At 34.1% G+C, this 57,671-nt stretch carries 56 protein-coding genes, 1 tRNA gene, 1 rRNA gene and 1 pseudogene (2 of these 59 running past the window's edge); 49 read left to right on the forward strand and 10 right to left on the reverse strand.

Features of this window, described 5'->3' with window-relative positions:
- The 4 genes from hflC to purE form a co-directional block, all read right to left on the reverse strand.
- Nucleotides 1-201, reverse strand: the start of a protein-coding gene (hflC, locus tag ABWU35_RS02780) for a protease modulator HflC (protein ID WP_019236879.1). Its footprint begins 672 nt before the window's first position; the window shows 201 of its 873 coding nt (coding positions 1-201); its start codon is at nt 199-201; its stop codon lies off the left edge, out of view.
- Between the two features lie 2 nt (nt 202-203).
- On the reverse strand, nt 204-1,229 hold the full coding sequence (gene hflK / locus ABWU35_RS02785) for an FtsH protease activity modulator HflK (RefSeq protein WP_019236880.1): 1,026 nt from the start codon (nt 1,227-1,229) through the stop codon (nt 204-206).
- A gap of 414 nt (nt 1,230-1,643) precedes the next feature.
- Nucleotides 1,644-3,473 carry a DNA mismatch repair endonuclease MutL gene (gene mutL, locus ABWU35_RS02790; protein WP_264685512.1) on the reverse strand — a complete coding sequence of 610 codons (1,830 nt, stop codon included), beginning with the start codon at nt 3,471-3,473 and terminating at the stop codon, nt 1,644-1,646.
- Complete coding sequence (gene purE, locus ABWU35_RS02795) at nt 3,473-3,973, reverse strand: 5-(carboxyamino)imidazole ribonucleotide mutase (RefSeq protein ID WP_213863892.1); 501 nt, start codon at nt 3,971-3,973, stop codon at nt 3,473-3,475. Before purE ends, mutL begins: the two co-directional genes overlap by 1 nt.
- A gap of 852 nt (nt 3,974-4,825) precedes the next feature.
- On the opposite strand from purE, the gene ABWU35_RS02800 reads away from it, so the two are divergent.
- The 9 genes from ABWU35_RS02800 (at nt 4,826) to ABWU35_RS02840 (ending at nt 10,335) form a co-directional block, all read left to right on the forward strand.
- Complete coding sequence (locus ABWU35_RS02800) at nt 4,826-5,122, forward strand: helix-turn-helix domain-containing protein (RefSeq protein ID WP_007302434.1); 297 nt, start codon at nt 4,826-4,828, stop codon at nt 5,120-5,122.
- Nucleotides 5,123-5,182: 60 nt separating this feature from the next.
- Entirely contained in the window at nt 5,183-5,575 is a 393-nt protein-coding gene (rpoZ, locus tag ABWU35_RS02805) for a DNA-directed RNA polymerase subunit omega (protein WP_007302435.1), read from the forward strand.
- 29 nt (nt 5,576-5,604) lie between these two features.
- On the forward strand, nt 5,605-5,850 hold the full coding sequence (locus ABWU35_RS02810) for a monovalent cation/H+ antiporter complex subunit F (protein WP_012481980.1): 246 nt from the start codon (nt 5,605-5,607) through the stop codon (nt 5,848-5,850).
- Nucleotides 5,851-5,856: 6 nt separating this feature from the next.
- Complete coding sequence (gene mnhG, locus ABWU35_RS02815) at nt 5,857-6,129, forward strand: monovalent cation/H(+) antiporter subunit G (protein WP_254229897.1); 273 nt, start codon at nt 5,857-5,859, stop codon at nt 6,127-6,129.
- Between the two features lie 11 nt (nt 6,130-6,140).
- On the forward strand, nt 6,141-6,665 hold the full coding sequence (locus tag ABWU35_RS02820) for a DUF4040 domain-containing protein (RefSeq protein ID WP_010404272.1): 525 nt from the start codon (nt 6,141-6,143) through the stop codon (nt 6,663-6,665).
- Nucleotides 6,658-7,077: a Na(+)/H(+) antiporter subunit B gene (locus ABWU35_RS02825; RefSeq protein WP_007302439.1), complete on the forward strand. Its 420-nt coding sequence runs from the start codon at nt 6,658-6,660 to the stop codon at nt 7,075-7,077. Before ABWU35_RS02820 ends, ABWU35_RS02825 begins: the two co-directional genes overlap by 8 nt.
- A complete protein-coding gene (locus ABWU35_RS02830) occupies nt 7,074-7,376 on the forward strand; it encodes a cation:proton antiporter subunit C (protein ID WP_012481982.1) in 303 nt (100 codons plus the stop codon). Before ABWU35_RS02825 ends, ABWU35_RS02830 begins: the two co-directional genes overlap by 4 nt.
- A 139-nt stretch (nt 7,377-7,515) precedes the next feature.
- Nucleotides 7,516-9,414, forward strand: coding sequence for an RNA polymerase sigma factor RpoD (gene rpoD, locus ABWU35_RS02835; protein ID WP_007302441.1), 1,899 nt, complete (start codon nt 7,516-7,518; stop codon nt 9,412-9,414).
- Nucleotides 9,415-10,191: 777 nt separating this feature from the next.
- The gene (locus tag ABWU35_RS02840) at nt 10,192-10,335 is read left to right on the forward strand and encodes a hypothetical protein (RefSeq protein ID WP_007302443.1); all 144 of its coding nucleotides are present in this window, start codon (nt 10,192-10,194) and stop codon (nt 10,333-10,335) included.
- 708 nt (nt 10,336-11,043) lie between these two features.
- Here ABWU35_RS02840 and ABWU35_RS02845 read toward each other — a convergent pair.
- Nucleotides 11,044-11,661 carry a hypothetical protein gene (locus ABWU35_RS02845; RefSeq protein WP_012481984.1) on the reverse strand — a complete coding sequence of 206 codons (618 nt, stop codon included), beginning with the start codon at nt 11,659-11,661 and terminating at the stop codon, nt 11,044-11,046.
- Nucleotides 11,662-11,814: 153 nt separating this feature from the next.
- Here ABWU35_RS02845 and ABWU35_RS02850 point away from each other — a divergent pair.
- The 5 genes from ABWU35_RS02850 to ABWU35_RS02870 all read left to right on the forward strand — a co-directional run bounded on the left by ABWU35_RS02850 (nt 11,815) and on the right by ABWU35_RS02870 (nt 16,241).
- A 16S ribosomal RNA gene (locus tag ABWU35_RS02850) occupies nt 11,815-13,318 on the forward strand.
- Between the two features lie 102 nt (nt 13,319-13,420).
- Nucleotides 13,421-13,792 (forward strand): succinate dehydrogenase, cytochrome b556 subunit, encoded by a 372-nt coding sequence (sdhC, locus tag ABWU35_RS02855; RefSeq protein ID WP_012481985.1) that lies wholly within the window; start codon nt 13,421-13,423, stop codon nt 13,790-13,792.
- Nucleotides 13,789-14,154 carry a succinate dehydrogenase, hydrophobic membrane anchor protein gene (gene sdhD, locus ABWU35_RS02860; RefSeq protein WP_012481986.1) on the forward strand — a complete coding sequence of 122 codons (366 nt, stop codon included), beginning with the start codon at nt 13,789-13,791 and terminating at the stop codon, nt 14,152-14,154. The genes sdhC and sdhD overlap by 4 nt, the downstream gene beginning before the upstream one ends.
- A 76-nt stretch (nt 14,155-14,230) precedes the next feature.
- On the forward strand, nt 14,231-15,463 hold the full coding sequence (locus ABWU35_RS02865; protein WP_007302448.1) for a hypothetical protein: 1,233 nt from the start codon (nt 14,231-14,233) through the stop codon (nt 15,461-15,463).
- A gap of 118 nt (nt 15,464-15,581) precedes the next feature.
- Nucleotides 15,582-16,241 (forward strand): sugar phosphate nucleotidyltransferase, encoded by a 660-nt coding sequence (locus tag ABWU35_RS02870; protein WP_353276076.1) that lies wholly within the window; start codon nt 15,582-15,584, stop codon nt 16,239-16,241.
- A 15-nt stretch (nt 16,242-16,256) separates the two neighbouring features.
- Here the strand turns inward: ABWU35_RS02870 and ABWU35_RS02875 are convergent.
- Nucleotides 16,257-17,118, reverse strand: a protein-coding gene (locus tag ABWU35_RS02875; protein ID WP_265028085.1) for an IS630 family transposase whose coding sequence is annotated in 2 segments (ribosomal slippage) — nt 16,257-16,794 and nt 16,793-17,118 — 864 coding nt in all. Because the reading frame shifts where the segments join, the coding sequence is not laid out codon by codon here.
- A 47-nt stretch (nt 17,119-17,165) separates the two neighbouring features.
- Here ABWU35_RS02875 and ABWU35_RS02880 point away from each other — a divergent pair.
- The 15 genes from ABWU35_RS02880 to rnc all read left to right on the forward strand — a co-directional run bounded on the left by ABWU35_RS02880 (nt 17,166) and on the right by rnc (nt 32,679).
- The gene (locus ABWU35_RS02880; RefSeq protein ID WP_353276078.1) at nt 17,166-17,825 is read left to right on the forward strand and encodes a phosphomannose isomerase type II C-terminal cupin domain; all 660 of its coding nucleotides are present in this window, start codon (nt 17,166-17,168) and stop codon (nt 17,823-17,825) included.
- Nucleotides 17,826-17,941: 116 nt separating this feature from the next.
- Nucleotides 17,942-19,171, forward strand: coding sequence for a lipoprotein-releasing ABC transporter permease subunit (locus tag ABWU35_RS02885; RefSeq protein ID WP_007302450.1), 1,230 nt, complete (start codon nt 17,942-17,944; stop codon nt 19,169-19,171).
- Nucleotides 19,164-19,895, forward strand: a complete 732-nt coding sequence (locus ABWU35_RS02890; RefSeq protein WP_007302451.1) for a hypothetical protein — start codon at nt 19,164-19,166, stop codon at nt 19,893-19,895. The genes ABWU35_RS02885 and ABWU35_RS02890 overlap by 8 nt, the downstream gene beginning before the upstream one ends.
- Nucleotides 19,892-21,112: a tetratricopeptide repeat protein gene (locus tag ABWU35_RS02895; protein ID WP_019078604.1), complete on the forward strand. Its 1,221-nt coding sequence runs from the start codon at nt 19,892-19,894 to the stop codon at nt 21,110-21,112. Before ABWU35_RS02890 ends, ABWU35_RS02895 begins: the two co-directional genes overlap by 4 nt.
- A 166-nt stretch (nt 21,113-21,278) precedes the next feature.
- Complete coding sequence (atpG, locus tag ABWU35_RS02900; protein WP_007302454.1) at nt 21,279-22,151, forward strand: ATP synthase F1 subunit gamma; 873 nt, start codon at nt 21,279-21,281, stop codon at nt 22,149-22,151.
- Nucleotides 22,152-22,169: 18 nt separating this feature from the next.
- Entirely contained in the window at nt 22,170-23,504 is a 1,335-nt protein-coding gene (locus tag ABWU35_RS02905; protein ID WP_007302455.1) for a TldD/PmbA family protein, read from the forward strand.
- Between the two features lie 174 nt (nt 23,505-23,678).
- Nucleotides 23,679-23,930, forward strand: a complete 252-nt coding sequence (locus ABWU35_RS02910; RefSeq protein WP_007302456.1) for a cold-shock protein — start codon at nt 23,679-23,681, stop codon at nt 23,928-23,930.
- A gap of 34 nt (nt 23,931-23,964) precedes the next feature.
- Entirely contained in the window at nt 23,965-25,191 is a 1,227-nt protein-coding gene (locus ABWU35_RS02915) for a DEAD/DEAH box helicase (protein ID WP_012481988.1), read from the forward strand.
- A gap of 297 nt (nt 25,192-25,488) precedes the next feature.
- Entirely contained in the window at nt 25,489-27,768 is a 2,280-nt protein-coding gene (locus ABWU35_RS02920; RefSeq protein WP_007302458.1) for an AAA family ATPase, read from the forward strand.
- Nucleotides 27,769-27,824: 56 nt separating this feature from the next.
- On the forward strand, nt 27,825-28,823 hold the full coding sequence (locus ABWU35_RS02925; RefSeq protein ID WP_264685511.1) for a molecular chaperone DnaJ: 999 nt from the start codon (nt 27,825-27,827) through the stop codon (nt 28,821-28,823).
- A gap of 58 nt (nt 28,824-28,881) precedes the next feature.
- Complete coding sequence (locus tag ABWU35_RS02930; protein WP_007302460.1) at nt 28,882-29,772, forward strand: class I fructose-bisphosphate aldolase; 891 nt, start codon at nt 28,882-28,884, stop codon at nt 29,770-29,772.
- A gap of 5 nt (nt 29,773-29,777) precedes the next feature.
- Nucleotides 29,778-29,849: transfer RNA gene (locus ABWU35_RS02935), tRNA-Cys, on the forward strand.
- A 107-nt stretch (nt 29,850-29,956) separates the two neighbouring features.
- A complete protein-coding gene (locus ABWU35_RS02940) occupies nt 29,957-30,754 on the forward strand; it encodes a hypothetical protein (RefSeq protein WP_052264760.1) in 798 nt (265 codons plus the stop codon).
- Nucleotides 30,755-30,826: 72 nt separating this feature from the next.
- Nucleotides 30,827-31,894: a quinone-dependent dihydroorotate dehydrogenase gene (locus ABWU35_RS02945; protein WP_007302462.1), complete on the forward strand. Its 1,068-nt coding sequence runs from the start codon at nt 30,827-30,829 to the stop codon at nt 31,892-31,894.
- A gap of 92 nt (nt 31,895-31,986) precedes the next feature.
- A complete protein-coding gene (gene rnc / locus ABWU35_RS02950; RefSeq protein ID WP_012481989.1) occupies nt 31,987-32,679 on the forward strand; it encodes a ribonuclease III in 693 nt (230 codons plus the stop codon).
- A gap of 52 nt (nt 32,680-32,731) precedes the next feature.
- Here the strand turns inward: rnc and ABWU35_RS02955 are convergent, their stop codons facing one another.
- From ABWU35_RS02955 to ABWU35_RS02965, 3 genes are read right to left on the reverse strand one after another with little or no spacing between them, the layout of a single operon-like run.
- Nucleotides 32,732-33,331 carry an SCO family protein gene (locus ABWU35_RS02955; protein ID WP_007302464.1) on the reverse strand — a complete coding sequence of 200 codons (600 nt, stop codon included), beginning with the start codon at nt 33,329-33,331 and terminating at the stop codon, nt 32,732-32,734.
- Nucleotides 33,332-33,366: 35 nt separating this feature from the next.
- Nucleotides 33,367-34,071 carry a DNA polymerase III subunit epsilon gene (gene dnaQ / locus ABWU35_RS02960; RefSeq protein ID WP_007302465.1) on the reverse strand — a complete coding sequence of 235 codons (705 nt, stop codon included), beginning with the start codon at nt 34,069-34,071 and terminating at the stop codon, nt 33,367-33,369.
- Nucleotides 34,071-34,730 (reverse strand): Tim44/TimA family putative adaptor protein, encoded by a 660-nt coding sequence (locus ABWU35_RS02965; protein WP_007302466.1) that lies wholly within the window; start codon nt 34,728-34,730, stop codon nt 34,071-34,073. The genes dnaQ and ABWU35_RS02965 overlap by 1 nt, the downstream gene beginning before the upstream one ends.
- Before the next feature lie 164 nt (nt 34,731-34,894).
- On the opposite strand from ABWU35_RS02965, the gene secB reads away from it, so the two are divergent.
- The 19 genes and pseudogenes from secB to uvrC all read left to right on the forward strand — a co-directional run bounded on the left by secB (nt 34,895) and on the right by uvrC (nt 56,933).
- Nucleotides 34,895-35,398 carry a protein-export chaperone SecB gene (secB, locus tag ABWU35_RS02970; protein ID WP_007302467.1) on the forward strand — a complete coding sequence of 168 codons (504 nt, stop codon included), beginning with the start codon at nt 34,895-34,897 and terminating at the stop codon, nt 35,396-35,398.
- 6 nt (nt 35,399-35,404) lie between these two features.
- A complete protein-coding gene (gene acnA, locus ABWU35_RS02975) occupies nt 35,405-38,029 on the forward strand; it encodes an aconitate hydratase AcnA (RefSeq protein ID WP_264685510.1) in 2,625 nt (874 codons plus the stop codon).
- Between the two features lie 127 nt (nt 38,030-38,156).
- Nucleotides 38,157-41,297, forward strand: a complete 3,141-nt coding sequence (gene putA / locus ABWU35_RS02980) for a bifunctional proline dehydrogenase/L-glutamate gamma-semialdehyde dehydrogenase PutA (protein ID WP_353276080.1) — start codon at nt 38,157-38,159, stop codon at nt 41,295-41,297.
- A 166-nt stretch (nt 41,298-41,463) separates the two neighbouring features.
- Nucleotides 41,464-42,105 (forward strand): protocatechuate 3,4-dioxygenase, encoded by a 642-nt coding sequence (locus ABWU35_RS02985; protein ID WP_012481990.1) that lies wholly within the window; start codon nt 41,464-41,466, stop codon nt 42,103-42,105.
- Nucleotides 42,106-42,240: 135 nt separating this feature from the next.
- Nucleotides 42,241-43,698: a leucyl aminopeptidase gene (locus ABWU35_RS02990; protein WP_353276082.1), complete on the forward strand. Its 1,458-nt coding sequence runs from the start codon at nt 42,241-42,243 to the stop codon at nt 43,696-43,698.
- Nucleotides 43,699-43,955: 257 nt separating this feature from the next.
- Nucleotides 43,956-44,168, forward strand: a complete 213-nt coding sequence (locus tag ABWU35_RS02995; RefSeq protein WP_006279675.1) for a hypothetical protein — start codon at nt 43,956-43,958, stop codon at nt 44,166-44,168.
- 5 nt (nt 44,169-44,173) lie between these two features.
- Nucleotides 44,174-46,222, forward strand: coding sequence for an NADH-quinone oxidoreductase subunit NuoG (gene nuoG / locus ABWU35_RS03000; protein WP_007302472.1), 2,049 nt, complete (start codon nt 44,174-44,176; stop codon nt 46,220-46,222).
- Nucleotides 46,206-46,655 (forward strand): hypothetical protein, encoded by a 450-nt coding sequence (locus ABWU35_RS03005; protein WP_012481992.1) that lies wholly within the window; start codon nt 46,206-46,208, stop codon nt 46,653-46,655. The genes nuoG and ABWU35_RS03005 overlap by 17 nt, the downstream gene beginning before the upstream one ends.
- Nucleotides 46,639-47,664, forward strand: coding sequence for an NADH-quinone oxidoreductase subunit NuoH (gene nuoH, locus ABWU35_RS03010; RefSeq protein ID WP_007302473.1), 1,026 nt, complete (start codon nt 46,639-46,641; stop codon nt 47,662-47,664). Before ABWU35_RS03005 ends, nuoH begins: the two co-directional genes overlap by 17 nt.
- Nucleotides 47,657-48,655, forward strand: a complete 999-nt coding sequence (gene hemB / locus ABWU35_RS03015; RefSeq protein WP_007302474.1) for a porphobilinogen synthase — start codon at nt 47,657-47,659, stop codon at nt 48,653-48,655. Before nuoH ends, hemB begins: the two co-directional genes overlap by 8 nt.
- A gap of 380 nt (nt 48,656-49,035) precedes the next feature.
- Nucleotides 49,036-49,897 (forward strand): annotated as a pseudogene (locus ABWU35_RS03020) (IS982 family transposase).
- Nucleotides 49,898-49,926: 29 nt separating this feature from the next.
- Complete coding sequence (locus ABWU35_RS03025) at nt 49,927-50,112, forward strand: hypothetical protein (RefSeq protein WP_149168781.1); 186 nt, start codon at nt 49,927-49,929, stop codon at nt 50,110-50,112.
- Between the two features lie 16 nt (nt 50,113-50,128).
- The gene (locus ABWU35_RS03030; RefSeq protein WP_019236989.1) at nt 50,129-50,605 is read left to right on the forward strand and encodes a transposase; all 477 of its coding nucleotides are present in this window, start codon (nt 50,129-50,131) and stop codon (nt 50,603-50,605) included.
- Nucleotides 50,571-50,753, forward strand: coding sequence for a hypothetical protein (locus tag ABWU35_RS03035; protein WP_038227351.1), 183 nt, complete (start codon nt 50,571-50,573; stop codon nt 50,751-50,753). The genes ABWU35_RS03030 and ABWU35_RS03035 overlap by 35 nt, the downstream gene beginning before the upstream one ends.
- The gene (locus ABWU35_RS03040) at nt 50,713-51,069 is read left to right on the forward strand and encodes a transposase (protein WP_007301972.1); all 357 of its coding nucleotides are present in this window, start codon (nt 50,713-50,715) and stop codon (nt 51,067-51,069) included. The genes ABWU35_RS03035 and ABWU35_RS03040 overlap by 41 nt, the downstream gene beginning before the upstream one ends.
- Nucleotides 51,070-51,377: 308 nt before the next feature.
- Nucleotides 51,378-52,136, forward strand: coding sequence for a hypothetical protein (locus ABWU35_RS03045; RefSeq protein WP_007302495.1), 759 nt, complete (start codon nt 51,378-51,380; stop codon nt 52,134-52,136).
- 44 nt (nt 52,137-52,180) lie between these two features.
- Nucleotides 52,181-53,020 (forward strand): glycine--tRNA ligase subunit alpha, encoded by an 840-nt coding sequence (locus tag ABWU35_RS03050; protein ID WP_007302494.1) that lies wholly within the window; start codon nt 52,181-52,183, stop codon nt 53,018-53,020.
- 3 nt (nt 53,021-53,023) lie between these two features.
- Nucleotides 53,024-55,132 carry a glycine--tRNA ligase subunit beta gene (gene glyS, locus ABWU35_RS03055; protein ID WP_019236898.1) on the forward strand — a complete coding sequence of 703 codons (2,109 nt, stop codon included), beginning with the start codon at nt 53,024-53,026 and terminating at the stop codon, nt 55,130-55,132.
- Nucleotides 55,116-56,933: an excinuclease ABC subunit UvrC gene (gene uvrC / locus ABWU35_RS03060; protein WP_012481994.1), complete on the forward strand. Its 1,818-nt coding sequence runs from the start codon at nt 55,116-55,118 to the stop codon at nt 56,931-56,933. The genes glyS and uvrC overlap by 17 nt, the downstream gene beginning before the upstream one ends.
- Nucleotides 56,934-56,944: 11 nt before the next feature.
- Here the strand turns inward: uvrC and ABWU35_RS03065 are convergent, their stop codons facing one another.
- A complete protein-coding gene (locus ABWU35_RS03065; protein WP_007302491.1) occupies nt 56,945-57,436 on the reverse strand; it encodes a Smr/MutS family protein in 492 nt (163 codons plus the stop codon).
- Between the two features lie 92 nt (nt 57,437-57,528).
- On the opposite strand from ABWU35_RS03065, the gene rlmB reads away from it, so the two are divergent.
- Nucleotides 57,529-57,671, forward strand: the 5' portion of a protein-coding gene (gene rlmB, locus ABWU35_RS03070) for a 23S rRNA (guanosine(2251)-2'-O)-methyltransferase RlmB (RefSeq protein ID WP_264685508.1). The gene runs 625 nt beyond the window's last position; only the first 143 of its 768 coding nucleotides appear in the window; its start codon is at nt 57,529-57,531; its stop codon lies beyond the right edge, outside the window.

Raw genomic sequence — 57,671 nt, forward strand, 5'->3', positions numbered from 1 at the left:
AATTCTCTTATCAAGAAATTCTACGTTATTTATAAATGGCAATTTAAAATATAAACCACTGTCCCTAACATCTTTTACGACTTTACCGAGTTGTATAACTATTGCTTGTTTTGTTTCTTGAACAACAAAGATTGAATTAGATAATGCAATCAATAATGCAACAAATACAAAAGCAAAAACAATTTTAATATTACTACTCATGACTATTTTCCTAGATTTGTAAGAGGTAAATAAGAGAACATACCTTTCAGATCGTCTGTTATAACAAATTTATCTACCTTGCTAAAAATATTTTCCATAGTTTCAAGATAAATACGATTCTTAACAAGAGAAGGATTTTGTCTATATTCTTCATAAAGAGATAAAAAGCGATTTGCATTACCTTTCGCTTCATTTATTATTTCGTTCTCATATGCTTCTGCATCTAATTTTATCTTTATTGCTTCACCTTTTGCACGAGGTATAATATCATTACTGTAAGCATATGCTTCGTTTATAGTACGCTCCTTATCTGCACGAGCACTTTGTACATCCCTAAATGAGCTAATCACTTTTTCTGGTGGGTCAATTTTTTTCATTTGAACAGATAAAATTTCTATACCCATTTGATATCCATCAAGAATCTGTTGCAATAAAATTCTAGTATCTCTGGAGATTTCAGCCCTACCTTGACCTTCGAGTGCAAAAGAGATCGTATTTTTACCTATTATTTCTCTCATAGCACTTTCAGCAGCATTTTTAACGCTGAAACCAGGTTTATAATCCCGCACTTTGAATAAATAATCTTTGGCATCTCTAACTCGCCACTGGACCTCAAAGTTAACGTTGACTATATTCTCATCTCCGGTAAGCATCACTCCTTCACCACGATCTGTATCTCGCCCATAAGAGCTGCTTATCCCAATTTCTTCACGATTTACTTCTTTAACATTCACTTTAAAAACCTTACCAATAGGGTAGGGAAAGTGATAACGCAAACCAGATGTTTCTGTATTGGAATATTTGCCAAAAGTAAGTTCTATACCTTCCTCACTCGGATGGACAATATAGAAACCAGTACAAAAATAAAACAACAAAACAATAAAAATGATGAAATAAGGTTTTTTCCCTCTATTTCTGGTTAAGCCATTAAAAAAGCATCTTATATCAGACACAGCTTTACTTAAAATATCTTCATTACTTGAACCTGACGGTTTCTTTCCAAGATTCCAAGGATTACGCTCATCCATAAAAATTATTAATTGTATAACTAATACGCTGATATTACTTAATCTTATCAAAAAATGCAAAACTATTTTGTTTGCAGATTAATGATCGGAGTGAAGGATGTGATCATACACTTCCTTTTTCTCTATATGATATGGTCAATTCTACAGAATTTCTGGCTTTTTTTGAATTCTTTATTGTCGTTTTTGATAAGTATCTTTAGTTGTATATTAATTATTAACATAAAAGACAATGCCTGGGATTTAGGAAACTTAATTTTAATCAAGTAGCTGCATAATAAATCATCGTCAAGTAATAGAATGACATTATCTACTATACAAATTACCTGCAAATTGCAATGTTCGAACAATTGTGTATCTGAGTTTTGAGATGACGAAACTAGGGTTGTATAATCTATACACATTTGTGACAATTTCTTACCTTCGCTCAAATAACTTTTCAATATCGCTTAATTTCATTTCTATATAGGTTGGTCTTCCGTGATTGCATTGTCCAGAATATGGTGTTTTTTCTATTTGCCTCAACAACTCATTCATCTCCTCTAATTTCATCTTTCTGCCTGCTCTTATTGATCCATAACAAGCAATTGTGGCTAGTATTTTATTCACCTTATCCTCTATAGGTAATATATCTTCTATTTCTGTTAGTCTATCCACTATATCAATGAGCATTCTCTTTGTGTCTACTGTTCCTAAGATTGCAGGCACTTCTTTTACTATGATCTTATTTTCTGATTTAATTTCAATCTCAAAACCCATCTCAAAAAGTTTATCTTTATAAGTTTTAATCATCTCCATTCCAGCTTGATTTTTGATTTCAACCATTTCAGGCAAAAGAAGTTTTTGTCTTTTTATACTTGATTTCTCCTTTAAGCACTCGTATACTAGTCTTTCATGGGCTGCATGCTGATCTACTATAATTAGTTTGTCTCTTACCTCGGCAATAATATAAGTATTGTAGATTTGACAGTGTGCAAACCCAAGTGGATAGTCCCTTATTAGATCGATTTGTTTCTTTTCCAAAATTGTAGTTTCCGCTCGCGGAGGAGATTTTTGCATACCAGTATAATCAAACGATTTTGAATGTTCTGATAAGCTTTTTGTCTCTATATTTGGAGAAGTAAATTCTCTCATTAACTGGTTTTCAAAAGGATCAGACCTTCTTCCATAAAATTCATTTTTAAGACTAGACCTACTAAAAGGATCTGATGATAGATGATTCCTTGTTATCTCAGTCTGGCTCACCACAGTTTCTGCAAGATCTATTCTCTTTGATAATACTTTTATTAGCCCTCTTCTCACTATTTCATATATTAGCCTCTTGTTCTGAAACCTTACCTCTGATTTATTTGGATGCACATTTACATCTACTTGATCATACGGTATCTCTAAGTGCAACGCTGCAAAGGGATATCTATTGCTTGGAATAAGGTCGTGATACGCATAACGAATTGCACCAATAAGTAGATTATCTTTAATTGGTCTACCATTAACAAATGTATAGATCTGAGTTGAATTGCTACGATTGACAGTAGGTTTGCAGATATATCCTGTAAGCCTAATACTGTCTTCTTCTTCAAGAATTTCAAGAGAGTTTTCATGAAATTCTTCTTCTACTTCGCATAGCCTGCTAAATAATGAGTTCTGCTTAGCATACTTAAGAAGCTTCTTATTATCGGAGATAAGAGTAAACTCAATTCCATAATTGATCATTGCTAAGTTGTTTACAATATCAACAATGCTTTGTGTTTCTGCCCTTTCGGTTTTGAGAAATTTTAGTCTATTTGGTGTGGCAAAAAATAAATCTCGTACTTCAATATATGTTCCTATCGATAAAGGATAAGGAATAAGCTCTCCTATTTTTTCTCCCCCCTCATACCTTATAGACCATGCTTGATCTGCTTTGCTTGCCTTAGATGATAATTTTATTCTGCTTACTGCTGCAATTGAAGGCAAAGCTTCTCCTCTAAAGCCAAGATGCTTGATCTCTATCAATTCACTGTCACTCAATTTTGAAGTAGCATGGCGCATAAACGCAAGTTCTAAATCATCCTTTTTTACTCCGCTACCATCATCGATTACAGTAATGAGGTTACGCCCACCACTTTCTATCTTAATTTCTATCTCTGAGCTTCTGGCATCTATTGCATTTTCCACTAATTCCTTTACCACACTTGCAGGCCTTTCTATTACCTCTCCTGCTGCTATACGATTTATGGTTTTTGTATCTAAAAGAACTATTGCCATTATAATGTTGGTTTTTCTTTTACTGCTTTAGTTTGCCCCTCTCTCCATTTTTTTAATCTATCTGCAATTTCACTATTAGAAATCGACAATATAGATGCAGCGGTAATAGCGGCATTGCATGCTCCACTCTCTCCTATAGACATTGTTGCAACTGGAACACCTTTTGGCATCTGCACTATAGATAATAGACTATCTAGCCCATTTAATTGCTTGCTATGCACAGGAATACCGATAACAGGTAAATAAGTAAGCGATGCAGTCATACCAGGTAAATGAGCCGCTCCTCCCGCACCAGCTATAATAACCTTAAAGCCTTTTTCTTGAGCAGACTTAGTAAAATTAAAGAGTCTCTCTGGTGTTCTGTGTGCGGATATTATAAATACATCATGTGAAATTCCCAATTCTTTTAATAGGTTAATAGCATGCACCATAGTGCCATAATCCGACTCGCTTCCCATAATTACAGCAACATCCTTTTTCATTTTTTCTGTATTAGACATGATTTTATTTACTAACCAAATAGTATTTCAGAAGCAACAGATATTTAAATTAAATTACGAATATGATATAGCATTCTTATTAAATAGAAACTTTAAAAATTGAAATGAATCCCTATATTAAAATATAGAGGTATAAATTTCGGATATAAGGGTCTATTCATAATCTTTTTAGAAGCAAAGCGGTGGAAGCAAGAAGACGATTTGTAAGCTAGTATTGAATTTTGCTTATCACAATTGTCTACACTTTTCTATAAGAGTATTAGAGACTTACCTTTTGACAATACGGCAAAGATTTCTACAGTTACATCCTTTTATTTGTTTCTTTGCAATTACTTTTTTATATATATTTCAAAACACTTTCTTTACTTCCGCTATGTTTTTTACTTCATTTATTAAAATAATCTTGCCATTTTGAAAACATTGTTGATTCACTGAAGCCACTTTTTAGGACCTGTAACACTATGTAAAATATATCCTAAATCTTCTTGATTTTGTTTCTTTCTACAGAACTCTACTCAGTTTTTCTCCTACTCATCTTGCTCTGTTTTCATAATTTACATACTCTATCTCCGGTTTATTCCTTTCTTGAGATCATGTACAGTCTCTAAAACGAGTTTGTAAAATGATTATTTCTGTATTTTAAACTTTGCAATTTCAACTTATTCTCTTTAATAGTAAGTTTTTTACAAAATAATAGTTTGAAATTACTAGTATTTTGATAAAAATTATAGTCAATTTAAAATTTTGAGTATCAGATAGTTATTGACAAGTTATATACTATTAATATATTGGTATATTAAATATTATGATATAATATTTAATAAAGCTAGTTGGTATGTGAGAGTAAAAATTATGGAAACAATATCATTAAACAATCTGGATAGTGAAGCAATAAAAAAAAAATTGCTGAGCATAATAAGTAAAATTATAGGAAAAAATACTTGGACTCAAGCTTGTGCGGCTGAGAAACTTGGTATTGATCAACCAAAGGTGTCACAAATTAAAAGTGGTAAGATAAGTGGTTTTTCTTTAGAGAGACTGTTAGGTTTTTTGAAAAAGCTTGATCATGAAATAACAATTACAATAACAGAAAATCAATCAGTAAAAGCTAAAGAAGAAAAAGTAGAATGTAGAATTGGATCTCAATAGATCTGAAGTTGACATCTTATTTTTTGTGATATAGTATAAAGCTTATCAAGGTGGTATTTTATGGTTGAGTCTATTGTAGAAAAGTGTGTAGAACAGGTACACAACCGTTTTAAATTGGTTCTGCTAGCAAGTCAAAGAACGCATGATTTGAGTACAGGGGCAAGCGATCCCGTTGAAATGGTTAAGTTTAAAGATCATAAGGATACGATAGTTTCTTTATATGAAATAGCAGAAAAGAAGGTGAATACTCATGAGTTGTTTAACCTTTTGGTGAAAAGGTGCAAGGAGCACATGAAAGGAAACACAGATAATACTTATATTAATAGTCCAAGTAAGCTAGCAAATTTGTTAAATTTTTCTGATCATCAACTTAACACAAGTCTGGATGTAAGTCAAGAAAGCCACGATGATGAAATAGATGATCAAGATAGTGGTGAAGAAGTACCGATTTAGAAATCTACAGAGGTTATAATAGTTTATAAATGATTAGTATTGCTATCTATGTGCTTTTGTTCTGTATGAGTGTAATGTTATGTTGTATAGTATTTAGGTCAAGTGACGTTTACAATAAGATTTTAGCATTCAATAATTTATCAACACAATTAGTTTTACTCATAACAGCAATATCGATTGTTCTGAATGATTTTTTTTTAATTGATATAGCATTACTATATGCTAGCATCAGCTTTATATCAACTATAGCGCTAATGAGATTAATGTTGTTTTGATAATTTATGGTAGCATCCATTCTCATATTTTTAGGTGTTTGTTTAATAGTCATTTCAAGCGTAGGAGTAGTAGTATTTCCTGATTTCTATACTAGACTACATGCTGCAGGTATTGCAGATTCTAGTGGCGCAATGTTGTTGTTGATTGGTTTTTCTTGGCAAAATGAATTTTCAATCAATACTATTAAAGTTATATTATTGATTTTTATAATATGGATAGCCAATTCAACTAACAGTTATATTTTAGCGCGTACTTATTATAAAAGTAAAGACTATTAAAGAAGGTTAAGATGCTAGAAATACTGAATCTAATATTACTTTTGCTGTTACTCACGGTTACAGTTTTTATAGTTCTTTCGAAACATTTGGTTGTAAGTGCTGTTCTAATGTGTGTATTTAGTTCACTTATTGCACTTATGTACTTGATTATGAATGCGCCAGATGTTGCAATTACTGAAGCTTCTGTTGGTGCAGGATTGAGCACAGTCTTTACGTTTGCAGCACTCTCTTTGGTAAAGAATTACAAAGCAAATTTATCTCATAGCCCCACAACACTTTTTTTTATGTTATTTTTGACTGCATGTTTATCATACTTTATGATTCAATTACCAGATTTTGGCAGTCATAATGCTCCAGTTCACTTGCACGTTGCTCCTTATTATGTAGAAAATACTGAAAAAGCTATTGGTATTCCTAATATAGTGACAGCTGTTTTAGCAAGCTTTCGTGGCTATGACACATTTGGAGAAACTATAGTAGTTTTTACTGCTGCACTTTGTATAATGTTAATATTAGAAGAGAAAGAAAGTGATTAAAGATCCGGTATTAAGTGCAGTAACATTTTTGATGATACCTTTTATCATTTTTTTTGGTTTATACATACAGTTTCATGGTGACTATACTCCAGGTGGAGGTTTTCAGGCGGGAATAATTATTGCTTCTGGGATAATATTATATTCTATGTTATTTGATATACCTACAACTTTAAAAGCAATACCTTACTCTATTATCAAATTTACTAACGTACTAGGTATTTTAACCTATGGAGGAGCTGGTATTATAACAGTTTTATTTGGCCAAAATTTTTTATCCTATAGTATATTGTCAGCTGATAGTAGAACAGGTCAAAAATTGGGTATTTTCTTAGTGGAGCTGGGTGTATTGCTTACCGTCTCTTCTTCCATGTTAATCATATATATAAATTTTGCTCGCAAGAAAAAACAATGACTCTATATAATTATGTAGGCATTACTATATTAATGGTGCTAGGTTTCTATATCATTGTAAATGATAAAAACTTAATCAAAAAAATGATGGGATTAAGTGTCTTACAATCATCTGTTTTGTTGTTTTACATATCTTTAGGGTATGTAAAAAATTCTTTACCTCCTATATTGACTTCAAATTTTCACTTATATACCAATCCTATACCTCACGTCTTAATGCTTACTGCTATAGTGGTTGGAATTGCAACATTTTCAGTTGGATTGTCCATATTAGTAAGAATAGAGAGATTAGTTGATTAAGAAGAATGTGAATAAATTGATAGTATCTTAAACTATATGAAGTAGCAAGTAACTATAAATTAAGAATAAAACTATAAGCTTGCTAATTGTAAGTTTATTTGATAAATAAGAAATAAAATTATAAACTGTAAAGGTAATGATGTCAACTATTAATGGTACGGAAGATAGGAAAAAGATCATCAAAGATCTTGTAACCAAAAGTATAAGAAAGGGCGGTTTTATCACTTTTGATGATATAAATGATAAGTTGTCAGATGAAAATTTTTCAACTGATTTTATAGATGATACTATAGCTTTATTGCAAGACTCTGGAATTAACATACTCGAAAGTAGTGAAGATGAGGAAGAAGCTCCTTCTAATAATGATGGTAATAAGCTTGATGATGATGAGACATCGTTGAATACTACTACAACTTTAGTGCAAAACGATGATCCAGTAAGGATTTATTTACAGGATATGAGCTCTGTAAAGCTTTTGTCACGAGCAGATGAAATTAAGATAGCAAAAAAAATTGAATCTGAAAAGCATAACATGTTACGTGCAATAATTGAAACATCAGTGGCATTCAAAATAATCAAAACATGGCGTGATGATTTAAGTGGTGGAACTTTTTTACTGAGAGAAATTATAAATCTGGATGCAATTTATAACTCTGATTTCAATATGGTAGACAAAGAAGAAAGTGAAGCTGAAGATGTTAGAGATTGTGTTAATGATGAGGAAAAAGGTAATGATGAAAAGGGAAATGAGAGTGAAGACATAAGTTCAGCTAACTTAAATATTTCTGTTCTTGAAATGGAAAGTGATTTATTGCCAAAGGTTATCACGGCATTGGATGAGATCATTGCTTTAACAAATGAAGCATTGGTATTGAAAAAAAATTCTAAAGATTTCTCTAATGAGCTAGAAAATTTATATAATCAAATATGGTCTGTAGCATTACAAATTCAGTTTAGTGATGCTGCTATTACCAGAATTACACAAAAACTTTACGAAATAAATAGACTAATCACGTTTGAAGAAGCTAATCTTATTACTGAAGCTAGAAAGTACGATATTGATAGAGAAAGTTTTTATAATGTTTATGATGATGTGCTTTTAGAGCACGAGTTTAGTGAAATAAGTTTTCTCAAGATTAATGAAAATCAATCTCTTTTTACAGGTGAATTAAAAAATAAATTCTTAAGGTTTATAAACGATAGCTATGAGTATATAGCTAGTGCCTTAAGCAATATTAAGAGTTATGTACAAGGAGATAGAGTTCAGGAGTTTAAGAAGGTAATCAAGAGAATACAGAAACATGAACAAGAAGTCTCTCAAGCAAAGCAAGAAATGATTAAGGCTAATTTAAGGCTGGTGGTTTCGATTGCTAAAAAGTATTCAAAAAGAGGCCTTGATCTGCTTGATTTGATACAAGAAGGTAATATTGGTCTTATGAAGGCTGTGGATAAGTTTGATTACAAACGTGGGTATAAATTTTCGACTTATGGTACTTGGTGGGTAAAACAATCAATCACTAGGGCAATACCTGAACAGTCTAAAGTAGTTAGAATACCAGTACATATGGTGGAAATTATCAGTAAAATCAACAAAGCATTAAGAAAGATGACTCATGAAATGGGTAGAGAGCCTACATTAGAGGAATTGAGTATAGAATTGGCGATGCCGCTAGAAAGAATACGCAAAGTTATGAAGATAGCAAGAGATCCGGTAAGTCTTGAAGCTCCAACAGGAAAGGATGATAGTAGTACCTTCGGTGATTGTATAGAAGATAAGCGAGTTTCTAAACCAGAGGATGCTGCAATACTTGCCGACTTGCGTGGTATTACGACCAATGTTCTTGCAACTTTAACACCAAAAGAAGAAAGAATTCTAAGGATGCGCTTTGGCCTTGGTAAAGATGGAAAGGAGCATACCTTAGAAGAAGTAGGAAAAATTTTTAATGTTACACGTGAAAGAATTAGGCAAATAGAGGCAAAAGCACTACGTAAGTTGAAACATCCAAGCCGTGCTAAAAAACTTAGAGGTTTCTTTTAAGGCAGAAGGGCTGCTCAAAAAATAGGTAAAATTCAGCCAAAGTTCTATAATTTCACCCTATTTTTCTTTTTTTATAGGCTTTATAGAGCAGTATGATTAGATATTGAATGTTATGGCAAATAAAAATAATAACTCTAATTCAAAGTGTAAAAATTTTTGTGTTCTGGGTGATAGTTTATCTGATAATGGTGTAATTATTGAAATTTTAATAACTTATCCTTTGTAAGAAACGTGAAACTTAATGCCCCTTTTTATTAAGGAGGATTTTTAGCAATGGCCTTACTGTTGTTGAATATGTATCAAAGTATTTAGGTTTAGAAGAATTTAAGTCATCATGGAGATGCTCATTTTTTGATCGATACTATGAACAGCAAGGTCATAACTATGCGATTTTATATGCAACAGCATCTGAAATTCTTAACCCTATTTTTTCTTATTTCCTCAATAAATTTCGTTTAGCTGATTAACTAAACGCAGTAATTAAACATCATCCAGACGTAGGTAAAGGAGATTTTATTTTTCATTATAATCGAGGAAATAATATTATGGGTGCCACTGCTTATAACAATGTTAAAGCAGAAAAAGTATTGAAATAAAGCGGTTAGTGAAATATGTAATGCATTTGGTTCTAAATGAATATGGTGTAAAGCATGTGATTGTTGCAAATGTGACTGAGGTTGGTTTGATACTAGCTTTAATAAAGACGAAAAGCAAGAGAGCTGGCTGCAACAGCTTACACAGAGTTTTAATACAAAATTAGCTAATAATTTAGATTATATGAAGAAAGGTGCAGATCTTGAAATAAAAGCATTCGATCTTAACTCTAAAATGAAAAGTATGCTTGGTAAATATAAGAGCAAAGGGTTAAATGATCGAGATGCATACCTATCAAACATCGTAGACCAGTTTAGGGTAGGGTGATTTGGAAAAAGTATAAAGATACTCTTGTTGATATTTAAAGGAAGGCTTGATACTTACTATAATTCTGGATGCAGCACAGAAATACTAAAGGATTATTTCTTTTTTGATTATTTTTATCCAACTGCAGAACCTTGTTGTGAAGTTGGTAATGAAATGTATGAGTTGATAAAAAATTAGATTTCTTTTAAACATCTTTACGGTTTGTAGTAACTATCTGCGTAGCTGAATGGTAAAGGGAGGGGGGTAAACAAAATAATCTAAAATATAGAGAAAATACAACGGTGCTTGATACATACTATTGCGATTTTATCCTCTTTTTGTCATTTTAGTGCTAGAATGACATTCTGCTAGTGAAGTTTATTCTTTGATATATTAACTATAAATATAGAGAAGTCTTACTAAATAAAAAGGTAAAAGGAACCTCTGAGTAGTGAAATTTTGACTCTATATTGCTGTAAGTGGTGCTGTAATAATGTTCTAACAAGCGCGACTTGGCTGAATATAGAAAAAATTTAAAAAACCGCTATAATTTTATGTAATCTACCAATAAACACCTAAGTTTTTACTGGATTTTGTGATTGATCCTACAGTCAAAAACAAATTTTGAGTCATAAATACTTTTAGTGCCATAATAAAATAGGGAGGTTTGTCAAGTAAAGTTCTTTATTTCATTAAATGCGCTGCCAAATTGTTATGCAAGCAAGTTTTTTAGTTTTCGTATATCCGAAGTAATTCTTGTGCATTGGCCTTGATTAGAGTCGGACATTCTCTATCATTTAATAATGAATGCAATATTTCAATTGCACCTTTAATGTCGTTACTGTGTATCTTTACTATAGCGATAGCTTCTTGGCTTGAATAAGGGTACACTGCATTTGATTCTAAATTACTAATTTTATCTCTATTTGTTTTTTCACCGCTGGAGTGAAGTAAGCTCATTACTTCTAAGTATTGTGCTAACTCACGTAAAACATCAGGAGCATCTTTATCGTCTGCCAAATCATTATAAATAATAGATGCTGTGTCTGTTGGCATTGAATCTGAGATATGATTGAATGCGCGTTCAAAATTTGCTAAATACTCCCAATGTGAATCTATTTCTTCTAGCAGCGACTTATTATCTTTTTTTAAGAATAATACTTCGTAAAACTTGTCACCTGCAGTTATAGATTGTTTTGTGTTATCAATGTTGCGCAATAAGTATAATGTGATGCCAACTAACATTGGCGCAAGTGTAAGCAGAAAGATGTATTTTTTCATGTTAATATTCCAAATAGTTATATATTTATACATTAATGCTTTTGATTTGCAAAAACATATTGACATAGTGATTATATCACATAATAATATCCTTAAAGTTGTTTGAATAGTTGGAGATTAAAATATTTCTAAAGTAGAAATAAAGACAGCAGTATTAAGCTAAATTATTTTTTGTCGGATTTATCCGATGTACCCTCAACCTTTTATAGGTTGAAGTCTAAATTTGAGAGTTTGATCCTGGCTCAGAATGAACGCTGGCGGCAGGCCTAACACATGCAAGTCGAACGGAGTTATATTGTAGCTTGCTATGGTATAACTTAGTGGCAGACGGGTGAGTAATGTATAGGAATCTACCTAGTAGTACGGAATAATTGTTGGAAACGACAACTAATACCGTATACGCCCTACGGGGGAAAAATTTATTGCTATTAGATGAGCCTATATTAGATTAGCTAGTTGGTGGGGTAATAGCCTACCAAGGTAATGATCTATAGCTGATCTGAGAGGATGATCAGCCACACTGGAACTGAGATACGGTCCAGACTCCTACGGGAGGCAGCAGTGGGGAATATTGGACAATGGGCGAAAGCCTGATCCAGCCATGCCGCATGAGTGAAGAAGGCCTTTGGGTTGTAAAGCTCTTTTAGTGAGGAAGATAATGACGGTACTCACAGAAGAAGTCCTGGCTAACTCCGTGCCAGCAGCCGCGGTAATACGGAGAGGGCTAGCGTTATTCGGAATTATTGGGCGTAAAGGGCGCGTAGGCTGGTTAATAAGTTAAAAGTGAAATCCCGAGGCTTAACCTTGGAATTGCTTTTAAAACTATTAATCTAGAGATTGAAAGAGGATAGAGGAATTCCTGATGTAGAGGTAAAATTCGTAAATATTAGGAGGAACACCAGTGGCGAAGGCGTCTATCTGGTTCAAATCTGACGCTGAAGCGCGAAGGCGTGGGGAGCAAACAGGATTAGATACCCTGGTAGTCCACGCTGTAAACGATGAATGTTAAATATGGGGAGTTTACTTTCTGTATTACAGCTAACGCGTTAAACATTCCGCCTGGGGACTACGGTCGCAAGATTAAAACTCAAAGGAATTGACGGGGACCCGCACAAGCGGTGGAGCATGTGGTTTAATTCGATGCAACGCGAAAAACCTTACCACTTCTTGACATGAAAATCATACCTATTCGAAGGGATAGGGTCGGTTCGGCCGGATTTTACACAAGTGTTGCATGGCTGTCGTCAGCTCGTGTCGTGAGATGTTGGGTTAAGTCCCGCAACGAGCGCAACCCTCATCCTTAGTTGCCATCAGGTAATGCTGAGTACTTTAAGGAAACTGCCAGTGATAAGCTGGAGGAAGGTGGGGATGATGTCAAGTCATCATGGCCTTTATGGAGTGGGCTACACACGTGCTACAATGGTGTCTACAATGGGCTGCAAGGTGCGCAAGCCTAAGCTAATCCCTAAAAGACATCTCAGTTCGGATTGTACTCTGCAACTCGAGTACATGAAGTTGGAATCGCTAGTAATCGTGGATCAGCATGCCACGGTGAATACGTTCTCGGGTCTTGTACACACTGCCCGTCACGCCATGGGAATTGGTTTCACTCGAAGCTAATGGCCTAACCGCAAGGAAGGAGTTATTTAAAGTGGGATCAGTGACTGGGGTGAAGTCGTAACAAGGTAGCAGTAGGGGAATCTGCAGCTGGATTACCTCCTTAGGCTTTGTACGTAATTCACCATTTCAAATAATAGTGTCATTATGTACTATACTGCTGTCTTTACTTCTACTTTATTTTTTAATTTCTCGATAACGAAATTTTATGAGTAACAGGCCTCTTTCCCCACATTTACAAATATATAAAGTACAAGTTACTAGTTTTTTTTCTATTATGCATAGATTGACTGGTATCTTGCTATTTCTTTTATTAATCATACTTTCTTGGTATTTTATATTATATGTTTACTCCCCTAAGTTAATTATAGTAAGGTGCTTAAATGCATTATTGTTCACTCCTGTTGCTAAATTAGCTTATATCTTATGCTTTGTAAGCTTTATGTATCATTTTCTCAATGGTATTCGTCATTTATTGTGGGATGCTGGGCTTAATTTAGAAATTGCTAGTGTTTTAAAAAGTGCTATATTACTAACAATAATGCTATTTCTTTCTACTATGGCTTTTATATTTATATGAGTCAATCTGTAAATTCAGTACATCATTGGTGGATCCAGCGTGTTTCTGCGGTGATTTTGTTATTTTTATTTCCTTGGTTTATTTACTCATTTTCTTGCACATTTTATGTTGATAGCCCTTTATCTTTTAATGAAAAATTATTTCAGGCTATTAATCATCCACTAGAGCTTTTGTTTTTTGTTATACTGGTGTTTTGCATTTTTTGGCATGCAGTTCTTGGAATGCAGGTAGTGTGTGAAGATTATATAGACAGCGTACTTCTAAGGATTTTTACAATTACATGCATAAAATACTTATCAAGCATTACTTATATAGTCCTTGCTTTTACGACTTTTTTCTTTTATAGGCATATTTTCTTGTAAAATTGTTAGTTCTGTGTTAGTATATTATTAGTTTACTAATTTTATTATTGAGCTATAGTGATTTTGGTTTGACAACATGTTTGGAGTGTTAAAAAAAGGAGTAGCAGACTTTACGCTTAAAGCAAAAGGTTTATTTGCTTCATCTGAATCTCAAATTTATGTCAAGGATCTTAGGAAGGTAATGACATATACAGATGGAAGAAAATGCAAATATCCAAAGAATTACGATCAGATTGTGAAATCTGGGAAAGTTGTAGAAAGTAAGAATAGTAATGGTGAGACTATATATAAACTTTTGTATGACAAGAAAACTTTTGAATTAGCTCTTGTCGAGAAAACGGATGATAGGTCCTATTTTACCATTGACTTTTTAGTTAATCGGGAAAAAAACAAGGATGTTAAGCATTATGATGGCTACTATAAACCATTTGGGTTTTCAAAAATTGATCTTGAAAAACATATTCCAATTTTTGAAGCTCGGGAAAAAGATGATAAGTTTGAGCTAACTAATTCCTCTTTTCTTGCTAAAAAAGGCTGCTTCATCAATGATGACACGGGAGAAGTTGATGAGAAAGATAGAGATGAAAAAGGAAGAAATGGAAAATTACTATACGCTAGTGATTACAAGAAGCTAAGCACCCATTTTTCAGAAATTAGAGATCAGGATGGTAATCTAGAGCTAGATAAAAGTCTGATATCTGTTCCTATTGTTTTTGTTGCGGGTTTAGCTAAGATTTGTGCTAGAATGCTGACTTTTATTCCTATGAAATTAGGAGAGAATTTGATAGCTAGAAAAAATCGAGTTGCAAAATCTTTTGGTTATCTTTTTTTCACTCCTGCAGTGGTAGTAAAAAATTTAGTAAATATGGGAGCTACAATACTTAAGGTTCCAATTTTATTATTTGTAGAAAATGAGAAAAAGTATGGTAATGCTTATCTTACTATGTCGAAACACCAATTGAAAGAATGTTGGAAAGAGGCAAAAAGTGACTTTAATATTATTAAAGGTGAAGAAGGGCTAAAGCCGGAGCAGAAGGATCATAAGCCACTCAGTATAGTGGGCACATGGGATGAGCTTGACGCTAGAAGTCTAGGTATTGAAAGAGACTTGGAAAAGGCGCTGAATAAAAGTAGTGAAAGTATAGATAAATCCAGAGAACCAGGTGTTGGAGAAAGCTTAAAGGAGAAGCCGCAAAACAAAACTGATAAAAAAATAGCTGCAGCCGTTAATCAAAAAAGCAGCACTCCTCATATTGATAGAGAGATAGAAAGAAGACAAGACTCATCACGAAATGTAGGGATTCCATAATGCTCGTAGTCAACCATCACTTTAAATTACTTTTTACTTTAATCATCTCACAATAAAAACTTGCATGCATTTTGCCGTTAGTATAAGATATTAATCAAATAATTAATATCTTAATTAAATGCGCCCTGTAATACTGTGTGGTGGTAGTGGCAGCAGACTTTGGCCTCTATCTAAGCCAAAGCAATTTCAGAAAATATTTAGTCAGAATACTATGTTTCACAACACTTTGTTGAGGCTAAAAGGCGATTATATGCCACCCATCATTACCACAAATATACAATATGAGTCATTATTGATGCAGGAATTACATGCATTACAGGAATGTAAAGTAGTTTTTGAACCAGTTAAAATTGGGACAGCGGCAGCAATACTAATTGCTGTGCTTCTCTGCGATAGGAACGAGACAATCTTAGTTCTGCCTTCAGACCATTTTATAGGTGATTTGAATAGTTTTTATGTTTCTATTGAGAAAGCGTCTAAGCTAGCCTCTGAAACTGACTCTATAGTCACTTTTGGGGTAAAGCCTCATGAATTCAATTCTGAATACGGCTATATAAATGCAGTATATGGTCAGAAAGAAAAATGTCATATAGTAAAAGATTTTACAGAAAAACCCGAGCGTAAGGTAAGTAACGATCATTATTGGAACTCTGGAATATTTGTGTTTAGAGCAAAACGCTATATAGATGAGATAAAAAAAATTGCTCCGACTCTCTATAATTTATGTTGTGAAAGTATGAAGCATTTTGTATCACGAGAGAGATTTCTGTATTTATAGCTCTTCTCATAATAGTCAGAATAAAAAAGCAGAATCAACAGCTTGACGGAAAGACTTAAAAATAGGGATATTTTTTCTAGCTCTGTTCTTTATAGCAAACCACTGATGCTCAATTTTGTTAAAGTCTGGAGAATATGGAGGAAGATAAAGAATTTCAGCACCAACTCCTTTAGCAAGATTATCTATTTTTTTAGATTTATGAAAAGTAGCGTTATCAAGAATTACAGTTTGGCCAGACCTTAAAATTGGAGTTAAAAACTGCTCAAACCAAGCCTCGAAAACATCCTTATTGCAATATCCTTCAAAGGTCAATGGAGCAATGATTTTCTCTTTATTTAGAGCTGCAATCATACTGACCCGCTGAGCTTTTTTACCTGATTTTAGTGAATGAAACCTCTCTCCTTTTCTGCAGTATCCGTATGGGTAGTCTTCTGTATTATCTATTCCAGATTCGTCAATATATACAAGATTTTCATGACGTTTTGTTGCTATAACCTTTGAAAAGTGAGCTCGCTTCTCTTCATTTCTTTCTTTATATCCGTAGGTCTTTTTTTCTTGTAAATCCAATATTTTTAAGTGCACGGTGAATCGTTTGTCTACTGATATTGCCCCAGAGTTTAGCCATCTCTGACTGAGTTTTGCCACCATGGTTTTTTGCAAATTTGGTAAAAACATTCCAGTCAGTAATTTTATGGTTATATCCTACGCTTCCAGGCTTTTTTGACTGAAAATCTCCCGTTTCCTTACGTCTTTTCTGCCACTCATATAGAGTTGTTTTTCCAATTTTAAATCTCTCGGCAACATTTGCTCTACTTTCTCCTTCATCCAATGCTTCCATTGCTTTTTTCCTTAAGTCGTAACTATACGCTGCTGGCATACAAACCCCACTACCATAAATCCATATCTTAACTTGTTTGGATTATTATGAGAAGAGCTATAGAACAGCAAAATTGTGCAGGAATGGGTGATACATCTATTGATCACCTAGTGATAGAAAAAGCAGAAAATATTGTAATGATAGAAGCCAATTTCGATTGGATGGATGTTGGCACTTGGGGTTCAGTTTTAGAGTTAAGTAAGAGATTTAATAAGAATTTTGAGTCGTTTCAAGCTGTAATCAAAGGAAGAGAGCCAGTTTTGATGACAGAAAATGATGCAAAAAATTTACTAGGTAGAGTTTATAAACGGCCAAGTAAGAGCCTAATGTTGTTCATTAATAAAGTTAAGGAAGTAAAGCCAATAAGGAAAGAGGTTAAGCCATGGGGATTTTATAGTGTAGTTTTAATGGGCAAGGATTTTCTTATAAAATACCTTTTTATAAATCCACTGAGCTGCACTTCTAAGCAATTTCACCACTATAGAGATGAGTACCATATAATACTATCAGGGGTTGGATGCGTGAGTTTAGATGACAAAACATATGCTATAACAAAAAATCATGTAGTAGAGATTCCAAGGAAGGTGTTTCATAAAATTGAGAATAAAAGTACAAGATTTCCTCTTGAGATAGTTGAGTTTCAGGTAGGAAAGTTTTTATCTGATAATGATATAGTAAGATTGGACGATATATATGGAAGGTCTTAATATAGAACATTGAATATATTCTATAAGCTTGCTAAATTTAGACAACCTCATTTGAGGTAAAGGAAAAATTACAGTTATATGAAGCATAAAAAGTATGATATTTAAATCTTAGTATAATGTCTATTGCCTTTGAATTTACTATGGCTATTCGCTATTTGCGAGCAAAGAATTCTAGATTTTGCTCTATAATGGCCTTGTTTTCTATTATTGGTATTGCTCTTGGAGTTGCAACGCTAATAGTAGTAATGTCTGTAATGAATGGGTTCAGAGCAAAGCTGCTCGACTCTGTACTTGGCATTAATGGTCATATTAATGTTTACTTTGATAGAAGCATAAATTCAGATTACCACGCAGTGTTAAAATCTATTGAGAAAATCCCAGGTGTATTAAAAGCTACTTCTATGACCAATGATCAAGTGATCGTTGCAGCAAATAGTGGAATTGTGGGTAGCGTAGTCCGTGGTGTGTCAACTAAAGACTTACTTAATAATACTATCGTTAAGAATAATGTAATTATGGGTAACGTGGAAAAATTCGATGAAGGTATCATAATAGGGGCAAGATTAGCAGAAGCTTTGAATATTGATTATGGTGATAACATTATGCTTATATCACCTGAAGGATTTGATGCACTGTCTGGTGAAATACCAAAAATGAAAGAATATAAAGTTGTAGCAATATTTGATATGGGTATGTTTGAGTACGACAATACCTTAATGTATATGCCCATAAAGTCAGCTAAAGCTTTTTTTAATTATAAAGATAATGTGAGAAATATAGAAGTGTTTGTAGATGATATTGCTATGGCTAATAAGCTAGCAAACGCTATAGCAAAAGAAACAGGAATGAGAGCTGAAAGTTGGCAGTCTCAGCAAAGCCATTATGTTAATGCTTTAAAGACTGAAAGAAATGTGATGTTTTTAATTCTCACTTTAATTATAGTTGTAGCAGCATTTAATATTGTTTCAAATTTGATGATGATAGTGCAAGAAAAGAAATCTGCAATTGCAATTATGCGTACGTTTGGTGCAACAAGCGGAAGCATTATGCGCATATTTTGTGCTTGTGGATTGCTGATTGGTTTTACAGGAACTTGTCTTGGCTCTATTATAGGGGTTGTTTTTTCTCTCAATATTGAAAGTATTAGAGTGTTTTTAGAAAACATTACCAACATCAAACTGTTTGATCCTATGATATACTTTTTTTCAAGTTTGCCAGTGATATTAGTCTCTCAAGATGTGATTAACATTTCTGCACTTGCATTGTTCTTATCATTTTTAGCGACAATTCCTCCTGCATTACAAGCAGCTGCTCAAGATCCTGTGGAGATATTACGTTATGAATGATACTTGGAGAAAATGCATAGGTTGGTTCTTAATTATATTGTTGTTTGTTAGCTATATTACAATAAATAACATAATATTTTTTAAAATAAATCAGCAAGAGAGTGAAAATAGTATAAGTATTGTAACGGAAAAGATAGATGAACTTAAAATGTTGCTTGAAGTTAATCAAATTAAGGTAGAGAAAAAGATATTTGATTTAAAGAGAAATCTGCACACTCAATGTGAGCAAGGTGACGGTAGTTCAAGACATAAGAACCTCGCAAAGTTGCTGCTACTTGTGATTAAGATGAAGAATTCGTTATTGCAAGAAGCCAAGTTTGATAATCATATAAATTCAATAAAGCCTTTGATATCAGAGCTTGACGATCCAGAAATAGAAAATGCAGTCAATGAATTGGAAAATTTGAAAGAGGTAGATACTTTATGCGGGTTGAAATTGTCTTTTGAGAAGAACATGACTGTTATTAACTACAATAAAAGTAACTTGTTTAAAAAAATCATTTCAAATTGGATCAAGATAGATGATCGTAGTGATCCACTCAGGTTAAAGCTTGCGGAAATTGAAGAATTAATAAGCGATAATGATTGGCAGAGCATAGCCACCGCAATAAGTGACTTAACATACCCAGAATTCAAACCATGGCTTAATAAATTGAATGATTTTATTGTAGCTTTCAAGAATACTTCAATAATATATCGTCACTTATTACAATACATCTCATGATTTATTTTATAATTTTTGCTTTTTCGTTTTTATTTGGCATATGGATCAAGGTAAGTGGTGAAGTAATAAAATTGGAATTAGGCAATTACACTATAAGTATTGATCTATATTTCGTTATTCTTGCTTGCGTAGTCTTATTATTTTTATTGATTGCAGTTGCACGTTTTTGTTCTTCTATTTCATCAACATTTGCTAACATAAAAAATAGAAGAAGAAGTAGGGAAGAATTGCTTCTCTTTGAAGCTTTCTTTAGCTTAGATTTAGGTAATATAGAGAACACCAATAAGCTAATTAAAAATCTAAATGAAGAAAGTGATAAATTATCTTTAGTAAAGCTCTTTAATTCAGGTAAAACGGGAAATTACAGCTTTTTCAGCCATAATTTAACGAGTATTGCAAGTAAAAATCGCAACTTAGCTCTACTTCTGATCAATAAACTGATTATTCACCTAAAGAAAGAAAGGTTAGTCTTTCAAAAATTTATAGAATATTGCTCTAGTTCAATTAATGATAAAATTTTGTCTATTCCCTTTCAAATAGAGCATTGTATATTGCAAGAAGATTGGATAAATGCAATTTCAAAGTTAAAGGAAGCTATCAAATTCAATATTTTTCTTCCCTTTGATCGTAAAAAGATGTTAGCGGTTTTTTATTGCGCTTTAGCAAAGCAATACGAAAGTAAAGGAAGTTTTTGCAAAGCTATAGATTATTTAGCTAAAGCACAAAGTTATTATGCAACTTTTCAGCCCATCAATTATTTAAAGGCAGAATTATATATCAAGCTTGAAAAAATCAGAAAAGCTTCCACAGTATTAGAGGAAGAGTATAGAGTAAATCCTACTCCTCAATCAGCTAGAATGTATATCAAGTTAAATAATAAAGGCGCTGAAAGACTATATAACTTACGCCCTGATTATTATTTTAGTTATTGCTTGCTTGCTTTGTCTTCAATTAGCTTAGGGAAATATGATCTTGCAAGTCAGCATTTAGATATTGCTATGAAAAAAGCTAATTACATATCAATCTACCTTGTTATGGTACAGCTCAAGATTATGCTACAAGAGTATGATCAAGCAATTTACTGGCTAAATAAGATGAACTCAGAAGCTGTGCCTGATCCAGGTTGGAAATGTGTTGATTGTAATAAAGAGCTAAAGCAATGGGATTATAAGTGCTCAAGTTGCAATAGTCTTAATTGTATTTACCTTATATTATAAGACTCCATAAGGTGTGATACTTTTACATCGAGATTGCTTTAATATAATCTTTATCTCAAAACAGTAAATCTGTGAGTTTCTTAGTTAGGTTTGATTCCAATGTCAAAAAAACTTGTTTTTAGACATTACCAGTTATATATTTTAATAAATTAGAATTATATATAAAATGAAGAGCTTAAAGGAATTATCCTTAAGAATTAAAAATATTAAGTCTGTGCAGAAAATCACGAAAATAATGCAAATGGTTTCTGCAGCAAAATTATTACAAAGCCAAAAGAAATTATCAAATTCAAAATTGCATATATCTAAGCTGCATAGCATTATTTCTTCACTAGCGCTATCAGCGGATCAAGAGTTACTAGCAAGAATTCTAAATATCAATAATGAAGATTCTTTCCTAGTATTTATTATTGCATCTGATCGTGGTTTATGTGGCAGCTTCAACTCCTCTGTTGTTAAATTTAGTCAGGAGCATATAAACAAATTAATTGCAAATGATAAGAAAGTAGACATTGTTTTTTTTGGTAAGAAAGCTTTTGAGACAGGCAAAAATAGATTTAATTCTAAAAATATCTTGAAGGTTGAAAATAGTAAGGGAATCACACTAAAGCGTGTGGAAGCCTTGGTTAGTGATATAGATCTAAGTAAATACAATAAAGTTAAGGTTTTTTACAGTAAATTCTATAATACCTTCATGCAAAAGCCAATATTAGAAACAATAAAACCATGGAGTAAAGACTCATTATTAATTGATAATTCTGTAGTTAGTCCTCTAACAGATTACAGCTATGAGTATGAACCACAAAATATTGAGTTTATTTTAAAATCTTTGACTCAAGATTATGTTACAGCTTCTCTTTATTCTGCTTTACTTGAAAGTGCAGCAAGTGAAAATAGTGCTAGGATGGTTGCTATGGAATCAGCAAACAGAAATACAAAAGAAATGCTAAATAAACTAGCATTACTTTATAATCGTTCTCGTCAAGCAGCAATTACAACTGATTTGATTGAAGTTATAGGTGGTGCAGAATCTTTATAGAAACTCAAGGAATGAAAAATGAATATATTAAATATTGCAGCAGATATCACTAAACTAATAAAAAAGCAGAATCAAGACGCAGAAGTTACAATATATGAAACTAATAAGACCTCGGTTTCTCAGCGTCTATCAAAAATTGAACAAATATCACAATCTAAAAACTGTACTGTCGGAATTAGAGCTATAGCAGGTAAGAACAAAGCTGCGTATATTTCCACAAACGATTTGAATAATCTTAGTAGTGCAGTGAGCCAAGTGGTGGAAATGGCAAAGAATGCCCAGGAAGATCCTTATATTAGTTTTGCTGTAGATGGCAGTAATTATATCTCTTCTGCAGATTTAAATATCTCAGATAATAATGTTGTAACAATTGATAACTTAAAAGAAATTACTGAAGCTACAGAAAATTCAGCTCTTGCACATAAAAATATTATTAATTCCGAAGGAGCTTCATCTTCACATACTTCAGTAAATACAGTATTATCAACCGTTTCTGGTTTTGTTGGTTCATTTAGTAAGTCAACTTTTGTTAATCAGGTTTCTGTTGTTGCTGGAGAAAAGAATGAAATGAAAATAGGCTACGATTACGATGTAGCATGCAACTTCAGTGATTTAAAAACACCGGAGTCAATAGGGAAAGAAGCAGCAAAAAGAGCAATAGATCAATTGGGTTCATGTACAATCAGGACAGGCAAATTTCCGGTTGTTTTTGAAAAAAGAGCAGCAAAAGAGCTAGTAAAGAGCTTTGCTTCTGCCATAAATGGTAGCAATATTGTAAATAATAGCTCTTTTTTGAGAAATAGTTTAAATAATCAAATTTTTAATACTGAGATTAGCATTATTGATGACCCATTGTTACCAAGGGGTATAACATCAAGACCGTTTGACGGGGAAGGAATAATGAGCAGAAGAAATGAATTTGTAAAAAATGGAGTACTGCAAAACTGGATTTTAGATCTATATTCGGCTAGGAAATTAAACTTGGAAACGACCGCAAATGCAACTCGTGCAAGTAATGCTGCAATTATTCCTTCAGCTAGTAATTTCTATTTCAAAAATGGTAATAGATCGTTTAAGGAATTAATTGAGGAAGTAAAAGAAGGAATATATGTAACTGATTTATTTGGTTTTGGTGTTAATTTAATCAATGGCGATTATAGTCAAGGTGCATGCGGATTTTTTATAGAAAATGGTAAAATAACGTATCCAATACACGAGATTACTGTTGCCGACAATTTGAAAAATATGTTTAGCAATTTAGTTGTTGCAAATGACCTAACTTTCTGTGGGCAGTTTAATTCACCAACGATTAAAGTTAGCGAAATGACAGTAGCAGGTTCACTTAGTGATTAAAAATTTTAGTTGCATTAAGTACAATAATTGTGTACTATTACTATGTAATGTTAAGAATAGACTATGGAGTATAGAAGTTTAGTTGCAGTAACTAAGCTTAAAGCATTCTAAATCGTAATTTCAAAGTTTTTCATCACATTAATAATGTTAGTTAGTAGTTTAGGAGTTATCCATATGGAATTTGGTAATATAAAATGGTTTAATGTTGAAAAAGGCTATGGTTTCATCAAGCCAGAAGGTAAAGGTGAGGACGTTTTTGTACATGTTAGTACATTAGAACGTTCAGGAATAAGACCTGATGAACTTCGAGGAGAGGATAAAAAGAGAGGAATGAAAGGGGAAAGAGTAAGTTATGAGCTTAAAGAAGAGCGTGGTAGGAACGGAGAAGATAAAAAGTCTGCAATAAATTTAAGATTGGAAGATTAGTCTATCGTGAAGCTTTTTAATAGGGTAATGTATTGTGAGTAATTTTCATGAAATGGGGCTTCCAACTTTGCTTAGGCAAGCTCTAAGTAAAAATAATCTTTGTGTTCCAACCCCGATTCAGGTGCAAGCGATTCCTCTAGCTCTTCAGGGCAAAGATATTCTTGGGTCTGCTCAAACGGGAACTGGAAAAACCTTAGCGTTTGCTATTCCACTGGTTGCTAAATTGATGAATGAGCCAAGCATTGGTTCAGCTTTAGTCATCGTGCCAACCAGAGAGCTTGCTCATCAGGTAACAAGTGAGATAAGAAAACTCTTATCTCAAAGTTCTTTACTAAGAGTTGCTTTGTTGATCGGAGGCGAGCCTATTTTTAGGCAGCTAAATCAGCTTCAGAAAAAACCACAAATTATAATAGGTACTCCTGGTCGTATTATAGACCATATTGAGCGTAAAACTTTAGTTACTCGGAATGTTGGTATTCTTGTGCTTGATGAGACGGATCGTATGTTTGATATGGGCTTTGGAATTCAGATTGAAGAAATTATGAAGCATTTGCCTAAAATAAGGCAAACTCTTATGTTTTCTGCAACTCTTCCTGGAGAAATAGTAAAACTTACTGAAAAATATCTTAATCAACCAGAGCGTGTTTCTGTCGATTGCCAGGCTACAACTTCTGTAAAAATTAAACAAGAAGTTGTTTATGCATCAGAATCAGAAAAATATGGCAAGCTTGTTACACAATTATGTCAGCGCAAAGGATCAATCATTATTTTTGTCAAAACAAAGCGAGGAGCGGATCAGCTAGCTGACAAATTGCACAAAGATGACTATAGCGCTTTGGCAATTCATGGTGATTTAAGGCAGCACAAGCGTGAAAGAGTCATTGATTCTTTTCGTCGTGGCCGCAATCAAATCATGGTTGCAACAGATGTTGCTTCTCGCGGTCTTGATATTCCGCACATTCAACATGTTATCAATTATGATGTACCACAATCGCAAGCTGATTATGTTCATCGTATAGGTAGAACTGCACGTGCGGGAGCTGAAGGATTTGCATTATCTTTTGTTACACCTCAAGATAAGAGAAGACTGCCTGCACTAGCAGATAAAGAAGGAGAGCCAAATTTTGATTGTAGTATGCAATCTCAAAAACGTAACAGCAAAAAGATCTTTAAAAGGCCAAGTACGTTAAAGGCTAAATACGGTAGAAAAAAGATCAATGTATTTAAGAAGAAAAGCAGAGTACTAGAAAAAGCGTATTAATGTACTTAACTATTCTTCTATTCTTTAAAAGCTCCAGTAAACTTGCTGCAAAGTGAAGTGATTGGAGGATGGTAGAAAGAATATATAGCTAGCCCAAATTAGATTTACCTACAATTTGATAATCTTAATTCTGCTGCTTATAACGTTTTGAGATTATCACAACGGTATAATGTTAGGCTGTGTGGACTATAATCTGTAGCTTAATTCAATTTGGCTACAACGAGCTGCTAGATTTCAGTTTTTTTAATAATTGTGTGCTACTAATTATATATAAATTTACACTTTTAAAGAGAATAGATGATTTCTAAAAATTTAGAGGCAAGTTTAAATAGAGCGTTACAGATTGCTTCTGATTGTAAGCTTAAATATGCAAAAGTGGAACATTTGTTGCTAGCATTAACCAAAGATGTGGATGTAAATTATGTTTTATCAAGATGTAACATCAGAGCTGGTGAAATCATAAATATAGATAATATTATATTAAGGAATGATCGTGGTAATAATGCAAAAGGTTTTTTACAAGACAACTCCGAATTAACTGTCAATAAAGTTGAGCCTGATGTGCTATTTCAACGCATAATACATAAAGCCATGATACGAGCTCATCGTCTGGGAAGAAAAGAAATAAATGGAGCAAGTATTCTATTAGAGATTCTGTCTGAGCAAGATTTATACATTGAAGAGCTATTATGCAAACAGAATGCAAAGGATTCTAATTTGATTTATAACATATCCAATATAAAATATTCAGGTGATATAGAAGAATATGTAACTAATCGCAAGATAAAACTTGATAAGAATAACGATATCTCTACTGTAGCAAATAAAGGTGAATTATTAAAAGATGAAGAAGTTCTACAAAATTATTGTAGAAATTTAAATGATTATGCAAGAAGCAAAAAAATAGATTATGTCATTGGTCGTGATTATGAATTAAATCGCACTATAGAAATCTTGCTAAGACGCAGAAAAAATAACCCTTTATATGTCGGAGAACCAGGTGTTGGTAAAACAACAATAGTTGAAGGCTTGGTATTGAAAATTATTGAAGGTAGTGTTCCGAGTGCACTGAGATCCAGCATAATTTATGCTTTGGATTTAGGATCACTTCTTGCAGGAACACGCTATAGAGGTGACTTCGAAGAGAGAATAAAATCTATAATAAAAGTAATTGAGGCAAAACCTGGCGCTATTCTTTTCATTGATGAAATACACACTATTATTGGAGCAGGTTCAACGAGTGGCAGCTTTCTTGATGCTGGCAATCTGCTCAAACCTGCACTTGCAAGAGGTGCGTTGCGTTGTATAGGTGCAACTACATATAGAGAATATAGCAATAGCTTTGAAAAGGATAAAGCATTAGCAAGGAGGTTTCAAAAAATTAATGTAAAAGAGTCTTCTATTAATGATACAGTAAAGATACTAGATGGTATAAAGCATTACTATGAAAGGTATCATGGAGTATATTACACGAAACATGCCATTAAATCTGCAGCTGAACTTTCACACAAGTATATTACTGGGCGAATATTACCTGATAAAGCAGTTGATGTTATAGATGAAGCAGGGGCATATTGTAAGTTACAAAAAAGCAGGCGAAAAATTATAAACAGTAGAGACATTAAGAGTACTATCGCTAGGATTACAAACGTACCTTGCGGGTTTGATGATATGCAAAGAGTAAAATCTTTGAAAGAAAATCTCAATAGGGCCATTTTTGGTCAAGAGCAAGCGATAGAGTTTCTCGTTAATTCTATTAAAATTGCTAAATCTGGTCTGAGAAGTTACAATAAACCCTTGGCAAAGTATCTTTTTGCAGGGCCAACTGGTGTAGGTAAGACTGAGCTTGCGAAGCAGCTAGCACAAAATATGGGTATGAACCTTATTCGGTTTGATATGTCTGAGTATATGGAACCTCACACAATATCTAGAATGATTGGTTCCCCTCCTGGATATGTGGGTTACGACCAAGGTGGATTGCTTACAGAATCTGTATCTAATAATCAATATAGCGTAGTACTTCTTGATGAAATTGAGAAAGCTCATAGTGATATTTATAATATATTACTACAAATCATGGATTATGGTTGTGTTACAGACACTTACGGACGTAAGGTTAATTTTTCCAATACGATTTTAATTATGACAACCAATGCAGGGGCATTTGAACGTAACAAAAGTTCTATTGGCTTTGGGTATAAAAACTTTAACATCAGTGACAGCGAAAAAGCAATGGAACGGGTTTTTAGCCCCGAATTTCGTAATCGTCTTGATGCAGTCATTTCCTTTTCTGATTTGGATGCGGATGTCATTTTGCACATTGTGGATAAATTTATTCAGGAATTAAAAAAACAACTTGTGCAAAAGGGTATAAGCTGCTCAGTGGAAGAAGAAGTAAAGTCTTATCTTGCGCAAACAGGTTATAGCAAAGAAATGGGAGCACGCCCAATAGAGAGGCTGATTGAAAAAGAGATAAAAAGTCATTTGGCTGAAGAAATACTGAATCGTCGATTAATTAAAGGAAAGAAATTAAGGATTTATATTGGTAAACACGGAATTGCTTTTGATATAGTTTAAATTCTTGCTTGAGTATTAAATTTGTAGTATAGTCACTATTTTTTAATGAGGCTATAGTGGCAAGTTTAACCAGAAATCAATATTACAGTAATCAAGATTTACGGAATTTATTTTCAAGGCTGGGAATAAAAGCGGAAGAAGTAATAAGCCAGGAGTTTGATGATGTACTTAAGTTAGTTGAGCGGCGCTTTAGAAGAGCTTCATTAAAATGTCACCCTGATAAAGTAGTAGGAGAGAAAGAGAAAAAAATAGCTGAAGAAAAGTTTAAAAAACTTAGTGCAGATAAAGATAAGCTAGAGAAATATCTTAACGACTTAAAAGCAGCTGGCATATCTATAACATTACAGCGAGAAGTGCAGGAAAAACAAAGGAGAATCAATGATATTCTATTGCGTAGAGAGAAAGCTGTGAATAGAGCATGTTTATTTTTTATATTAGCAAATGTGGTACTTGGTCCGTCGCCTCAAGTCAAATATTGCTTATCACAACTTGCTAACAGTGGCAAAGTGCAAAATATTGCTTATAAATTTTATGCATTCAGCATTGGAGTTTGGCCATGGTTATTTATTATATCCTTTTGTAGTATTATCTATGCAGCAAGTAAACAAAGAGGCTCACAAGAAGGAAATCTAGATAGGTTAAATAGAAGATACAATCTACTTATTGCTGCTGATAATTATGTAATATGTATATCAGCAGCGTTTGCTGTATGCAGTTTAATGTCGGAAGTTGCACAAAATGGCTGGCCTGTTCAATATGGAACGATGCTAATAGCTAATTTAGCATTAGATTTATTACTTATTGCTTTACTTAGGACTTTTGTGAAAGCTTTTGAACTATATGGTGAATACTGTACCCAGTGTTTATATGAAGAAGATGCGGAATTTAGTTATAAAGAAAAATTTGCATGGTATGACTACAAATTAGTACTTATGCCGCTCGTTCTTCCTATTGTTAAAATGTATTTTGAAGATTTAGTTCAAGAAAAACCACAACAGCATACTACTGATCCTAAAGTTACACCTTTAAATATAGGCGTAGGAACAAGAGCATAAAAAGGTCTTTGCTTCAACTATAGTTTTTGCTACACTTTGAGTAAATTTGAAGATATTAATGAGTGAAGAAGTAAAACAAATCCTAAGTTACTACGAAAGTGAAAACCCTGGAGTAAAAGCGAATCTTACTCGCATTCTTATGCATGGGAAACTTGGTGGAACTGGCAAGTTAGTAATTCTCCCTGTAGACCAGGGATTTGAGCACGGACCAATAAAAAGTTTTGAAGTTAACCCTGATGCTTACGATCCACATTATCATTTTCAGCTTGCAGTTGATTCAGGAGTAAGTGCATACGCTGCTCCGCTTGGTATGATCGAAGCTGGTGCTTCAACTTATGCTGGAATGCTACCACTTATTTTGAAGCTTAATAGCGCTAACTCTTTGCACTCAAAAAGCTTAACTTCAGATCAAGCAATAACTGCCTCTGTAAAAGATGCGCTGCGTTTGGGCTGCATGGCTGTTGGGTTTACTATATATCCTGGTTCTGCTAAGTGTTTTGATATGATGGAAGAAGCTCGCAAAATTATAGCTGAGGCTAAATCTTGTGGCCTTGTTGTAGTGCTATGGTCTTATCCACGTGGTGAAGGGGTTTCCAAAGAAGGTGAAACAGCAGTTGATGTGATTGCCTATGCTGCGCATATAGCGGCTTTGCTCGGTGCCAACATAATAAAAGTAAAACTTCCAACCAATCATCTGGAAAGAGAAAAAATAGAAAATATTGAATCATTATCTAAAAGAATTGAATATATTAAAAAGTCTTGCTTTGCAGGAAAAAGAATAGTAGTTTTCTCTGGTGGTGAGTCAAAGTCAGTGGATGATATATACAATGAGGCAAAAGAAATTAAGCAAGGTGGTGGTAATGGTTCAATTATCGGGCGCAACACTTTTCAAAGAAAAAAAGAGGATGCTTTATCTATGCTAAAAGATATAATTAATATCTACGCATAAAAAACGGCTGGGTGGCAGAATGGCTTATGCGGAGGACTGCAAATCCTTTTATACCGGTTCAATTCCGGTCCCGGCCTCTTACTCCAATTAGATCGTTTTTTCTTCTGAAATTTTAACAAGAAGTGTGGCTTTTAATGAAATATTTAAAAAAATAAGATACTATATTCAAAATATAAGCAGTAAAATGCCAAAGAGATTAACAGAAGTTTTATTATTGATTGGTTTGCCCTTCTTGCTTACCAGTTGCACTTTTCACTATTTATTAAAGAGCTCGTATACTCATCTTGCACCAGAAAAGTACCCTTCATCCAACAAACAGCCGGTTTACGTCGGTACAGCTTACAGTGCACAGACTATATATAATGCGTTATTTAATGACTTTCTGTTAATAGGTAAGTCATCATTCACAGCCAAACATGGGCGTGCTAGTCAATATGTTAACTATGGAAGAGAAGTTGGAGCAGATGTGATAATCGTATCATTTCAAAATATGCAAAAGGATAAAGAGCATTTTAGCATCACAGAAAAACTATTATGGGACACAAGCTTAACAACATTTCATACAAGGACCATTATAAACTTCGATCAGGACGTACTCTTTCTAAAAAAGGTAGGTGATGCAAAAGCTCCATGGGAATATGTCAAAGGAGAGTTCAAGCTTCACGAAAAAGACGATACTGATCCATATCTAGGGAATTGGGTAGGGTATAGAATATGCGAGATTGCAATATCTTCTTCAGAAGATGAATACTTAGGATTTGTAAATGAAGATAATTGTAAAGAAAAATCTGGAATAAATAAGATGCTTGCTTGGAAAAATGGGGATGTAAGGTTGCGGATTAATAAACAATCAAAACAGGGATTTTATTTAAATCGAAATAAGATTCCTATACTAATAAAATCTCAAATTAACAAATTTGGCTACCTCGAATTAGTAGATGAAAATACTGATCAAGTTCTGGTTTCCCTTCAGAAAAATTAGTTTTTACTACCCATAGAAACTATATACTTACTATTTTGATAAACCTCAAGCTTTCTAAGTTATTCTTGTTGCATGGTAAAAAATAAACTAAAAATAAGCAAAGTGTTTTACAAAATGATATTACGTAATTTATTGTTTTTACTGCCGCCTGAAATCGCTCACTCCTTGGTAATAACGGCGTTAAAAAAGATGCCCTGTAGGAAACCTATAGAACTACCTAAGTCTTTAAATGTAAACTTTTTTGGTAATAAAATTAGGAGTCCTGTAGGTCTTGCTGCAGGTTTTGATAAAAATGCGGAAGTTGTAAAGCCGATGCTCTCATTTGGTTTTGGATTTATTGAGGCTGGTACTGTAACTAAACATCCCCAATATGGAAACAAAAAACCGAGAATTTTTCGATTAATTAAAGATGAAGGAATAATTAATAGATTGGGATTTAATAATAAAGGAGTAGACTATTTTCTTAAACAGATAAGTGAAACTAAACTTGGTAATTGTATTTTTGGTATAAATATAGGAAGAAACAGTACATCAAAGGACCAAATCAGCGATTATGTTGACTTAATAAAGATAGTATATGGAAAGAGCAATTATATAGTACTGAACATCTCATCCCCAAACACACCTAACTTGCGCGATTTGCACAATAAACAAGAATTATCCAAATTGTTGAAATCTATCACTCTAACCCGGAAATCAATCGATAGCTCTGAATCCATACCGATAATATTAAAAATTTCTCCAGATATAGATCAGCAAACAAAAGAAAATATCGCTGAGCTTACACTAGAATATAAAATTGACGGCTTAATAGTAAGCAACACTACGATAAGTCGAGATTCTTACTATAATGAGAGTGGTGGGTTGAGCGGCAGGCCATTATTTCAACTTTCAACCGAGTTATTGAGTGACATGTACAAGCTTACTAAAAGCAGAATTCTATTGATAGGATGCGGAGGAATTTCAAGTGGTGTTGATGCATATGAAAAAATAAAGGCAGGAGCCTCTTTAGTACAACTGTACACTGCTCTTGTATACCAGGGGCATCAAGTTGTGAACAAAATCAATCTGGAGCTTGCAGAATTGGTAAAAAGAGATGGATTTAGTAACATTACTGAAGCAGTGGGTTGTATACATTAATTTTGGAAGTTATTGATATTGTTTTAGTAAAGTAGAGCTAACTTTTTAGTGTAGAGGTATGATAGAGAGTGCTTTTCTATTGAATGATTAATATGAGAGTTTTGAACGATACAATATCTAAAGTTATTAATTATAAATTTACAGATTATGCAATATTAGAAGAGGCATTAACCCACCCAAGCGTAAATAAGAGAAATAGCGAAGACCAGGTTGTAAGCTACGAAAGGCTAGAGTTTTTGGGCGATAGTGTTTTGAATATGGTTGTGTCTGTTATGCTGTTTAAAATGTTTCCTGAAGAAAAAGAAGGAGCATTGGCAAAAAGAAAAACGGATTTAGTTTGTGGCAGTACCATTGCTAATGTTGCTAAAGAAATAGAGTTAGGTAACTTTATTATCATGAATAATAGTGAACGTTGTAACGGAGGAAAATGTAACTTAAAAAATTTAGAAAATTCGCTTGAAGCACTAATAGGTGCAATTTATATTGACGGCGGACTTGAGAGTGTTGAGAAATTTATTATCCGACATTGGGAAAAGCTAGCTAAGGACATCCTCGATCCTCCTCAAGATCCTAAAACTTCACTGCAAGAATGGACTCAGAGAAATAAATTACCTTTACCGAAGTATGAGCTTGTAAAACAAACTGGACCAGCACACAATCCTGAATTTACTATATCAGTTTGCATAGAGAGTTATGACAAAGTTTCTGCATGCGCTCCTAGTAAGAAAATTGCTGAACAAAAAGCTGCTGAGTTGATCCTAGAAAAAATTAAAAAAACGACTTAGTTTAATCAAAATAGCTGTTAGCATAAATTTAAAGTAAGCTAAGCTCTTTAGTTCAGCTTACATATTTTTTTATCTCAGCCAGAATCTTATCAGATTGACTTTCATCTGAATTTAAATCAGCTACAAAGTGTGTGACATATTTTCCTTCAGGGCTAATAAGGTATATCATTGAAGAATGGTTAATTTCCTCTTCTCCATCTACTTTACTTGCATATACTTTATACTTTGCAACTACTTCATCTATTTTTTGTCTTTCACCAGTGAGCATTTGTATTCTATGGTCAAATTGCTGCTGAAATTCTTTAAGCCTTTCTGTATTATCGCGCTCAGGATCAACTGTGATAAAAAATGTTTGTAGCTTGTTGTCAGTTTTCTCGTCTAACTTTGCAAGTGTTTCTGAAATTATTCCAAGGTTCATAGGGCAAATTCTTTTACATGAGGAAAATCCAAAAAAAATCATCATATACTTATCTTTGAAATCACTACTGCGTACTATTTGCCCGTTTTGGTTAATCAAAGAAAAATCCCCACCTATTTTAATTTCTGTATTTTGTGAAACAAATATGCCTTGCTTAGTAAAATAACAATAACCTAAGAAGATAGCTGCTACTGTTATTAGCAAACTAGACAATAACCTTATAAACTTTATCATTAAAGCGTTTCCAATAAAGTTAAATCATATATTGATTAGTTGATTGATTCAATATATTCCTTCCAAAGTGGGTTGTTAATTTTATCTAACAATTTCTTATGCTCATCAATTTCTTTAATACTTGGTGAATGTTCTCTGCGAGCTAAATTACGCACTTTATGTTGAATAAACGTAGAGTTATTGTCCTGAGCACATTCATTATTAAATAAAAAGGTTTGCAATCCTCCTGTAAGCTCAACATAGACCTTTGCAAGCAATTGAGCATCAACTAATGCTCCGTGTAACTCTCTACCTTCTAGCGATATATCAAAACGCTTGCATAATGCATTTAAAGAAGCAGGTGATCCTACAAACTTTTTTCTTGCAAGTGGTAATGTATCTAGCACTCTATCTGAGGAAATTAACCCAGCATTTAACTTGCCTAACTCCATATTAAGGAACTTAACATCGAATTCAGCATTATGAATCACCAAAATGTCATTGGATATGAAGTCAAGAAATTCAAGTGCAACATCTGAGAATAGTGGTTTATCTTCCAAAAATTCCTCACTAATACCATGAATCTTAAATGAGTGGTAAGGTATATCTCTTTCTGGATTGAGATATCGATGAAATGTTTTACCTGTTGGAATACGATTAATTAGTTCTACACATCCTATCTCAATAATTCGATGTCCAGATTTAGTATCAAGACCTGTAGTTTCAGTATCAAGTACTATTTCTCGTAGCCTACTTTTCATCAGTTGTCATTTGTTGTTAAATTTTTATCAGTACTTGCCTTCTTATAGTTAATAGAAACAAGTAACCAAGTTAGATCTGATGAATTAATATTTTTTTTGAATTGCCATACATCTTCAACTTTGTTAATAGTAGACATGCTACCTGATGTGATGTTTCCTTCGTTATTCTTAACGAAGTTAATTTGCTCTGAAAGGAAATATACTGCAATAAATATTACGTTTTTTACTAACTTTATTTCTAAGATCTTTTGTGAAACGATAGAAACAATTATGGACTCATGTGTCTCTTTACGATGTTTAATCTTATCCACAAAACTGTTATATAAGTCTTTGTCCAGAAGGGATTTTAATTGAGGTAAATTTCCTTGGTTAAAATATTTTATTATTAATTCAAAAGCTATGCTTGAACCTTCTATAAAATTGGAAATAGAAAACTCTTTGTTTTTTTGTAATATTTGTTCATAAGTAGTTTCTATTGAACTTTTGTCGTTGCTATAAATATAATCTTCGATATTTTCTACCACATCTTCTTTACTTTGACTTACATCCAATACACCTGTTAGCTTTTTTAGGTTGAGACTGGCTGATCTTCCTAAAGAATTATATAAGCGTGAAAAAATAAACGCCGCTAGTAAAGCATATATTACAAGCTCTATCATGGTAACTTAACTCCTTGATATATAAAGTATCTAAATATTATTAATTATTGATAAAAATATGTTTTTCATATTAACCTATAGTTAGGTTTACTATTCATTTGTAAATGAATATATTATATAAGAAAGTATTAAACATCTCAACTTAATTAAAGGAGACGTAAGAAATGTCACAACACAAAATGAAAATTCATGGTCAGTATGTCAAAGATTTTTCGTTTGAGAATCCAAATTCGCCATTCCTTCCTTCTAGTAAAGCTCCTGATATTAATGTAATGGTTAATATTAATTCAGCAAAATTAGAAGGAACAGAAAATAAAAAAGGAATAAGTGAAGAAAAGCCTTTTCATGAAATTACTTTGCATATAGAAGCCAAAGCAACGGTAAAAGATGAAGATGTAAAAGATGATATAGCTTTCATTTGCGAGGTAAAGTATTGCGGTATTTTTTCAATAGAAAATTTTACAGAGCTAAGTGAGGAAGAGGTGAGACAAGCTTTATTTATTGGTGGACCTACTTTTCTTTTCCCTTTTGCAAGAGAAATAATTGCAAGAACTACAAGTAGTGGTGGGTTTCCTCCACTTATGCTAGATCCTATAGATTTTGAAACTATGTATCAGCAGCAAAGTCAACAACAAAAAAGTAGCGCTAGTAATTCCAATTTTAACTAATACAGGATGAACAATTCTTTAAATGCAAAGACGACTTTAAATATTGATGGAAGGTTATATAACTACTTTAACCTAAGTAACGCTGGTAAATTTTTAGGAGTAAATTTAACAAAATTGCCTTGTTCACTCAAGGTATTGCTTGAAAATTTATTGCGCAACGAAGATGGAGTAAGCGTTAAATTAGATGACATAAAGATATTAGCAAATTGCGTCAAGAAACACATTAATCACGAAATTAGCTACAAGCCAGCAAGGGTTTTGATGCAGGATTTCACAGGAGTTCCTGCTGTCGTTGACTTAGCTTCAATGCGTAATTATGTGAAGAAAAACGGAGGTAACCCCAGCAAAATAAATCCATCTGTACCTGTTGATCTTGTGATCGATCACTCTGTTCAAGTAGATAGTTACGGAAGCACTTCTGCATTTGGTAAAAACGTTGCACTGGAAGTAAAAAGAAATTTGGAGAGGTATCAATTCTTAAAATGGGGAGAGTCATCCTTCACAAATTTTAGAGTAGTGCCACCAGGTACTGGAATTTGCCACCAAGTGAATCTTGAATATTTAGCGCAAGTTGTATGTAACGATAGCGGAGTTCTATATCCAGATACCTTAGTCGGTACAGATAGTCACACTACTATGGTAAATGGTTTATCGGTTCTTGGTTGGGGTGTTGGTGGAATAGAAGCTGAGTCTGTGATGCTTGGTCAACCAATTAGTATGGTAATTCCAGAAGTAGTAGGATTTAAATTAATAGGAAGACTTTCAGAGGGAGTAACAGCAACTGATCTAGTGCTAACGATTACTAATATCCTGAGAACAAAAGGCGTTGTTGGCAAATTTGTAGAATTTTATGGTGATGGTTTAGATTATTTATCTTTGGCAGATAGAGCAACCATAGCTAACATGGCTCCAGAGTATGGTGCAACTTGTGGGTTTTTTCCAATTGATCAGAAAACACTCGATTATTTACATTTAACAGGGCGACCAGAAGAGCTGATCAAATTAGTTGAAGTCTATTCAAAAGAGCAGGGATTGTGGCGTAGCAGTAATGAGTTAGCATTTTTTGACACACTAGAGCTTGATTTATCAAGCGTAAAGCCAGTGATGGCTGGTCCTAAAAGACCACAGGATAAGATTTTCCTTTCAGAAGTAGCGGAATCTTTTTCTACATCTTTTCCTATTAATGAGACAAACAGACCTCCGTTGGAACCTATCTACGGCGATCAGCTCCAGAGTGGCAGCGTAGTGATTGCAGCAATAACAAGCTGCACTAACACCTCAAATCCAAGTGTGATGATTGCTGCAGGTCTTGTAGCTCGTAATGCAATTAAACTTGGATTAAAATCAAAGCCTTGGGTTAAAACTTCTCTTGCTCCAGGGTCACAAGTTGTGACAGAATATTTAGAAAAGTCTGGATTGCAGGTAGATCTAAATGCTTTGGGTTTTAATCTAGTTGGATATGGCTGCACAACTTGCATTGGAAATTCTGGTCCACTTAATAAGGATATAGAGGATGATATAAAAAACAAAAACTTAACTGTTGCTGCAGTTTTGTCTGGCAATCGTAACTTTGAAGGAAGAATTCATCCGTTAGTCAAAGCTAATTACTTGGCATCTCCGCCACTTATTGTTGCATATGCACTTGCAGGCACTGTGCAAATTGATTTGACAAAAGATTCAATATGCAAAGATAAGAATGGAAATGATGTCTATCTCAAAGATATATGGCCAACAAATAATGAAGTTGAGAGCTGTGTTAAAAGTGTTGTGACGCGTGAAATGTTCATACAAAAGTATAAGGATGTTTTTTCTGGTGATGAGCATTGGCAAAAGATAAAGTGTGAGAAAGGTGAAATCTATGATTGGGACGCGAAAAGCACTTATATACAAAACCCTCCCTATTTTGATAATTTATCGACTAAGAACAATAAAAGCAACATAGTTGATATAAAGAATGCGCAAATACTAGCGATGTTTGGCGATAGCGTCACTACCGACCACATTTCCCCTGCTGGAAATATTGCCTCAAATAGTCCTGCAGGCATATATTTAAAAGGTCTTGGAGTTGAACCGCAAGATTTCAATTCATATGGATCTCGCCGCGGTAACCACAACGTAATGATGCGTGGAACCTTTGCTAATATCAGAATAAGAAATAAAATGGTGAGCGCTGAGGGTGGCTATACAAAACATATTCCTTCTCAAGAAACTATGTCAATTTTTGATGCAGCAATGCAATATAAAAGAGAAGCTGTTCCATTAGTTGTCATTGCAGGAAAAGAATATGGTACGGGTTCAAGTAGGGATTGGGCAGCAAAGGGTACTGCATTGCTGGGAATTAAAGCTGTGATTGCAGAAAGTTTTGAACGCATACATAGGTCCAATTTGGTCGGTATGGGTGTTCTTCCACTTGCATTTCAGGATGGAGTAACGAGAAAGATATTTGATGGTAGTGAGATAGTGAGCATAAAAGGTGAAGTAGTACCAAATGGAAATCTAGAATGTATCATTAAAAGAAAGGATGATTCAGAGCAATCCATTCAACTCAAGTGCTGTGTACAAACTGCAACTGAGGTTAAGTACTTGATTAGTGGTGGAGTGTTGAGCTATATACTTGCGCAGTCCTTTTGAGCTATCACAGTCATCAACTAGGTTTTTTGAATCGATTCTGGCTCTTTATTTAAATAGTAATTTATTCGATGTAAAGTTATGATATAATCTTATCTTATATATGGTAAAGGGTGTTTTGTAGATAATTATGATCAGTTCTATACAAGAACCTAACGCATTACGAAAACGATTGCAGGCATTTTATCGTGCTGATGAAAAAAGTCACATACGCTATCTTGTAGAAAAATCAGAACTTTCGGCTGATTCAAAAAACATAATTTACAATATTGCAAAACAAATTGTCGAAAAGATTAGAGGTAGTAAATTAGGCATTATAGATTCTTTTATACAACAGTACTCACTTTCTAACGAAGAAGGAGTAGCGCTAATGTGTCTTGCTGAATCATTACTTAGAATACCAGACGATTACACAATAGATGAATTGATCAAAGATAAAATTGCCAACCAAGAATGGAATAAACACCTGGGGCGTTCCTCTTCATTGTTTGTTAATGCTTCTACATGGAGTTTAATTATAGGAAGCAGTATATTGAGAAACAATGAAGAGGATTCAAAATTCTATCACATAATTTCCAGGTTATTGAAAAATTTAGGAGAGCCAATAATCCGCAAAGCGGTGAAACAAGCAATATCCATTCTTGGCAAGCATTTTATTGTTGGAGAAACTATAGAAAAAGCATTGGAAAGTGTGAAATCAGATGACTACAGTAAGTATTTATGCTCTTTTGATATGCTTGGTGAATCTGCTTGCACAGTTGAGGATGCGGAAGAGTATTTTAATTTATACATGCATGCAATAAAAGCCATAGGTGAATCTGCTGACATAAATGATTGCTTTAAATCTCAAGGGGTTTCAATAAAATTGTCTTCACTGCACTCACGTTATGAATTTAGCCAATTTGGTAATATAGCTGAAGAGCTGAGAGCTAAGTTGCTGGAACTGTGTCATGAAGCGAAGAAATATAACATTTCACTTTGTATAGATGCAGAAGAATCAGAAAGGCTTGAGATGTCGCTCGTGTTATTTGAACAGTTGCGTCTTGATGAGTCACTTTCTGAGTGGGAAGGGCTTGGTCTAGCTGTGCAAGCGTATCAAAAACGTGCTTTGTCTGTTCTTGATTTTGTTGAAGATGTTGCCATTCGATCAAAGCATAAGGTTATGGTGAGACTTGTGAAAGGAGCATATTGGGACTCGGAAATCAAGCGCACACAAGAATTAGGGTTAATTGGTTATCCGGTGTTTACTAGAAAAAGCCACACAGATGTATGCTACCTTGCCTGTGCGCAGAAACTTTTAAGCAAAGAGAATCACTTTTATCCATGTTTTGGAACTCATAATGCTTATACTTTTGCTACTATAATAGAGCTTGCCGATAAAAATCATCCTGGGTTTGAGTTTCAGCGCTTACATGGAATGGGTAAAAGTTTGTATGATTATGCAATTTCAGAACTTGCAACAAGCATCAATTGTCGTATATATGCACCAGTTGGTAAACATAGTGATTTATTGCTATACCTTATTAGGCGTCTTCTTGAAAATGGAGCTAATAGCTCGTTTGTCAATCAAGTAAATGATTCTGACGTTAAAATTGAAGAATTAGTCTCAGATCCATTAGAAAAAGTAAAAAGCTTAGAATATGAGCCTCATCCAAGCATTCCGTTGCCACGAGATATTTTTGGAGAGGAAAGAAAAAACTCCTTGGGAATGGATATTAGCGATTCAATTGCAGTTTCACAATTTGCAAATGATATAAGGGAATTTAGTGAAAAGAAATGGCAAGTTGGCCCAATAATTGATGGAGAGTCGTTTCTTGACAGTGCGGAATTTACCGAAGTAGTGAATCCTGCACATTTGGAAAATGTAATTGGGGAAGTGTCAAGTGCAACAAGTGCTCATGCTTTAAATGCTCTTGAAATAGCACATAGTGCTTTTACTAAGTGGCAGAATGTTTCAGCAGAAGAGCGCGCTAAATGCCTTGAAAAAGCTGCAGATTTGCTTGAGGAAAGGATGAAAGAGTTAATTTATATTCTGATTGTAGAAGCAGGAAAAATTTTATCCGATGCAATAGCAGAAGTAAGAGAGGCAATCGACTTTTTGCGCTATTATGCAATGATAGCAAAAAATGAACTGAATGACTGGAAAAAATTGTCAGGTCCAACAGGTGAAGATAACTTCATCTTTTTTGAAGGCAGAGGAGTTTTCTTATGCATATCACCGTGGAATTTTCCACTCGCTATCTTCATTGGACAGGTTTCAGCTGCACTTGCAGCAGGTAATGCAGTGCTGGCAAAACCGGCAGAGCAAACGCCGATTATTGCCTATGAAGCCGTTAAGATACTACACGAAGCTGGAATACCAAAAAATGTGCTACACCTTATTCCAGGGGATGGTTGGTATTTAGGTAAAACATTAGTACCAGATAATAGAATTTCCGGTGTAGCTTTTACTGGTTCAACACAAACTGCTCAAATAATTAATCGAATGCTTGCTAGTAGAGATGGTCCTATTGTGCCACTTATCGCTGAGACTGGTGGATTAAATGCTATGATTGTTGATAGTTCTGCTCTTTTAGAGCAGGTAACTAAGGATGTTTTAATTTCTGCATTTCGCAGTGGCGGTCAACGTTGTTCTGCTCTCAGAGTGCTATTTATTCAAGAAGATATAGCAGAAAAACAGGTAAAAATGATATGCAATGCAGCTCAAGAACTAAAGATAGGTGACCCAATACAACTGAGCACAGATATTGGTCCAATAATTGACAAAGCATCTATTGATATGCTCACTAAACATACGGAAAAAATATCAAGGGATGAAGATTCAAACCTTTTGTTCAAGGTACCAATGGATACAAATTCTTATAATGGTTATTTCTTTCCTCCGTACATTTATGAGATACAAAAAATTTCGCAATTAAAGCAAGAAGTGTTTGGGCCTATTTTACATATCATACGTTTTAATAAGTCGCAGTTAAATGAAGTTATAAGTGATATAAACAATACAGGATATGGACTTACGTTTTCTTTGCAAAGCCGTGTACAAAGTCAGATCGCTTTAATAAGCAAGAAAATATCAGTTGGAAATGTATACATCAATCGCAATCAAATAGGTGCAGCAGTTGGAACACAACCATTTGGCGGTAGAGGACTGTCAGGTACCGGACCAAAAGCTGGTGGTCCTAATTATCTGCAACGTTTTTCTATAGAAAAGGTTGTAAGTGTCAACACTACAGCATGTGGCGGTAACATTAAACTTGCGTGTTTGGATTGATTTGCAATTTCTAAATTGGAAGTCCGTGCAGTTGTGTATGCAGTACTAAAACCTAAAACTCATACATTGAAAGGATAGTTGTGATTCTAAGGAGGCTTCAAAGAAAGTCTTGTCTTTAATAAAAGAAAAAGGTTGCTATAATTCTGATAAAAGCACTATAAACAAAATGAATGTAAAAAATATCTTATTAGCGTTTTTAGTACAATTTATATTCGATTTGTCATTATTTGCAGCTGATCCTATTTTGCTTAATTGTATTGAAACTCCAGGGATTTATGATCTTGAAACAAGGCCAAAAAGCTTTAACTCTTCAAATAATTTAAGAAGAAAACCTGGCTCTCCAAATAATGCATCAGGAGAATTAATAAATGTAGTGGGTAGAGTTACTGATGTAAATTGCTTACCGATACAAAATGCTGTGGTTTCTATATGGCACGCAGACTCACTTGGCATGAGCTATTATGATGAAAATGTGGAGCTTGATCCAAATTTTGCTGGATCAGGAAGATTTGTAGTAAATAACCTTGGCTATTATAATTTTATTACAATAGTACCAGGTAAAATTGGTGATAGGGCTCCACACATCAACTTTTTGGTCCAACATCCAGATTTTCCAGAATTCACAACACAAATGTTTTTTGCTGATCATAATTGCGATAACTGTGATGATCTTCTTCTTGGTAATCTTATTGAGAGTGGACTTGCAAGCCTTCTGATAGCACCATTTACTTATAACAATCAGGCTATGAAGACCTACACATTTAATATAACCCTAGGTGGGCATAACAAATTTTCTGATAAAAGATAAAGCCCTTGCATATCAGCGGAGTTCATAGTAGTCTTAAGCGCTATTGTACTTAAAATGTATATGAAAAATATCTTACTAATGTTTTTACTATGCTTTATGTGCAGCTTACAATTATTTGCAACGGAGATGTCAACGATGAAGATAACAATTTCTAAAGCTTTACCCGATTTTGAGACGCTAGTGGTAGGTTTTTTTGAGGGTGATAAGCTCATAACTAATGTTCTACAAGATAAGCAAGCTATAGATAACATCAAGAAATTTAGTGATTTTAATGGAGGTTTTGGTGAATTTTTCTCCGTTACTTCATCAGAGGGAAAAAATATTATAGTTGCTGGTCTTGGAATGAGAGATGAATGGGATGAAAGCAAAGGATTAAATATTGGTGGTAAAATATATTGTGAGCTAAGCAGATTAAGAATCAAGCGAGCGGCAATCTCAATCGAAGGCAATGCAGCAAATGTTGCATACGGTGCATTTTTGCGCAGTTTTAAATTTGATAAGTATAAAACCAAAAAGGATGAAAAAGTTACAGAAGTAGAGGAGATCACAGTGCTAACGAAAGATGAGCAATTCAGTAGTGCTGAAAAATCATTTGAGCGTTTAAGACAAGAAGGTGAAGGCATATTTCTTGCACGTACTCTTACCATTGAACCACCTAATGTTTTATATCCAGAATCCTATGCTGATTATATAAAAACCGAGCTTACTAAGCTTGGCCTTGAAATCGAAGTGCTTGGTAAGAAGCAGATGGAAGAGAAAAAAATGGGAGCATTGCTTGGGGTAGCACAGGGAAGTAGTAAAGAGCCAAAATTAGTAGTGATCAAATGGAATGGAGCTTTCAAGGAACAAAAGCCTGTAGCTTTTGTGGGTAAAGGCATAACGTTTGATACTGGTGGAGTGTCACTCAAGCCTTCGCGTGGCATGGAGTCAATGAAATATGACATGGCGGGTTCTGCTACTGTGGTTGGGGTGATGCGTACTCTAGCTGGACGAAAAGCAAAGGTAAATGCAGTTGGTGTAGTTGCACTTGCAGAAAATGCAGTGGACGGTAATGCTCAAAGACCAAGTGATGTAGTAACTTCGATGTCTGGACAGACGATAGAAGTGTTGAACACTGATGCAGAAGGAAGGCTCATACTTGCAGATGCTTTATGGTATACACAAGATAGATTTGCACCGAAATTTATGATCGACCTTGCAACTTTAACTGGTGCTATAGTGGTTGCACTGGGAAATAATGAATATGCTGGTCTTTTTTCAAATAACGATGAATTAGCGAATCATCTGATTGATGTAGGAAATGAAGTAAATGAGAAATTATGGCGTTTTCCTATGAATGAAACTTATAACAAAATTATTGATTCGCCGATTGCTGATGTGCAAAATATAGCTCCTGCAGGTTCTGGTGGAGATAGTATAATGGCTACACAGTTTCTACAGCGTTTTGTAAACGACACTTGTTGGGCACATTTAGACATTGCAGGCACTGCTTGGCACGAAAAAGGCACTGATATTTCTCCAAGAGGGGCAGTAGGTTTCGGTGTAAGGTTGCTAAATAAGTTGGTTGAGAAGTACTATGAGATTAATAATTAAGGATCTTTGTATTGAGTTTATAGCTTAATTTACGGCTACATGAATGTCTATTTATAAGACGTAGAAAATGATATCATCAAAGTAACTTACATTTTCTTTTTTGGGGATTCTAAAGTTACACACTTGAGCAGCATCAAGAGAAAGTATTTTGTTCAAATGATGATTGTAATGATGGACTATTAAAACTTTAAAGCTATTGGGTATTGACGGTATATACTTAAGTGTTAGAATAAAATAGGAAGTTTTTAGGAGTTTATATGGCAGCAGGCGGAAAAGCGAAAACAGCTAGTAAAAATAACCCTACTCAGCGTAAGAAAGCAGAACAAAAAATGTATAAGGATAAACCGGTAAAGCCGGTTAGATATATAGACCGTGATTCACGTATGAACTATATGTCTGCTCAATACGATAACGGCAATCTAGTTGAAGATGAGGTAAGCGGCAATCCTATAAAGTGGGAAGCTGTATAGTAGTTGTGGTTAAAGTTACTATTAATTCTAAGGAATGTGAAGTAGAGCATGGGCTCACTATAATTCAAGCTTGTGAAGTTGTGGGCGTTGAAGTTCCGCGGTTTTGTTATCATGAGCGTTTAGCAATTGCTGGTAACTGCAGAATGTGTTTGGTTGAAGTTGAGGGTGGCCCTCCAAAACCAGTAGCTTCTTGTGCAATGCCAGTTGCAGAGGGTATGGTTATTCACACGGATACTCCCAAGGTAAAAAAGGCGCGTGAAGGAGTGCTCGAATTTTTACTAATTAATCATCCACTTGATTGTCCAATTTGTGATCAAGGTGGTGAGTGCGATTTGCAAGATATAACAATGGCTTATGGGAAAGGAATAAGCAGACTTGATGAGCATAAAAGAGCTGTGCCAAAAAAACATTTTGGTCCACTGATTGGAACTGCAATGAATAGATGCATTCATTGTACTCGATGTGTTAGATTTTTGTCCGATGTTGCAGGTACAAATGAACTTGGAGGAATTGGCAGGGGAGAAAATATAGAGATTAGTACTTACATAAAAAGGCATATTAGCTCTGAATTATCTGGGAATATTATAGATCTCTGCCCGGTAGGGGCTTTAACTTCAAAGCCTTACTCCTTTACAGCGCGTCCATGGGAGCTATCACATTGTGAGACTATAGATGTGCTAGATGCTGTGGGAAGTAGCATTAGAGTTGATTATCGTGGCCTGGAAGTTATGCGAATATTACCAAGGCTGAGCGAAGAGGTAAATGAAGAATGGATATCAGATAAAACCCGTTTTGCCTATGATGGACTAAAAGTTCAGCGTCTTGATCAACCTTATGTAAAAAAAGATGGTAAATTAGCCCCAGTTGATTGGAATGAAGCACTAACTGTTGCTGCAAAGAAATTAAAAAATACAAAATCAAATAAAATAGCTGCAATTGCAGGTGATTTAGCAGATTGTGAGTCTATGCTTCTACTCAAAGAAGTGATGCAGAAGCTCGGCTCGGGGAATATAGACTGTAGGCAAGATGGAGCAAAGCTTATACCAAATAATCGTGGGTCATATGTATTCAACACCACTATTGAGGGTATAGAAAATGCAGATTTATGTCTGCTTATAAATACAAATCCAAGAATAGAAGCACCAATAATTAACGCAAGATTGAGAAAGAGATATTTACAAGGTAATTTCACTATTGCAAATATTGGTCCTAATCTTGAATATCTATATAATGTTGAAAGATTAGGTGATGGTCCAAACGTTCTAAAAGAAATAGAAGAGGGAAATCACAAATTCTGCGAGTTACTGAGTGCGGCTCAGAACCCTATGCTAATTATCGGTCAAGATGCATTAATAAGAGATGATTCTGAATCAGTTTTAGCTCTAGCTGGCAAAATTGCAGAAAAATTTAACATGATCAGAGATGACTGGAATGGCTTTAACGTACTGCATAAGGCTGCAGCAAGGGTTGGTGGACTCGATATTGGATTCGTTCCTAGCAAAGGTGGAAAAGACATTAATCAGATGCTAAAACAGGCAGAAAGTGGTGAGATAGAAGTAGTTTATCTTCTTGGCGCAGATGAAATTGATATATCAAAGTTAGAAAGTACATTTGTAATTTATCAAGGCCACCATGGTGATAGGGGAGCGCATATAGCAGATGTCATTCTACCTGGAGCTGCATACACAGAAAAATATGCAACTTATGTAAATACTGAAGGGCGAGTACAGAGAACAAATTTAGCTGTTTTTCCTCCTGGTGAAGCAAAGGAAGATTGGTTGATTATAAAAAATTTATCCCAATATTTGGGCCTTTCCTTACTATATGATAATTTATTTGATGTGAGGAAGAAATTATACACTATTGGTCCACAGTTTAGAGATGCTGACCAAGTGGTGAAAAACAAATGGGTACCAATTACCTGTGATGAAATAAAATTAAGTAATATCTCTTTCACTCTAAAAAAGTGTAATTTTTATATGACAGACTCAATAAGTCGCGCTTCAAAAATAATGGCAGATTGTACTAAGGATTTTTATGAACACTCTACTTAATATTTTATTTATTCTAACACCATTATTACTAATAACTCTGGTATATTTTCAACGAAAATTAAACTCTATATTTTTGTGTAAAGAACAAAATACATTAGAAAAACAGTTCGTTTATAAGCTAGTTGATTTTATCAATGATATTATTGCACTATTTACGGAAGGATATGTATGGATGGCAATAACATTTATTATAGTTACCGAGGGAAGAGGGAATTATTTGCCTCTCACAATGATCTTAATTATGATGTCACTAGTGTCATTCATATGCATATCATTTTACTATTCTATTAAGCTAAATGCTGTACAGAAAAGTGTTGTCCTATTGATTTCAATAGGGACATTGTCTTGTGTGTCTAGAGCATTTGCTGTATTTTTTATTGCCACAATTATGAACTATTTTTTTGATTTAGGGTTGCATGTACTTGATATTTGATATTCTTTTTCTTCTTATTCCACTTTTGCTTTCAGTAGCATATTTAGTGTACTTTGAGCGTAAAGTTATTGGTGCAATTCAACTAAGGCATGGTCCAAGTGTAGTAGGGCCATTTGGGCTACTACAGCCATTTGCAGATGCTATCAAATTGATAATTAAAGAGCCGATAATACCATTTAGAGCAAACACCATACTGTTTATTATGGCTCCAATGCTCACCTTTATTTTAGCATTAATTTCCTGGGCAGTTATACCATTTGGAGCTGAAATAATTACAGAAAATGGACAGCAGGTAATAATCCCTAAGGTAATAGCAAATATTAATGTTGGAGTGCTTTATGTGCTAGCTATATCCTCTTTGGGAATATATGGCATTATTATTGCAGGCTGGTCTAGTAATTCTAATTATGCATTTCTTGGCGCTATAAGGTCAGCTGCTCAAATGATTTCATATGAAGTTTCAATAGGTCTAATAGTTGCTACAGTTGTTATTACAACTGGTACGTTGAATCTTGCAGAGATGGTGGTAGCGAAACATAATATGCCATTTTGGATTGATTTGCTGATGATGCCTATAGGAATAATATTTTTTATTTCTTTGCTTGCAGAAACTAACCGTCACCCATTTGACTTACCAGAAGCTGAAGCAGAGCTTGTCTCTGGGTATAACGTCGAATATTCATCAATGCCTTTTGCTCTCTTTTTTCTAGGAGAGTATGCAAATATGATTTTAGCAAGCGCTGTGATGACAATATTCTTTCTAGGAGGGTGGTATCCTCCACTAGAGCTTAGTTTACTATATAAAATTCCAGGTTTGATTTGGTTCGTTTTGAAGATAGTTTTATTATTGTTCATATTTATTTGGATCAGGGCAACAATACCCCGTTACAGATATGACCAACTAATGCGTCTTGGTTGGAAAGTGTTTCTACCGATATCAGTGCTTTGGGTAATACTCATTTCAGGAGTGTTGCTTTTTACTGGGAACTTGCCTGGGTCCAATGTTTAACTTTCCAAACATAAGATTAAGACGCAGGCGCTCAGGCAAGTGGATTCGCAATTTAACAAGTGAAATCACTTTATCAGTAAATGATTTGATTTTTCCCTTATTTGTTCATGACGGAGAAGAAACAATTGAGCCAATTTCTGGCTTACCTGATATCAAATGTTATTCAATAGATGGATTAATTTCTATAGTTCAGAAAGCTAAGGACTCGGGGATTAATGCTGTTGCAATTTTTCCTGTAGTTGATAGTAAACTAAAATCTGAAAAAGCTGAGGAAGCATATAATCCTGATAATTTAATCTGCAAAGCAATTCATGCTGTAAAATCGAAGGTACTTGATATTGGCATTATTGCAGACATTGCACTAGATCCATACACTACTCACGGTCATGATGGCATTTTAAAAGACGGCAAGATGGATGTGGAAAATGATGAAACTGTGTCAATATTGTGTAAGCAAGCGCTTGTTTTAGCAAAAGCAGGATGCGATATAGTTGCTCCTTCTGATATGATGGATGGCAGGATAGGAAAAATAAGAAAAACATTGGATGATAATAACTTTCAGAATGTGTCAATATTGTCCTATGCAGTAAAGTACTGTTCTAGCTTCTATGCGCCATTCAGGCAAGTTGTCGGTTCGTGCGCATCATCAAATTTCATCGACAAAAGTGGTTATCAAATGGATTATCGAAATGCACGCGAAGCAATCTGCGAAATTGAAATGGATATAAATGAAGGTGCAGATTTTATTATGATAAAGCCGGGTATGCCATACTTAGATATAATAAAAACAGCAAGTGACAAGTTCAATTTTCCGATTTTTGCTTACCAAGTAAGCGGTGAATACGCAATGATAAAAGCTGCAGCAAATAATGGCTGGTTGGATTATAACAGAGTGATTTATGAGTCCTTAATTGGTTTTAAACGTGCAGGTGCAAGTGCAATATTTACCTATGCTGCACTTGATGTTGCAAAAAATTTGGTATCTACTTAGCAGTGTGGAACATCTAAGTAGGTAGCTGGCCGAAGTGACTTGACAAACCTTCCCACTTTCCTTACCATATCAATAAGAGTATTTATCCTTGTTTTTAATCTCTGCAGATTTAACAACAAAAATTCAGTAAAAAACTCAGGTATATATTGGCAGATTACATAAAATTATAGCGGCTGCATGTCTTTTTTATTTTTTCTACATTCAGCCAAAACACGCTTATTTTAAGCGTTAGCACATTATTATAATGCCAATTTACATTATTATAGGGTCAAAACTCACTACTAACCCCAACTATGGATTAAATAAAGAGATAAAAGTGCAGCTAAGAAGAGGAAAACAGGGTAAGCTCAAGTATTTTATCAATAATTAAGAGGTTACCCATGAAGAAAGATATTACAGAACTTTACTGTTGCGTCGAGGATTTTTGTCGCACAGTCGATGATAGTTTTGCTAATATGCTCCTATCAAAAGGAAGAAAACCAACTAGAATACCGGACTTCGGAAATTCTCACCATAATTCTATTATATCATCAATCCCCTTGCAAAAGTTTCAAAGCTTTTTACCTACTTTATCTGCCACTTTATAAATCTGAGTTTTCTAAATTGCCAACATATGACCGATTTATCGCTCTTAAATCACGGGTTTTATGGTATTTAGCATTACTTTTGCAATGGTTCTGCAAACAAGCAAAAATGACAGGTATTGCCTACATAGACACTTCTACAATCGCTGTTTGCCACAAAAAAAGAATCTCCAAGAACAAAGTTTTTGATGGTTTGGCAGAAATTAGTAAGAGCACATATGGTTGGTTTTTTGGCTTTAAATTGCACTTGGTAATTAATGAAATTGGAGAAATTCAAGCACTTACTCTAACCAAAGGTAACGTTGATGACAGAAAACCTGTGCCAACTCTCACTAAAAGACTGACCGGACTTTTGTTTGGAGATAAGGGCTATATAAAGAAAGAGCTCTTTGAGAAACTCTTTGATAGAGGCCTAAAACTCGTCACTAAAGTAAAAAAAGGTATGAAAAACGTACTCATTTCACTTAAAGAGAAGATTTTACTAAGGAAAAGATCGATTGTTGAGACTGTTTTCGACTCCTTGAAAAACAAATTTGAGATTGAGCACACAAGACACAGATCGCCAACAAATTTCCTAATTCATGTTTTTTCTGTTCTGATTTCCTATTCCATGCAGTCGAAAAAGCCCTCTATTTCTATGCCTTTCTTTGCTGGCTAATCCATAGTTGGGGTTACTAGGGGATTCTTTTGCCTTTTTCTAGCTTGGTAAATTTTTTAATATTTATAGTTAAAGCTTCAGGCCAGCGCGTGACGCATAGCTATACGGAGATTAAAGATGTCATTCAAGTAGCTGACACTGGAATGGCTTTGTTGCACCACTCAAGGAAAGAACAGGCAGTTACTGATGGAATTTGTTATAAAATAGATATTTAGCCGACAAAGGAAAAATATGCCAATAAGAATGAAAGTCAGTAACTGCAATGAATATAACAAATTTCTTCAAGAAAGGGGAAATGTTTTTCATTATATCAACGATGCCATTGAAAATTGGTACGAAAATAGTCCAAAAGTAGCAGGTGGCAACAATGTCTACAGCGACAAAGTAGTGATTCTAATTCACATAATAACCTATCTATTCAGGATTGGTCTTAGGCAAACAGTGGGATTTATAGAGAAATATCTTGAGCAAATAGGGAAAATTTTGCAAATTATCAGCTATTCGCAGGCTTCAAGAAGGTTTAAAAAGCTTAATATCAAAATCAACGACTGCAGAGTTGATAAGAACGATATGGAAGATATTGAAATTGCTATAGATAGTACAGGTATCAGCATCTACAATAATATTCCAGGCCATAGTAAGGCAAATGGTACAGATAGAAAGTATCGCCGCTATGAGCAAACAAGATGTAATGCTAGAGATAGGTAGTAAAAAAGTTATAGCTGCAAAATACAGTAGTGGAGTTTATTCCGACCACTATGGAGCCTGTGATCTTATTGAAAGAGTGGATACCAAGTATAACATAAGCACGATATATGCAGATAGATCGAAAGAAGTTATACAAACTGTGCGATGAGCTTGACATAAAGACAAGGATTCCTCCGCAAAATAATGCAGTAGAGCATCCAAAGTTGGATTATATGAATGAGAGAAATTCTACAATCAAGCTCATAAAGTCATATGATGAAGATGGTATGAAGAGGTGGAAAAAAGAGATAAATTATTGGAAGAGATCTTATATAGAAAGTTTTTTCTCGCGACTGAAGCAAATATTTGGATTTAGTTTTAGGAATAAATCTGAGATTAATCGTGAGAAGGAACTGCTACTCAAGTGTTATTTGCTTAACAAATTTACTGAAATAGGCATGGCTAAGTTTGATATAGCTTCATGAATTTATTATACATTACCCACTATCCGAAGAGCTGTGCAACAAAGCCCACTGGAATCCAGGAATTTTTTGAGCACAAAGGAGATCTTATTCTAAGTTTTTATTGGTAAGAAAGGCTGGATCCCAGTGTCAGCTACTTGAATGACAAGAAGGGGATAGCACTGGGATGACAAAAAAGGAGGCTACTAGTATAAAGGGGCAACGGTTTAGATCGTTTTTAACTATTTGCCTTTTTTCTATGCAAGAAGTGTATTGATAAGTCCATTACAATTCAGTATTGTGAAAAATATAAGTCAAGTGTTAGTTAGGACATGGGGATTTTTTTTCAATTTTTGGGTAAGATGCTAGGCAAGGTTTTTCCTGCCAAAATAGTAAGCTCTTTTTTAGGAGTAGGATATTTACCGGGTTGGCAGCATTATTGGTCTTCTTTTCTAATATTATTTATTACCGACATTATATTAATGCTTACATACGGAGGTGATTTTATACTATATAAAATGCCGAATTCAGGCATAGTTGTAGCTGCTATTTTTACCAAGCTAGCAATAGTTATGTTAGTGCTGCAATTAGTTGGCATATCTATTTTTCATACTCAAGATCCTTCAGCCAGCAGTGATGAGAATATAGTAATACAAATAGCATCAGGACAGGTGATGACTGTTGCGTTTTCGATGCCGGCAATAATGTCAATTTATTATATTGTAAGTAAATTCTATTTAAGTATATGCAAGGCAATACTTCAATGTCCATTTTGGTTTAATGATCTTATGCATTTGTTCTTTTTCTTTATAATACCTTATTTATTTTTTAATATTGTAGAAGTAATAAAACCATGGCCGATAAGTACGATACAGCTTAGTTATAACAATGCAATATCAATCACATTTGAAGGGATTTTTCATGTGTTTTATGCAGTGATTTTATTGTACTTGACTGCATTTATATTCTGCGATCTGACTATGCATGATGCGATTGTTTTAAACAAAAGCATATTTGAGTATGTAAAAGAAAGTTCAATAGCCTTGAGTGACTATTTTCATGGCACTATTAAAAAAATAAGTATAGAATAGTACTTATTTGCTTATGTATTCAGTTTAAAAGATATACAGTTTGCGTGAATCTACAGGATATAATAAAGGGATTACAAGATTTTTGGGCAGATGAAGGGTGTACTATACTTCATCCATATACGTCTGAAGTTGGAGCTGGAACACTACATCCCGCAACAATCATGTCAGCGATTGACGAAAAATCAACAAAAATTGTGTATCTACAACCAGTAATCAGACCTGCAGACGGACGCTATGGCGACAACCCTAATCGTTTATATCAGCATCATCAATACCAAGTTATAATAAAACCATCTGGCAGCAATTTGCAAGATATTTACTTAAATAGCTTAAAAGCTCTTGGTGTATCGACAAAAGAATATGATATTAAGTTTATTGAAGATGATTGGGAAAACCCAAGTGTTGGCGCATCCGGTCTTGGTTGGGAGGTTACATGCAACGGAATGGAAGTAACACAACTTACTTATATACAGCAAGTGGGAGGTATTGACTGCAGAATAATTCCTGGTGAAGTAGCATATGGGTTAGAGCGTTTAGCAATGTGCATACAGGGTGTAGATAATGTTTACGACATAATGTGGAACGATAATGGTGTAACTTATGGAGATATTTTTAAACAAAGAGAGCGAGAGTTTTCTTACCTGGCACTTGATTATTATGATACTAAAGTAGTACAACAGCAGTTTGAGGATACAGAAAAACTGTGTAAATTCCTTGTTGAAAAAGAATTGCCGATAGCAGCTTATGACCAATGTATTAAAACGAGCCATCTACTTAATCTACTTGATGCAAGAGGTGTGCTTGGTGTGAATGAACGTACAGCCTATATTGGTAGAGTGAGAGAGTTAACAAAAAAATGCTGTGAATTATATAGAGCAAAGTAGAATATGTTGTCACAATTATTGTTTGAATGTCTTTCAGAAGAAATTCCATCAAGAATGCAGAATTCATCTGCAGCTCAGGTTAAGAGCTATATCACTAATGCTTTTAGTAAAAATAATGTGAAATTTGCATCTATAGAAGTTTATGTGACTGCACGTCGCATTGCTCTTTTTATTGATGGCATAAGTGCTTTAGAGCTAAAAGATTCTAACAATGAAATTAAAGGACCAAGAGTTAATGCACCGAAAAGTGCTATCGAAGGTTTTTTGAGAAAAAATCGGAAAGGTGAAGAAGATTTACTCATTCGCAAAGTAAATGATGAAGATTTTTACTTCATTAAGAGAGAAAGCTGCTTATTTAACATCAACGGGTTTCTCAAAAATCAACTGGAGGAAATGCTAAAAAACTTTTCTTGGCCAAAGAGTATGAGATGGAGTGAAAGAAAAGAGAGATGGGTTAGGCCAATTAAAAATATTCTATGTATTTTAAATGACGAAATAATACCTATATCTTTTGCAGGGGTTACAGCATGCAACGTGACGTATGGTCATAGGTTTCTTTCAGGTGATGCAGTACTTACTGTTAAAACGCCCAAAGACTATTTTGAATTGTTAGAAAAAAATAATGTCATTCTCCAGTTGGACAAAAGAAAGCAATTTATACTAGATCAGATTAATAAGTTTACAAAAGAGGAGAACTTACAACTTGAAAAAAATGATTATTTACTTAATGAATTGGCAGGGCTTATAGAGTGGCCAATAGTATTATTTGGTAAAGTAAAATCATCAGAATTACCGAAGAAAGTAATACTTAGTATAATTAATACGCAGCAAAAGTATCTTGCTTTAAGTGATGGACAGAAAATATCACATTTTGTTACTGTTGTAAATGTTAACAACAATGAAGTTGTCAAAGGCCATGAAAGAATATTAGAAGCACGTCTTGCTGATGCCCAGTTTTTGATATCTCAAGACAAGAAGGAAAACCTAGATTACTATGTCAAAAAATTGAGCTCTATTTCATTTCATGCTTCGCTCGGTAGCGTAGAAGAAAAAGTGAAGCGTATTATCGCTCTTTCAAAGTATATAGCGATATTTATTCCACATGCTTCATTAATTAAAGTTGAACGTGCTGCATATTTAGCAAAGGCAGATCTTGCAACGTTGATAGTGAAAGAATTTCCGGGATTGCAAGGAGTAATGAGTGGATACTACGCTTCTTATTTTCAAGAGGATAAAGAAGTAGTGGAAGCTATAACTGAGCACTATAAGCCAATTGGATCGGACCAAGAATGCCCTAGATCTCCTACTGCGATTGCTGTAGCTATTGCAGACAAAATGGATAGTTTGGTTGGCTTAATTGCAGCAGGTGAGAAAATCTCTGGTTCGTATGATCAGTTTGGTTTGCGTAGAATGACAATTGGTATAATTAGAACAATACTTGAAAATAATTTGCATATTCCAATTAGATTGCTGATAGATAAGTCAGTATCTTTATGTTCAAGGCTTCTATTGAATAAAAATATAACTCCAGTTGATAAGCCAAGTGAAAAACAAATTTTAGAACTAGTATTTAAATTCTGCTTAGAAAGGTTCAAGATTATTTTAAAAAATAGAAATATAAGGCAAGATGTTGTAGATTCAATACTATATAAAGTCGATATTAATGATCTGCTGAAAGCGGAAAAGCAAACTGTGATATTGGATCGTTATCTTAGTACAAAAGAAGGTGAACAGGTTCTAAGCACTTATAAAAGAGCCAGTAACATGATGAGCAAAGTGAGAAAAAGTGATGGCACTACTTATAATGCATCTTACAGTAAGAAGTTTTTGATTGAAGATGAGGAGATTGCGCTATCAAATTGTGCTATATCTGCTTGTAAAAACATCAAACAAGCGATAGAAAATAACGACTTTAATACAGCGCTTGATGAACTTGCTCGTTTTGCTCCATTTATCAATCAATTTATGGACAGTGTAAAGATTAACTGTGATTCTAATGAGCTTAGAATAAACAGGTTATCTTTGCTTGCAAATGTTGTTTCTACCTTTCATTTAGTAGCAGAGTTTAACCTTATACAGGTTAAACAATTGATAAATGCTCAGGCAATATAAGGAACAAATCAAATCATCTCCACAATCCTGTGGCGTTTATAAGATGATTGGAGATAAGAGTAAGGTTTTATACATTGGTAAAGCAAAAAACTTGAAGTCGAGATTATCTGACTACCTTCAATTCGAAAACCTTTCTGAACGAATCAGAGTAATGATCTCACAGGTTATTAAGGTTGAAATATTCATCACTGAGAATGAAATCGAAGCATTGCTTCTTGAAGCACAGTTAATAAAATCGTTAAAACCATCTTATAATATTTTGCTTAGGGATGGAAAATCTTATCCTTATATAACAATTTCTAAGCATGATTATCCAAGAATAGCGAAATATAGAGGTAAGTTTAAGAAGAATGAGTTTCATTACTACGGCCCTTTTCCATCTGCTGCTGCTGTTAAGAACACTATATTATCATTGCAAAAAGCTTTTCTCTTAAGAGTATGTTCAGATCAATATTTCTCTTCAACAAAAAGACCATGTCTTGAGTATCAAGTTAAGCGCTGTTCAGCACCATGCGTAGATAAAATTACAAAAGATGATTACTGCAAATCAGTAAAACAAGCACAAGATACTCTGCTAGGAAGGAATAAAGAAGTGCAAAGACAGCTATTTTCTACAATGGAAAAGTGCAGTAGGGAGATGAACTACGAGCTTGCTGCTGTCTATAGAGATCGATTGAAATTTCTTCAGCAAATTCAAATGCAGCCAATGGATTTTTCTTTTGAAGAAGATGCAGATTTCTTTAGCGTTGTACGTGAGGCAGACTTAGCATGCATTGGTGTACTATCTTTCAGAGATAAAGGTAACTATGGAAGCATTCCTTACTTCATTGAGAATTGTAGTGATCATTCAAATGATGAAATTTTATCCACCTTTTTGGTCAATTTGTATAATCCAGTTAACACACCACCAGCGCAAATTTACGTTCCCGATTTTATTAAGGATAAGGAAATTATAGAACAAGCACTTTATGCTCTTACTCAAAAATCAATAAAAGTTTTGCATGCGAAAAATAGTAAAGAACGTGATTTGTTGAATTTTATTTACAATAATTCTCAGCATAGTCTAGAACAGAAGCTTACTGATTATAGAAATAACCTAGAAAAGCTCGAAGAGCTTAGGAAGATTTTCTCGTTACCAAATATTCCAAAGCGTATCGAGGTTTATGATAATAGCCATATATCTGGAAATCAACAAGTTGGTGTGATGATTGTTGCAGGGCAGGAAGGTTTTTTAAAAAGTGAATACAAAAAATTTACTATAAAAGAAGAAATTTCAGGTGATGACTATAAAATGATGAGAGAAGTGCTGACTAGACGTTTCTCTGGCAATATAAAAGATATAATCCCTGATTTTTTACTGATTGATGGCGGTCCAGGACATGTTTCCATAGTGCAGAATGTGTTGGAAATATTGAATATAAAAGTTCCTTTTGCTTGTATGGCAAAGGGTCATGATCGTAATGCAGGAAATGAAAGATTTTATGTGCCGGACAGAGAAGAATTTACTCTAGCAAGTGACAGTAAGGTCATGCTTTATTTACAATTGCTGCGTAATGAAGCTCACCGTTTTGCGATAACTTCGCATAGAAAAAAACGCGATAAACAGTTTTTTGCTTCACAATTAAGTGAAATATCCGGTGTTGGCAGTAAAAGAAAGAAGGCACTCATGTCTCATTTTGGTTCTGTAGAAAATATAAGCAAAGCTTCTCTAGCTGAAATTCAAAACGTACCTGGAATTAGTAAAGGTTTAGCAGAAATCATTCTTCAACACGTGAATTCTAAGAAAGGTACTCCTAAATAGGTACTCTAAAATTAACCTTTATTTCTTCTTAATAAGACATAAAAAGCTCCTTTGCCACCATGTTTTTTTATGGCTTGCTGATAGTATAAGATCATATTTCGAACTTTTGTGTCATTCAACCACTTATTTAAGCTATTCTTTATAGTGTCTATTTTATCTGTACTATTACCATGCCCCGTAATTACCAATAAGCACCTATTCCTTGCTTGATAATTTTTGATAATAAAATCTATCAATTTACAATAAGCATTATCTATACTATAGCCATGCAAATCGAGTTTATCGCTTATAAAATATTTGCCCCTATCGATCTTTAATTTTGTATTGTAGTCAAGACAAAATGATGAATCACCATTATCAGTATTAAGAAAATTTTCTTGTAAACTAGAGGCACCTTTATCAATCATAGATTTTATATTTACTTTGTGATCAACTTTCAAAGTAACTTTTCCACATTCTATTGGCTTAACATTTTTTTGCCAATCTAACTCATCATCTGACATAAATTCATTAATTGAACTGCATAATTTTACAACAATATATAAACACAGTAAAATATTGCTTATTCTATAAAAAACTGATTTTCAATAATGAGATGAAATCATCAAAAGCTAATGAAAACTGTTGGATATATGGAAAGCACACTTGTATTTCAGCATTAAGAAACAAAAATAGGCGGTGTATAGAACTGTTAGTAACAGAAAATTTCTACAGAGAATTTGAGAAAGAAATTAAACA

This window comes from Wolbachia endosymbiont (group B) of Xylocampa areola (assembly GCF_964028205.1).
Taxonomy (GTDB): Bacteria; Pseudomonadota; Alphaproteobacteria; order Rickettsiales; family Anaplasmataceae; genus Wolbachia.

Excerpts from the sequence above, each read along its gene's own strand:
- hflK (WP_019236880.1), bottom strand. The coding sequence starts at position 1,229 with ATGGATGAGCGTAATCCTTGGAATCTTGGAAAGAAACCGTCAGGTTCA.
- mutL (WP_264685512.1), bottom strand. The coding sequence starts at position 3,473 with ATGGCAATAGTTCTTTTAGATACAAAAACCATAAATCGTATAGCAGCA.
- purE (WP_213863892.1), bottom strand. The coding sequence starts at position 3,973 with ATGTCTAATACAGAAAAAATGAAAAAGGATGTTGCTGTAATTATGGGA.
- ABWU35_RS02800 (WP_007302434.1), top strand. The coding sequence starts at position 4,826 with ATGGAAACAATATCATTAAACAATCTGGATAGTGAAGCAATAAAAAAA.
- rpoZ (WP_007302435.1), top strand. The coding sequence starts at position 5,183 with ATGGTTGAGTCTATTGTAGAAAAGTGTGTAGAACAGGTACACAACCGT.
- ABWU35_RS02810 (WP_012481980.1), top strand. The coding sequence starts at position 5,605 with ATGATTAGTATTGCTATCTATGTGCTTTTGTTCTGTATGAGTGTAATG.
- mnhG (WP_254229897.1), top strand. The coding sequence starts at position 5,857 with ATGGTAGCATCCATTCTCATATTTTTAGGTGTTTGTTTAATAGTCATT.
- ABWU35_RS02820 (WP_010404272.1), top strand. The coding sequence starts at position 6,141 with ATGCTAGAAATACTGAATCTAATATTACTTTTGCTGTTACTCACGGTT.
- ABWU35_RS02830 (WP_012481982.1), top strand. The coding sequence starts at position 7,074 with ATGACTCTATATAATTATGTAGGCATTACTATATTAATGGTGCTAGGT.
- rpoD (WP_007302441.1), top strand. The coding sequence starts at position 7,516 with ATGTCAACTATTAATGGTACGGAAGATAGGAAAAAGATCATCAAAGAT.
- ABWU35_RS02840 (WP_007302443.1), top strand. The coding sequence starts at position 10,192 with ATGAAGAAAGGTGCAGATCTTGAAATAAAAGCATTCGATCTTAACTCT.
- ABWU35_RS02845 (WP_012481984.1), bottom strand. The coding sequence starts at position 11,661 with ATGTCAATATGTTTTTGCAAATCAAAAGCATTAATGTATAAATATATA.
- sdhC (WP_012481985.1), top strand. The coding sequence starts at position 13,421 with ATGAGTAACAGGCCTCTTTCCCCACATTTACAAATATATAAAGTACAA.
- sdhD (WP_012481986.1), top strand. The coding sequence starts at position 13,789 with ATGAGTCAATCTGTAAATTCAGTACATCATTGGTGGATCCAGCGTGTT.
- ABWU35_RS02865 (WP_007302448.1), top strand. The coding sequence starts at position 14,231 with ATGTTTGGAGTGTTAAAAAAAGGAGTAGCAGACTTTACGCTTAAAGCA.
- ABWU35_RS02870 (WP_353276076.1), top strand. The coding sequence starts at position 15,582 with ATGCGCCCTGTAATACTGTGTGGTGGTAGTGGCAGCAGACTTTGGCCT.
- ABWU35_RS02880 (WP_353276078.1), top strand. The coding sequence starts at position 17,166 with ATGAGAAGAGCTATAGAACAGCAAAATTGTGCAGGAATGGGTGATACA.
- ABWU35_RS02885 (WP_007302450.1), top strand. The coding sequence starts at position 17,942 with ATGTCTATTGCCTTTGAATTTACTATGGCTATTCGCTATTTGCGAGCA.
- ABWU35_RS02890 (WP_007302451.1), top strand. The coding sequence starts at position 19,164 with ATGAATGATACTTGGAGAAAATGCATAGGTTGGTTCTTAATTATATTG.
- ABWU35_RS02895 (WP_019078604.1), top strand. The coding sequence starts at position 19,892 with ATGATTTATTTTATAATTTTTGCTTTTTCGTTTTTATTTGGCATATGG.
- atpG (WP_007302454.1), top strand. The coding sequence starts at position 21,279 with ATGAAGAGCTTAAAGGAATTATCCTTAAGAATTAAAAATATTAAGTCT.
- ABWU35_RS02905 (WP_007302455.1), top strand. The coding sequence starts at position 22,170 with ATGAATATATTAAATATTGCAGCAGATATCACTAAACTAATAAAAAAG.
- ABWU35_RS02910 (WP_007302456.1), top strand. The coding sequence starts at position 23,679 with ATGGAATTTGGTAATATAAAATGGTTTAATGTTGAAAAAGGCTATGGT.
- ABWU35_RS02920 (WP_007302458.1), top strand. The coding sequence starts at position 25,489 with ATGATTTCTAAAAATTTAGAGGCAAGTTTAAATAGAGCGTTACAGATT.
- ABWU35_RS02930 (WP_007302460.1), top strand. The coding sequence starts at position 28,882 with ATGAGTGAAGAAGTAAAACAAATCCTAAGTTACTACGAAAGTGAAAAC.
- ABWU35_RS02940 (WP_052264760.1), top strand. The coding sequence starts at position 29,957 with ATGCCAAAGAGATTAACAGAAGTTTTATTATTGATTGGTTTGCCCTTC.
- ABWU35_RS02945 (WP_007302462.1), top strand. The coding sequence starts at position 30,827 with ATGGTAAAAAATAAACTAAAAATAAGCAAAGTGTTTTACAAAATGATA.
- rnc (WP_012481989.1), top strand. The coding sequence starts at position 31,987 with ATGAGAGTTTTGAACGATACAATATCTAAAGTTATTAATTATAAATTT.
- ABWU35_RS02955 (WP_007302464.1), bottom strand. The coding sequence starts at position 33,331 with ATGATAAAGTTTATAAGGTTATTGTCTAGTTTGCTAATAACAGTAGCA.
- dnaQ (WP_007302465.1), bottom strand. The coding sequence starts at position 34,071 with ATGAAAAGTAGGCTACGAGAAATAGTACTTGATACTGAAACTACAGGT.
- ABWU35_RS02965 (WP_007302466.1), bottom strand. The coding sequence starts at position 34,730 with ATGATAGAGCTTGTAATATATGCTTTACTAGCGGCGTTTATTTTTTCA.
- secB (WP_007302467.1), top strand. The coding sequence starts at position 34,895 with ATGTCACAACACAAAATGAAAATTCATGGTCAGTATGTCAAAGATTTT.
- acnA (WP_264685510.1), top strand. The coding sequence starts at position 35,405 with ATGAACAATTCTTTAAATGCAAAGACGACTTTAAATATTGATGGAAGG.
- putA (WP_353276080.1), top strand. The coding sequence starts at position 38,157 with ATGATCAGTTCTATACAAGAACCTAACGCATTACGAAAACGATTGCAG.
- ABWU35_RS02985 (WP_012481990.1), top strand. The coding sequence starts at position 41,464 with ATGAATGTAAAAAATATCTTATTAGCGTTTTTAGTACAATTTATATTC.
- ABWU35_RS02990 (WP_353276082.1), top strand. The coding sequence starts at position 42,241 with ATGAAGATAACAATTTCTAAAGCTTTACCCGATTTTGAGACGCTAGTG.
- ABWU35_RS02995 (WP_006279675.1), top strand. The coding sequence starts at position 43,956 with ATGGCAGCAGGCGGAAAAGCGAAAACAGCTAGTAAAAATAACCCTACT.
- ABWU35_RS03005 (WP_012481992.1), top strand. The coding sequence starts at position 46,206 with ATGAACACTCTACTTAATATTTTATTTATTCTAACACCATTATTACTA.
- nuoH (WP_007302473.1), top strand. The coding sequence starts at position 46,639 with ATGTACTTGATATTTGATATTCTTTTTCTTCTTATTCCACTTTTGCTT.
- hemB (WP_007302474.1), top strand. The coding sequence starts at position 47,657 with ATGTTTAACTTTCCAAACATAAGATTAAGACGCAGGCGCTCAGGCAAG.
- ABWU35_RS03030 (WP_019236989.1), top strand. The coding sequence starts at position 50,129 with ATGCCAATAAGAATGAAAGTCAGTAACTGCAATGAATATAACAAATTT.
- ABWU35_RS03035 (WP_038227351.1), top strand. The coding sequence starts at position 50,571 with ATGAGCAAACAAGATGTAATGCTAGAGATAGGTAGTAAAAAAGTTATA.
- ABWU35_RS03040 (WP_007301972.1), top strand. The coding sequence starts at position 50,713 with ATGCAGATAGATCGAAAGAAGTTATACAAACTGTGCGATGAGCTTGAC.
- ABWU35_RS03045 (WP_007302495.1), top strand. The coding sequence starts at position 51,378 with ATGGGGATTTTTTTTCAATTTTTGGGTAAGATGCTAGGCAAGGTTTTT.
- glyS (WP_019236898.1), top strand. The coding sequence starts at position 53,024 with ATGTTGTCACAATTATTGTTTGAATGTCTTTCAGAAGAAATTCCATCA.
- uvrC (WP_012481994.1), top strand. The coding sequence starts at position 55,116 with ATGCTCAGGCAATATAAGGAACAAATCAAATCATCTCCACAATCCTGT.
- ABWU35_RS03065 (WP_007302491.1), bottom strand. The coding sequence starts at position 57,436 with ATGTCAGATGATGAGTTAGATTGGCAAAAAAATGTTAAGCCAATAGAA.